53 protein-coding genes, 1 tRNA gene and 1 pseudogene (2 of these 55 running past the window's edge) are annotated in these 56,194 nt (G+C 66.3%); 31 read left to right on the top strand and 24 right to left on the bottom strand.

Annotated elements, in window-relative coordinates:
* Positions 1 to 504: the 3' portion of a hypothetical protein gene (locus ASE22_RS21565; RefSeq protein WP_156397248.1), read on the top strand. 12 nt of this gene lie to the left of the window's left edge; the window shows 504 of its 516 coding nt (coding positions 13-516); its start codon lies beyond the left edge, outside the window; it ends in the stop codon at positions 502 to 504.
* 110 nt (positions 505 to 614) lie between these two features.
* Here ASE22_RS21565 and ASE22_RS21570 read toward each other — a convergent pair whose 3' ends face one another.
* The 7 genes from ASE22_RS21570 to ASE22_RS21600 all read right to left on the bottom strand — a co-directional run bounded on the left by ASE22_RS21570 (position 615) and on the right by ASE22_RS21600 (position 6,589).
* Positions 615 to 1,430: an ATP-grasp fold amidoligase family protein gene (locus ASE22_RS21570; RefSeq protein WP_235536392.1), complete on the bottom strand. Its 816-nt coding sequence runs from the start codon at positions 1,428 to 1,430 to the stop codon at positions 615 to 617.
* A 107-nt stretch (positions 1,431 to 1,537) separates the two neighbouring features.
* On the bottom strand, positions 1,538 to 1,831 hold the full coding sequence (locus ASE22_RS21575) for a hypothetical protein (RefSeq protein ID WP_056364457.1): 294 nt from the start codon (positions 1,829 to 1,831) through the stop codon (positions 1,538 to 1,540).
* 71 nt (positions 1,832 to 1,902) lie between these two features.
* Entirely contained in the window at positions 1,903 to 2,196 is a 294-nt protein-coding gene (locus ASE22_RS21580) for a hypothetical protein (protein WP_056364459.1), read from the bottom strand.
* Between the two features lie 408 nt (positions 2,197 to 2,604).
* The gene (locus tag ASE22_RS21585) at positions 2,605 to 4,485 is read right to left on the bottom strand and encodes an asparagine synthase-related protein (protein WP_056364460.1); all 1,881 of its coding nucleotides are present in this window, start codon (positions 4,483 to 4,485) and stop codon (positions 2,605 to 2,607) included.
* Between the two features lie 4 nt (positions 4,486 to 4,489).
* The gene (locus tag ASE22_RS21590; protein ID WP_162248232.1) at positions 4,490 to 4,747 is read right to left on the bottom strand and encodes an HPr-rel-A system PqqD family peptide chaperone; all 258 of its coding nucleotides are present in this window, start codon (positions 4,745 to 4,747) and stop codon (positions 4,490 to 4,492) included.
* Between the two features lie 68 nt (positions 4,748 to 4,815).
* The gene (locus ASE22_RS21595) at positions 4,816 to 5,640 is read right to left on the bottom strand and encodes a sulfotransferase domain-containing protein (RefSeq protein ID WP_056364463.1); all 825 of its coding nucleotides are present in this window, start codon (positions 5,638 to 5,640) and stop codon (positions 4,816 to 4,818) included.
* A 13-nt stretch (positions 5,641 to 5,653) separates the two neighbouring features.
* Complete coding sequence (locus tag ASE22_RS21600) at positions 5,654 to 6,589, bottom strand: hypothetical protein (RefSeq protein ID WP_156397247.1); 936 nt, start codon at positions 6,587 to 6,589, stop codon at positions 5,654 to 5,656.
* Positions 6,590 to 6,758: 169 nt separating this feature from the next.
* Here ASE22_RS21600 and ASE22_RS26960 point away from each other — a divergent pair, with 169 nt between their 5' ends.
* From ASE22_RS26960 to ASE22_RS21610, 4 genes are all read left to right on the top strand, one after another.
* The gene (locus tag ASE22_RS26960; protein ID WP_156397246.1) at positions 6,759 to 6,923 is read left to right on the top strand and encodes a hypothetical protein; all 165 of its coding nucleotides are present in this window, start codon (positions 6,759 to 6,761) and stop codon (positions 6,921 to 6,923) included.
* A 104-nt stretch (positions 6,924 to 7,027) separates the two neighbouring features.
* Positions 7,028 to 7,264: a hypothetical protein gene (locus tag ASE22_RS26965; RefSeq protein ID WP_156397245.1), complete on the top strand. Its 237-nt coding sequence runs from the start codon at positions 7,028 to 7,030 to the stop codon at positions 7,262 to 7,264.
* Between the two features lie 90 nt (positions 7,265 to 7,354).
* A complete protein-coding gene (locus ASE22_RS21605; protein ID WP_056364467.1) occupies positions 7,355 to 8,452 on the top strand; it encodes a sugar-transfer associated ATP-grasp domain-containing protein in 1,098 nt (365 codons plus the stop codon).
* A gap of 148 nt (positions 8,453 to 8,600) precedes the next feature.
* The gene (locus ASE22_RS21610; RefSeq protein WP_056364468.1) at positions 8,601 to 9,488 is read left to right on the top strand and encodes an OmpA family protein; all 888 of its coding nucleotides are present in this window, start codon (positions 8,601 to 8,603) and stop codon (positions 9,486 to 9,488) included.
* Between the two features lie 810 nt (positions 9,489 to 10,298).
* Here the strand turns inward: ASE22_RS21610 and ASE22_RS21615 are convergent.
* Entirely contained in the window at positions 10,299 to 12,614 is a 2,316-nt protein-coding gene (locus ASE22_RS21615) for a patatin-like protein (protein WP_056364470.1), read from the bottom strand.
* 214 nt (positions 12,615 to 12,828) lie between these two features.
* On the opposite strand from ASE22_RS21615, the gene radA reads away from it, so the two are divergent.
* Positions 12,829 to 14,196 (top strand): DNA repair protein RadA, encoded by a 1,368-nt coding sequence (gene radA / locus ASE22_RS21620; protein WP_056364472.1) that lies wholly within the window; start codon positions 12,829 to 12,831, stop codon positions 14,194 to 14,196.
* A gap of 12 nt (positions 14,197 to 14,208) precedes the next feature.
* Entirely contained in the window at positions 14,209 to 14,778 is a 570-nt protein-coding gene (locus ASE22_RS21625; RefSeq protein ID WP_056364474.1) for a CvpA family protein, read from the top strand.
* 420 nt (positions 14,779 to 15,198) lie between these two features.
* Here the strand turns inward: ASE22_RS21625 and ASE22_RS21630 are convergent, their stop codons facing one another.
* Complete coding sequence (locus tag ASE22_RS21630; RefSeq protein ID WP_056364476.1) at positions 15,199 to 15,633, bottom strand: VOC family protein; 435 nt, start codon at positions 15,631 to 15,633, stop codon at positions 15,199 to 15,201.
* Between the two features lie 85 nt (positions 15,634 to 15,718).
* Between ASE22_RS21630 and ASE22_RS21635 the strand changes: the two genes are divergently transcribed.
* Both ASE22_RS21635 and ASE22_RS21640 read left to right on the top strand, forming a co-directional pair.
* Positions 15,719 to 16,807 (top strand): PA0069 family radical SAM protein, encoded by a 1,089-nt coding sequence (locus tag ASE22_RS21635; protein ID WP_056364478.1) that lies wholly within the window; start codon positions 15,719 to 15,721, stop codon positions 16,805 to 16,807.
* A gap of 99 nt (positions 16,808 to 16,906) precedes the next feature.
* Entirely contained in the window at positions 16,907 to 17,458 is a 552-nt protein-coding gene (locus ASE22_RS21640) for a hemerythrin domain-containing protein (protein WP_056364480.1), read from the top strand.
* A 60-nt stretch (positions 17,459 to 17,518) separates the two neighbouring features.
* On the opposite strand, the gene moaB is transcribed toward ASE22_RS21640, so the two are convergent.
* From moaB to ASE22_RS21655, 3 genes are all read right to left on the bottom strand, one after another.
* On the bottom strand, positions 17,519 to 18,046 hold the full coding sequence (gene moaB, locus ASE22_RS21645; protein WP_056364482.1) for a molybdenum cofactor biosynthesis protein B: 528 nt from the start codon (positions 18,044 to 18,046) through the stop codon (positions 17,519 to 17,521).
* A 135-nt stretch (positions 18,047 to 18,181) separates the two neighbouring features.
* Positions 18,182 to 19,978, bottom strand: coding sequence for a lytic transglycosylase domain-containing protein (locus tag ASE22_RS21650; RefSeq protein ID WP_056364484.1), 1,797 nt, complete (start codon positions 19,976 to 19,978; stop codon positions 18,182 to 18,184).
* Positions 19,975 to 20,748: a uracil-DNA glycosylase family protein gene (locus ASE22_RS21655; protein WP_235536393.1), complete on the bottom strand. Its 774-nt coding sequence runs from the start codon at positions 20,746 to 20,748 to the stop codon at positions 19,975 to 19,977. The genes ASE22_RS21650 and ASE22_RS21655 overlap by 4 nt, the downstream gene beginning before the upstream one ends.
* Before the next feature lie 111 nt (positions 20,749 to 20,859).
* Between ASE22_RS21655 and ASE22_RS21660 the strand changes: the two genes are divergently transcribed.
* From ASE22_RS21660 to ASE22_RS21670, 3 genes are all read left to right on the top strand, one after another.
* Positions 20,860 to 22,509, top strand: coding sequence for an electron transfer flavoprotein-ubiquinone oxidoreductase (locus ASE22_RS21660; protein WP_056364486.1), 1,650 nt, complete (start codon positions 20,860 to 20,862; stop codon positions 22,507 to 22,509).
* A 174-nt stretch (positions 22,510 to 22,683) separates the two neighbouring features.
* Entirely contained in the window at positions 22,684 to 23,118 is a 435-nt protein-coding gene (locus tag ASE22_RS21665) for a carboxymuconolactone decarboxylase family protein (protein WP_056364723.1), read from the top strand.
* 2 nt (positions 23,119 to 23,120) lie between these two features.
* Positions 23,121 to 23,999, top strand: a complete 879-nt coding sequence (locus ASE22_RS21670; RefSeq protein WP_056364488.1) for a sigma-70 family RNA polymerase sigma factor — start codon at positions 23,121 to 23,123, stop codon at positions 23,997 to 23,999.
* A 16-nt stretch (positions 24,000 to 24,015) separates the two neighbouring features.
* Here ASE22_RS21670 and ASE22_RS21675 read toward each other — a convergent pair whose 3' ends face one another.
* Positions 24,016 to 24,393, bottom strand: coding sequence for a hypothetical protein (locus tag ASE22_RS21675; RefSeq protein ID WP_056364489.1), 378 nt, complete (start codon positions 24,391 to 24,393; stop codon positions 24,016 to 24,018).
* A 21-nt stretch (positions 24,394 to 24,414) separates the two neighbouring features.
* Between ASE22_RS21675 and ASE22_RS27950 the strand changes: the two genes are divergently transcribed.
* On the top strand, positions 24,415 to 24,780 hold the full coding sequence (locus ASE22_RS27950; protein ID WP_082545533.1) for a hypothetical protein: 366 nt from the start codon (positions 24,415 to 24,417) through the stop codon (positions 24,778 to 24,780).
* Positions 24,781 to 24,803: 23 nt separating this feature from the next.
* Here the strand turns inward: ASE22_RS27950 and ASE22_RS21685 are convergent, their stop codons facing one another.
* Entirely contained in the window at positions 24,804 to 25,673 is an 870-nt protein-coding gene (locus ASE22_RS21685) for a 4-(cytidine 5'-diphospho)-2-C-methyl-D-erythritol kinase (protein ID WP_056364491.1), read from the bottom strand.
* Positions 25,674 to 25,690: 17 nt separating this feature from the next.
* Positions 25,691 to 27,355 (bottom strand): tetratricopeptide repeat protein, encoded by a 1,665-nt coding sequence (locus ASE22_RS21690; RefSeq protein WP_056364493.1) that lies wholly within the window; start codon positions 27,353 to 27,355, stop codon positions 25,691 to 25,693.
* A gap of 362 nt (positions 27,356 to 27,717) precedes the next feature.
* On the opposite strand from ASE22_RS21690, the gene ASE22_RS21695 reads away from it, so the two are divergent.
* Positions 27,718 to 28,329 (top strand): peptidylprolyl isomerase, encoded by a 612-nt coding sequence (locus ASE22_RS21695; protein WP_056364496.1) that lies wholly within the window; start codon positions 27,718 to 27,720, stop codon positions 28,327 to 28,329.
* Positions 28,330 to 28,356: 27 nt separating this feature from the next.
* Here ASE22_RS21695 and ASE22_RS21700 read toward each other — a convergent pair whose 3' ends face one another.
* Positions 28,357 to 28,845 (bottom strand): flavin reductase family protein, encoded by a 489-nt coding sequence (locus ASE22_RS21700; protein WP_056364729.1) that lies wholly within the window; start codon positions 28,843 to 28,845, stop codon positions 28,357 to 28,359.
* A 171-nt stretch (positions 28,846 to 29,016) separates the two neighbouring features.
* On the opposite strand from ASE22_RS21700, the gene infA reads away from it, so the two are divergent.
* From infA to ASE22_RS21725, 5 genes are all read left to right on the top strand, one after another.
* A complete protein-coding gene (gene infA / locus ASE22_RS21705) occupies positions 29,017 to 29,235 on the top strand; it encodes a translation initiation factor IF-1 (RefSeq protein ID WP_010162480.1) in 219 nt (72 codons plus the stop codon).
* 13 nt (positions 29,236 to 29,248) lie between these two features.
* Positions 29,249 to 29,857 (top strand): Maf family protein, encoded by a 609-nt coding sequence (locus ASE22_RS21710; RefSeq protein ID WP_082545532.1) that lies wholly within the window; start codon positions 29,249 to 29,251, stop codon positions 29,855 to 29,857.
* Positions 29,850 to 30,851 (top strand): hypothetical protein, encoded by a 1,002-nt coding sequence (locus tag ASE22_RS21715; RefSeq protein WP_056364500.1) that lies wholly within the window; start codon positions 29,850 to 29,852, stop codon positions 30,849 to 30,851. Before ASE22_RS21710 ends, ASE22_RS21715 begins: the two co-directional genes overlap by 8 nt.
* On the top strand, positions 30,829 to 30,990 hold the full coding sequence (locus ASE22_RS21720) for a DNA gyrase inhibitor YacG (RefSeq protein WP_056364501.1): 162 nt from the start codon (positions 30,829 to 30,831) through the stop codon (positions 30,988 to 30,990). Before ASE22_RS21715 ends, ASE22_RS21720 begins: the two co-directional genes overlap by 23 nt.
* Before the next feature lie 67 nt (positions 30,991 to 31,057).
* A tRNA-Phe gene (locus ASE22_RS21725) sits at positions 31,058 to 31,133 on the top strand.
* Positions 31,134 to 31,634: 501 nt separating this feature from the next.
* On the opposite strand, the gene ASE22_RS21730 is transcribed toward ASE22_RS21725, so the two are convergent.
* On the bottom strand, positions 31,635 to 32,912 hold the full coding sequence (locus tag ASE22_RS21730) for a cation:proton antiporter (protein WP_056364733.1): 1,278 nt from the start codon (positions 32,910 to 32,912) through the stop codon (positions 31,635 to 31,637).
* Positions 32,913 to 33,628: 716 nt separating this feature from the next.
* Between ASE22_RS21730 and ASE22_RS21735 the strand changes: the two genes are divergently transcribed.
* The 9 genes from ASE22_RS21735 to ASE22_RS21780 all read left to right on the top strand — a co-directional run bounded on the left by ASE22_RS21735 (position 33,629) and on the right by ASE22_RS21780 (position 47,765).
* Entirely contained in the window at positions 33,629 to 34,861 is a 1,233-nt protein-coding gene (locus ASE22_RS21735; protein ID WP_056364503.1) for a metal-dependent hydrolase family protein, read from the top strand.
* A gap of 40 nt (positions 34,862 to 34,901) precedes the next feature.
* Complete coding sequence (locus ASE22_RS21745; protein WP_082545887.1) at positions 34,902 to 37,511, top strand: helix-turn-helix transcriptional regulator; 2,610 nt, start codon at positions 34,902 to 34,904, stop codon at positions 37,509 to 37,511.
* A gap of 181 nt (positions 37,512 to 37,692) precedes the next feature.
* Positions 37,693 to 39,873, top strand: coding sequence for a TonB-dependent receptor (locus ASE22_RS21750; RefSeq protein WP_162248231.1), 2,181 nt, complete (start codon positions 37,693 to 37,695; stop codon positions 39,871 to 39,873).
* Positions 39,874 to 39,911: 38 nt separating this feature from the next.
* Complete coding sequence (locus ASE22_RS21755; RefSeq protein WP_056364510.1) at positions 39,912 to 40,916, top strand: zinc-dependent alcohol dehydrogenase family protein; 1,005 nt, start codon at positions 39,912 to 39,914, stop codon at positions 40,914 to 40,916.
* Between the two features lie 48 nt (positions 40,917 to 40,964).
* Positions 40,965 to 42,995, top strand: coding sequence for a hydantoinase/oxoprolinase family protein (locus tag ASE22_RS21760; RefSeq protein WP_056364513.1), 2,031 nt, complete (start codon positions 40,965 to 40,967; stop codon positions 42,993 to 42,995).
* Positions 42,996 to 44,729 (top strand): hydantoinase B/oxoprolinase family protein, encoded by a 1,734-nt coding sequence (locus ASE22_RS21765; RefSeq protein WP_200933189.1) that lies wholly within the window; start codon positions 42,996 to 42,998, stop codon positions 44,727 to 44,729.
* A gap of 22 nt (positions 44,730 to 44,751) precedes the next feature.
* Positions 44,752 to 45,777, top strand: coding sequence for a membrane dipeptidase (locus tag ASE22_RS21770; RefSeq protein WP_056364514.1), 1,026 nt, complete (start codon positions 44,752 to 44,754; stop codon positions 45,775 to 45,777).
* 13 nt (positions 45,778 to 45,790) lie between these two features.
* Positions 45,791 to 46,750, top strand: a complete 960-nt coding sequence (locus ASE22_RS21775; protein WP_056364516.1) for an ornithine cyclodeaminase family protein — start codon at positions 45,791 to 45,793, stop codon at positions 46,748 to 46,750.
* Positions 46,751 to 46,766: 16 nt separating this feature from the next.
* Positions 46,767 to 47,765 carry a zinc-dependent alcohol dehydrogenase family protein gene (locus ASE22_RS21780; RefSeq protein WP_056364518.1) on the top strand — a complete coding sequence of 333 codons (999 nt, stop codon included), beginning with the start codon at positions 46,767 to 46,769 and terminating at the stop codon, positions 47,763 to 47,765.
* A gap of 790 nt (positions 47,766 to 48,555) precedes the next feature.
* Here the strand turns inward: ASE22_RS21780 and pcaF are convergent.
* The 4 genes and pseudogenes from pcaF to ASE22_RS21800 form a co-directional block, all read right to left on the bottom strand.
* Positions 48,556 to 49,757: pseudogene (gene pcaF, locus ASE22_RS21785) on the bottom strand (3-oxoadipyl-CoA thiolase).
* Entirely contained in the window at positions 49,754 to 50,401 is a 648-nt protein-coding gene (locus tag ASE22_RS21790; protein ID WP_056364520.1) for a 3-oxoacid CoA-transferase subunit B, read from the bottom strand. Before ASE22_RS21790 ends, pcaF begins: the two are co-directional and overlap by 4 nt.
* Positions 50,401 to 51,117, bottom strand: a complete 717-nt coding sequence (locus tag ASE22_RS21795; RefSeq protein WP_082545529.1) for a CoA transferase subunit A — start codon at positions 51,115 to 51,117, stop codon at positions 50,401 to 50,403. Before ASE22_RS21795 ends, ASE22_RS21790 begins: the two co-directional genes overlap by 1 nt.
* Positions 51,118 to 51,152: 35 nt before the next feature.
* Entirely contained in the window at positions 51,153 to 51,905 is a 753-nt protein-coding gene (locus ASE22_RS21800; protein WP_056364522.1) for an SDR family NAD(P)-dependent oxidoreductase, read from the bottom strand.
* Between the two features lie 264 nt (positions 51,906 to 52,169).
* Between ASE22_RS21800 and ASE22_RS21805 the strand changes: the two genes are divergently transcribed.
* The 3 genes from ASE22_RS21805 to ASE22_RS21815 all read left to right on the top strand — a co-directional run bounded on the left by ASE22_RS21805 (position 52,170) and on the right by ASE22_RS21815 (position 54,448).
* Positions 52,170 to 52,799, top strand: a complete 630-nt coding sequence (locus ASE22_RS21805; protein WP_268801329.1) for a glutathione S-transferase N-terminal domain-containing protein — start codon at positions 52,170 to 52,172, stop codon at positions 52,797 to 52,799.
* A gap of 2 nt (positions 52,800 to 52,801) precedes the next feature.
* Positions 52,802 to 53,230: a hypothetical protein gene (locus ASE22_RS21810; RefSeq protein ID WP_056364526.1), complete on the top strand. Its 429-nt coding sequence runs from the start codon at positions 52,802 to 52,804 to the stop codon at positions 53,228 to 53,230.
* Positions 53,231 to 53,314: 84 nt separating this feature from the next.
* A complete protein-coding gene (locus tag ASE22_RS21815; RefSeq protein WP_056364528.1) occupies positions 53,315 to 54,448 on the top strand; it encodes an alkene reductase in 1,134 nt (377 codons plus the stop codon).
* Between the two features lie 83 nt (positions 54,449 to 54,531).
* On the opposite strand, the gene ASE22_RS21820 is transcribed toward ASE22_RS21815, so the two are convergent.
* From ASE22_RS21820 to ASE22_RS21830, 3 genes are all read right to left on the bottom strand, one after another.
* Entirely contained in the window at positions 54,532 to 55,281 is a 750-nt protein-coding gene (locus tag ASE22_RS21820) for an SDR family NAD(P)-dependent oxidoreductase (protein ID WP_056364530.1), read from the bottom strand.
* A 67-nt stretch (positions 55,282 to 55,348) separates the two neighbouring features.
* A complete protein-coding gene (locus ASE22_RS21825; RefSeq protein ID WP_056364533.1) occupies positions 55,349 to 55,795 on the bottom strand; it encodes a nuclear transport factor 2 family protein in 447 nt (148 codons plus the stop codon).
* Between the two features lie 44 nt (positions 55,796 to 55,839).
* Positions 55,840 to 56,194 carry the 3' end of an SDR family NAD(P)-dependent oxidoreductase gene (locus ASE22_RS21830; RefSeq protein ID WP_056364535.1) on the bottom strand. Its footprint extends 398 nt past the window's final position, so 355 of the gene's 753 nt are visible here — the last part of the coding sequence; its start codon lies beyond the right edge, outside the window; the stop codon is at positions 55,840 to 55,842.

The raw sequence follows: 56,194 nt of genomic DNA on the forward strand, positions 1-56,194 counted from the left end.
CAGCTTGGGCGGCTAGGACTTCTCACAATGGTCGCCAGCGTTCTGATCGGGGGGTGCTCGAACGAGAAGAAGCCACCCCAGCAGCAGGCCGATGCATCCGGACCCTATGTGATCGGCTTGGGAGAGATCATGGGGCTCACCCAGATGCGCCACGCCAAGCTCTGGTTTGCTGGCCAGGCGAACAACTGGCCTCTGGCGGCTTACGAACTGGACGAGTTGAAGGAAGGATTTGACGATGCGGTCAGATATCATCCGCATCACAAGAGCGTTCCCCGGCCCCTGACGACGATGATCCCCCAATTCGTGGGAGAGCCGATCGCCGAGATCGACACGGCCATCAAGACAAGGGACCGGACCCGGTTCGTCGCGGCGTTCGACCGCCTGACGGCGGGGTGCAATGCCTGCCACGAGGAAGCCAGTTTTGGCTTCAATGTCGTGAAACGACCGACCGTCCCACCCTATTCGAACCAGAGTTTCACCCCCGCCGCGAGAAGCGGCGCCTGAAGCCTTCGCAGATCGAATATCGGGTTTCGGGTGACACACCGCATCGGCCGAATGCCGCAAACGGGTCGCTGTGCAGTCGTGCGATCGCCTCCGGTCGGCCTGCCGTGGGCTCAGGCCGTCAGCCTGATGGCGGCTTCCGTCCAGTCGGCCGCCGATGCCGCGGCCCAAAGCATGCCCATCTGGAGATCCAGCCGCAGCGGCTCTACTTTCTCGAGGCCGGACCCCGGGTAGAAGGTAAGCTCGCCGAACATCGGTTGGCGGTCGACCTCGTAAAAGTCCGCGCGCACGAAGGGAAACCCGGCCCCGAGGCATTCTGCCGCCGCGATCATCTGCGGCAGCGTCGCCGGTGCCGGCGGATCCGGATCCGGACTAGCCGGCGACACCCGCTTCCATCCCCGGTCGAAGACGATCCAGCGATGGTTGCCGGCGCGGTCCAGATGGACCTGGACGAACCGGACCTCCCCGCCGAAGACGAACAGCTTGTAGTCGACCGGCAGGGCCTCGCCAGTTCCGATATAGGTCTCAACCAATATCCCGCGCGGGATCGAGCCGTAGAGCCACTCGTCGAGCCAGGCTCCGTAACATTGTTTCGTCCACGCCCGCGATCGTTTCACGGCAAGGCGATGGTCGGCATCGTTCCGGACGATCTGCACCTGTTGCGAGCCATGACGCGACTTGACCACATAGGGGAAAGGCCAGGCCGGTATCGTCGGGAGCGTTGCTCCGCGCCACAGGATGGGCACCACCCACCGCTCGCCAAGCAATTTCGCCACCTCTGCCTTCACCAGCACCTTGTCCGCCATGAGCGGCAACCGGGGATCGCGGTCATGGAGCTTGCGATGCTGGATCCATTCCGTGAGCAACCGCGGCTGGTCGAGACGGGCGAGCCGTCGATGACGCCACAGATAGCATAGCTGGATACGCAACGCGCTTGTTCCAGCAGCGGTGGGCGGTGCAAAGAAGCGCATTCGCGCCTAAGCGAACAGCCGCCGCCTCGGTTCCGTCCGAAGTCCCCGGGCCGCGGCAGGGGCAGCTACCGGCAGGGCATTGGCTCTAGAATAAGCTCTGCACCAGCGCGCCTGGCCTTGATTCTATCACCTACCTTGCAACCCGTGACAAAAGCGGCTTCGACGGATTCTGTGCCAATTGCGCCTTTTTCGTCCTGCGCCACGACCCCGGCCATGACGCCAGGGCGATACTTCGACACGCCAAATCCGATTTCCGTGATGGTCGCAACCACCGGAACGCCTTTCCGATTTTGGCGCTCAACATCGCTTTCGAGGAAAAAGGCCATTACCAAGGCCACGACGAGCAGCAGCAGAATCATGGGGCCCAGTCCACTTCCCCAGAAGCGATACCGTAGCCAATCGAGCCAATATGCCGCGCGTACCGACACGCTCAGTCTTCGGATTTGATCTGCAAAAGCGGCGCCCGATCTTCCGCTAAACGAAGGACTGCCGTCCCGAGCCACAAAATCGCCGCACCGAACAAGGGAAAAACAAAACCGAGCAAAATCGCGAGCAGCAAAGCTCCGATCCCGTAGATCGGCTGTCCATTACTGTAGACGCCTTTGCCTCCAAATAGCGCGCTTATGCCGAACACCGTCGATATCGGCAGAAAGATACATAGGGATGCAAGGTATCCAAATCTGAACACCGACCACAATCCTATGGTGCTGACGCGAATATTCATCCTACACCCCACTATCGCGGCAGGATTAATACTCCAGGCTAATCTTGTCGAATGCGAAATCGTCCGATGTGTCGGCAGAATGCAGACGCGGCCGCGATGTCCGGAAATGAGCGGATACGGGCTTGTACTTGGCGGACCGTCCTCAGCGATCAGCAGCCCATGCGCCTAGCTGCCGGAGGCGGCTGGCAGCGGGCCCGGCGGCGCGGTTGCCATCGGTTGGCCGCACGCGGCACTCGAATGACCGGCAGGCTGGGGCGGCGGCTATCATCGTTCATCTGCCAAAGCTTGGCCCGAACGCGCAGGAACGACGGGGGGAGGTGAAAGGAATCGTTCCACCCCGCACGTTTCAGCCGATCGATGCGGCGGGCAGCGTCAGGTGCGCCGCCGTGCTGCCTGCCTTCGGCGCGCCTATCCGGGGCGGGCACCGGGCGGGGCGTGGAGCCGGGTGGCGGCGATCAGGCATTCGACCGCCATCAGCGGCAGCCAGGGGGGGACGCCCTCGGCGAGCGCTTCCCGTGCCGAGGGGGACCGCGCAATCGCTTCGGCATCGGGCAACAGCGCGAGGCCGGCGGCTATGGCGTCGAGATCGAACATCGCCGCGGCTTCCGGGGAAGCGGTACGAAGCTCCCCGGCGCGCGCTAAAAGGTCGGCCTTGCGAAGCGCGTAGCCAAGGAATCTCTCGTCGAACAACCCGACCTTGTTCCGGGCCAGCCGCACCCTGTCGGGAAGGATCCCCCGCATCGCGCGGCGAAACGGCTGCCGGCCATAGCCGTCCGACAGGAACATGCGGACGGGCAGCGACAGCATGAAATCGACGACGCGGCGATCGAGCAGGGGAAAGCTGACCGCCACGCCGTGGCGCGCCCCCATGATCGCGTAATAGGCGCATCGCGAGGGGATGTGGTGATCGGCGAACGCCGTCGTGCGCTCATGTGGGGTGTTCGCCTGGAGGATCGGCGGCATGCTCCGCTCCAGCACCTTTTCCCGCATGTCGGGGTGGAGATAGCGCGGTATGCCCGTCGTCGGATGCATCGCGGAGGTCCGCCGGACCAGGCGGTCGCGGACGATGCGCGGCAGAAGCGGAAGGATCAGCCGGTCGCGAAGGGCCTTCGCCAGCGGCATTTCTTCGCGTCGAGCGCGCGCGCGCAGTTCGCGCATCAAGGTGCGCAGATTTCCCTGCCGCAACAGCCGAACATAGAGGTTGGCGCCATTGTAGGTTGCCCCCTCATCGCCGCCGACACCGCTGAGCAGGCGGCCGGCGCCGAAAGCCGCCGCCCGCGCCATCATCCTGTCGTCATATCCGTCGACCAGGCTTCCCGGCCAGTCGGGATCTTCCGCCTCGCCGGGCATGCGAAGACCGTCATGCGCGACGAAATGCGCGACATCCGGCTCCTGGGCCAGCACCGCCGCGATGAGCGGGCGTTCGTCGAGGTCGGCGGGTCCGAGCGGTTGCTCGGTCGTCATGCTGAGCGCCAGCACGGGCTGGCCCCGCCGCCGGCCTTCGCGCGCCGCCAGCACGGTGATGGCGGAACTGTCGAGGCCGCCGCTCAGATGGCAGGCGACCGGTCCCGCCCGGGGGATGCGACTGGCCACCGCGTCCTGCAGCAACCGGCGCAAGACATCCGCCGCCTCCTCCTGCGTACCCGACCAGCATCCGACCCGCCCCGGATCCGGGCGGTAGGCGCGGTGCGGCGGGGGCGGCGACGCGTCGCCCGGCCGAATCCGGAGGCTGTGGCCCGCCGGCAGATAGGCGATCTCCGCGAATCCGCTGTCGCTCCCGCGGAAGAAGGATTGCCGCAGCCGGACGCCCTGTGCCACCCGATCGACGGTGGCCGGCGCGAGGTCGGCCCCGTGCAGCCCCTTGGGCAGGCTGGCGAAGGCGAACCATTTGCCCGGACGGCAGGTCGACGCCAGCGGCCTGGCGCCGATGAAGTCACGGCCCAACCACAGCGTCGCCGTGTCGCGCTGCCACAAGGCGACGGCGAAGTCGCCATCGACGCTGTCGGGGAAGTCGGGTCCGCCCTGCTGGAGCGCGTCCACGAAGATCGCCTCGTCGGCGCCGACAGGGCGGTCCAGTCGCATGTCCGCAGCGACGATCCATTCGCCCAGTTGGACAGGTTTCGTCGCCGCCCCGGTGAAATCGAGGACGGCAAGACCCATCGGTCCATCCAGCCTTGTGGCGACATGGGGAGAGAGGCCCGGAGCGGTCATCGCCGCGGCCATCGCGTTCAACTCGATGTCCGACGCCGTGCTGCCGTCGAGCCGCAGGATGCCGCAGATCAGGCGCATCGGGTCACTCGGTCTGCAACAGGCCGCGGGCGTGCAACTGGGCCAGAAACTCCTGCACTTCACGCCGGCATTGCTCCGGCGTCACATCGAATTCCGTCTGGAGCCGGTCGACCAGGCCCTCCTCGCTGACCGGCTCCGCGAGCATCTGCCATATGCGCGCGGCGACCGGGTTCAGGGCATGATATTGCCCCGCCTCCGCGTTGAGCAGCAGCACGGTGTCGTCGATCGGCGCGCCGAAAGCCGAATCCGAGCGTCGAAACATCTTTCCCACCATTTCCTTCGATCGACCTTTTCGCTGTTTTCACCATCGCGGCCACGCCGCGACGACCATCATCGCGACGGACCGTAGCCCCAGCGCTTCATGACGGGCAAGAAGCGCTCTTCCAACGCCTCGACCTGCGCTGGCGTCATGACGTCCCGCCATTCCCCCACGCGCCCGCTGCGAAAGAAGCGATCCTGGCCAGGGCGGCTCTCGCGAAAGCCGCGCGCAGCTTCCTGGCGTTGCAGTTCCTCCAATGCGGAGTGCGCAACCGCGCGCCGGATTTCGGCATCGGTCGCCTCGCCACCGAGAAAGACGATGACGCTCGAAAGCGTCGCGGCCGTATGGTGTCGCAGATCCTCGTATCGCACGACCCGGGTGCTGCCCGCATCCTGCCCCGACCACCCCTCCACATGGCCCGCCCAGTCGCCCAGCGGGTAGCGAAGCTGCATAGGCCCGTCCGCGTGGCAGGCCGCGTCGGTCATCTGCCCGATCGCATGGTCGAGCGGGATGCTGGAATGATGGGACAGCGAAATGGCGACGTCTCGCGGATCGCGTATCAGATAGAGCGACCGCCGGGCCCCGCCGCCGAGGACCGAGCCGTCGAACCGATCATGCGTCTTGCAAATGAAGGGCGCGGTCAGCCGGCTTGCGACGAAGTCGTGCTGCGCCCGGCGCAACCGGGCCAGTTCGCCCGCATCCAGCAGATCCGGGTCGACCAGCATGTCGTCGCAAAACCGCCAGCGGCCGACGAGCGATTCCTCCGCGGACAGGTTGTTGATGTCGCGCGGCCGGTCGGCGCCGGCGAGAAGGTTCGCCAGCAGAACCCGCATCCACGTGTTGCCCGACTTCGGGTAGGACGCGAGCCAGACCAGACCGGGAGGAAGCCAAGCCAAGGTCGCCGCCTCTCTATGGCCGGGACCAATGGGCGATCAGCGCATCGACCGTGTCGTCGAGCTGCGCGAGATCCCGTGGCCGGCGCAGATGGTAGACCTTGACGTGCGACAGGAGCCTTGCCGTCCGTGCCGCAAGCGCCCCACCGGCATAGGCCAGGGCGACCCGCCTCCGATAACATTGGCGGAGCAGCGCCTGCGCCGCGGCCAGGGGCGCCAATTCGACGATCCCGGGCGGGTATGCCGCATTGGCATCGGCCAGCATGTAGATCGCACCCAGGGGGGCGGACGTGACGCTTTCCTCGCCCGACGCAGCGGCCACATGATATTTTTCGACCTGGGCGCGCACCCTCGCTCCGACGGCGCCCGCCAGGCCGAGCCGGTCGATACTATCCTGGAAGAGACGCAATGTCCGTCCGTCGGCCTCGATCGTCGGGCTTCCGTCGTCCGCGTCGCGGATCGAACAGAGATCGTCCGACAGGAAGGTACAGCCCGCCTGCGACAACGCGCCCGACAAGGTGGATTTCCCCGCGCCGCTGGGGCCGCAGAAGATGAAGCCGCGGCCGTCGCGAACGACGGCCGAAGCGTGCAGAAGCAAAGCGCCGCGCTGGTACAATATCGCCGACATCATGGTTCCGGTGGCGAAAACCAGGATATCGTCCAACGCCATCCCCGGCGCCGGGCAGATCGTCAGCCGATGTCCGTCCGACGCCATGAAACGGCCGATCTCGGGCAGGTCGAGCAGGAAATGCCTCGCATCGAGCGACCAGTTCGGGCCCTGATGGCTAAGCTGTTCCAGTCGTTCGGGCACATCGTCGACGGCGATGGTCACCTCGGCCTCGAACGTCTCCGCCTCGCCGGCGAGCGGGCGCATCGGCAGCGGGACCTGCGACGCGACCTTCAGACCGGACAGGCGATAGCGATGGGGGAAGCGATGCATATCCTGGATCATCGGAGCCCCTTGCAAGCCGCAGGTCGGATTGGCAACGGTCGTGATATTGCGGTCGCGATATTGCCCGAACCCCCGCGGAGGCGCTTCCCCGTCGGGCGGGCGGGCGTTGATCCGCGAAACCAATGCGGATATGGTATGCCGACAAAATATCAAGTCCGGAGTAATAGTTATGGGTCTCGACAGCGAAAATACCGTTCCTTCCATCGCTGCCGAGCACACGCCCCGAAGCCGGTGGCAGACGCCGTCGATCGAGGATGCCGACATCAGCGCTCTGACCGAGGGCACCGGAACATCCGGCGTCGAAGGACCGGCGTTTCTCAAGGTCGGCTCCTAACGGGTCTCCCGCGTCCCGCCCGGGGTGCGCGTCCGGTCGGCCGAGCGGGCGGGGCGGATCCGCGATGAACGGAACCACGGGTTTCCGGGGCGGACCGGGCGGTATTGATCCACGAAACCGTTTTCGATACGATTCGCCGGCGGAAAACCATGTCTGGAGTAAGCGTTATGGGCCTCGCTAGCGAAAATAGCGTTCCTTCGATCGCGGCGGAGTCGGCCGAGCGCGCGCGCCTGAGCCGGTGGCAAACGCCGACGATCGAGGATGCGGACATCAGCGCTCTGACCGAGGGCGGCGGAACATCCGGCGTCGAGGGCTCACCGTTTCTGAAAACCGGCTCCTGACGCGCCAGCCGGGCCCTGCCATCTCTCCATCGCAATCTGCCTTGGGACGGGCTCGGCTGGCATAGTCGCTCCGACGACCCGCTTTCCGAGATGCGGGCGTCGGCCGCGCGCGATTGGCGTCTGCGGTATCCCGCGCCGCTTCGACCGTTTCTGACGATTGGCAACCGCGCGGGCTGGGGCCTCGCCGCGCTCGGCAGGACGCTGCAGTTCGCGCGCGCGGCACGGCTGGCCTGGCCCGCGACCGGGCGCCTTTATGGCGATTGCCTGCTCACCGGCGGGGACCCGATCGAGGTTCATGTCTGGCGAGGCCTGCATGGCGACCGCCATCCGCTGCCGGCGCGATCGGCCGCGCTCGTCTTCCGGCGGCTCGGCGATCCGGCGGGCCACGCGCTGCTCGCGGACAAGCTGGCGCTGGGCGAACGGCTTTCGGAACTGGGCCTTGCCGTGCCGGCCATGCGCGCGGTGCTCGATCGGGGAAGTGCCGCGCCGTCGGAAATAGCGGCCGGCGCGGGCACGGGCGCCGGACTGTTCCTCAAGCCCCGGCATGGCTCGGGCGGACGCGGCGCCTTTGCCCTGACGCGGGACGACGGCGCGTTGCGCATGGACGGGGCGGCCGTGGAGCCGCCCGCGGTGGTTGGGCGGATCAACCGGCTGCTCGCGCATGACGACCTGCTCGTGCAGGATCGGTTGATCGCCACGGACGCCATCGCCGACCTCGCCGGCGACGGGCGCCCCCCCGTCCTGCGCCTGGCCACGGCCCGCGCGCCCGGGAGGGCGCCGTTTCTCGATTCGGCTCTGCTGATGATCGCCCGCGCCGGCCGAAATCCCCGCCATTTCCTGGAGGGGACGATCTATGCCCCCATCGATCCGGCCGGGGCACGGACCGCCGCCGGGCTTTCCCTCGCCGAACCCCGGAGGCGGATCGAGCGGCTGGAGCAGGGAGCCCGGCTGGCGGGCCGGATCGTCCCCGATTTCGACGAAGCCGTGGCGATGGCGCTGCGGGCCATGACCGGGCTTCCACCCCTGTCCCTGATCCACTGGGATATCATCCTGACCCCGCGGGGCCCGGTGCTCCTCGAAGGCAATGCGGCGGGGAACTGGATCGTCGCCAGCCTGCCCGGCATCTTCGGACTGGAGTCGGGCGCCTTGGTCCCGACGCTCGCGCAGTGGGCTTGCGCACGGGATTGAGTTCGGCCGGCGGCGCAGTTGCCATCGGTTCGCCGCACGCCGCGCTCGAATGACCGGCCGGCGAGGCGGCCGGCCGGGGGCGTTCATCTGCCAGAAAGGTTGATCCGAACACGCAGGAACGACTGGGGGAGGTAAAAGGAGTCGTTCCATGCCTGTCATTTCCAATAGACCAAGAGTTCGTATCCTTATCGCCATGTTGGCCATGTCCGTGGCGGGCAGCTTGTCTGCCCAGCAGCAGGGTTCGGGCGAATCGAATATTGTCGTGGATGGGGTTCCCATTCCCGACTTCGCCTCGTTGACTGCGGGTCCCGAGGTCAAGGGCGTCATCTCCGCGCGCAGCGGCGACCGGCTGAAGGTCACCGCCAGCGACGGCAGCAGCACGATCGTCACGATCGCCGACGCTACCAAGATCAAGGGCGCCAGCGGACTGTTCGGCGGCAGCCGCACCAAGCCGACCGCGGCTTCGCTGCTCAACGGGCTGCCGGTGACGGTCAAGACGCTGCAGTCGGCGAGCGACCCCAGCATCGGCCTGGTCGCGAGCCAGATCAACTTCAAGAACAGCGATTTCAAGACCGCGAACATGATCCGCAACGCCACCGACCAGCAATTCGCCGAGCAGACCGCGGCGACCGAAGCGCTGCGCGGCCGGCTGGGCGATATCGACAAGTACAACATCAAGAGCACGACCAACGTGCACTTCGATACCGGCAAGGCCGAGCTGTCGCCCGAGGACAAGGCCAATCTCTGCTCGACGGCGACCACCGCCGAGGGGACCGACAACGCCCTGATGCTGGTCGTCGGCTACACCGATTCGACCGGACCCGAGGAGGTCAACCAGCAGCTCAGCGAGAAGCGGGCGGCCCGCGTCATCAACTATCTCCAGCAGGCCTGCGGCTGGAAACCCTATCGCATGCTGACCCCGACCGGGATGGCCACGGCCGACCCGCTGGCGAGCAACGACACCGAGGAAGGCAAGGCGCAGAACCGCCGCGTCGCGGTGAACATCCTCGTCAGCAAGAGCGTCGACAACCTCTGAGCGTACCGGGCGGTCCGCGGACCGCCCGGTGATGACGGGAGAGGGCGGGAGCGCGGTCGGTGGTCCCGTATCCCGTCATGCCAGCGCAGGCTGGCATCTCACGGGAATGGACGCGAGCGGGAGGCAGGAGCCGCCTGAGATGCCAGCCTGCGCTGGCATGACGGAAGGAGGGTGCTCCTCACCTGTCGGCCGTTCCCGTGAAGCGGGAATCCTTGACGACGGCCCGGTGATGACGGGAATCCAGGATGTCGGTTCGCAGGACGACCTGCCCCGCGATCCTGGATTCCCGTTCCCGTGGAGAGCGCGGTCGGTGGTCCTGTATCTCGTCATGCCAGCGCAGGCTGGCATCTCACGGGAATGCACGCGAGCGGGAGGCAGGAGCCGCCTGAGATGCCAGCCTGCGCTGGCATGACGGAAGGAGGGCGCCCCTCACCTGTCGGTCGTTCCCGTGAAGCGGGAATCATTGACGACAGCCCGTGATGACGGGAATCCAGGATGTCGGTCCGCAGGACGACCTGCTCCGCGATCATGGATTCCCGTTCCCGTGGAGAGGACGGGAGCGTGGTCCTGTATCTCGTCATGCCAGCGCAGGCTGGCATCTCACGAGAATGGACGCGAGCGGGAGGCAGGAGCCGCCTGAGATGCCAGCCTGCGCTGGCATGACGGAAGGAGGGTGCTCCTCACCTGTCGGTCGTCCCCGTGAAGCGGGCATCATTGACGGCAGCCCGTTCCCGTGGAGAGGGCGCGCGCCTGGTCGGTCGTCCTGCATCCCGTCATGCCAGCCTGCGCTGGCATGAAGGCGTTGGTCGTTCAGCCGATCTCGCGCTCGATCGCGGCGATCTGGTCGGGGATGGTCGTCAGCTGGCCGCGTTCCTCGTCGAGGATCGCGCGGAACAGCGTGCGCTTGACCGCGGCGACGTCCTCCTCGGCGATCGTCTCGCCCATCGGGATGGTCGAGATCAGCACGTCGATCATCCGTTCGGCGCCGTGGAGCCGCCCCCACAGATAGTCGTTCTCGCGATAGGCGCGGCTGAAGAAGGCGCCGAACAGGTTGAACTCGATCCCCTTCAGCGTCGCGGCCGCGCCCCCCGACCGGATCGAATCGCAGTCGTCGGGAGAGATGCGGTCGACCTGGATGGCGTGGAATTCCTGCGCGCCCTGCAGCCGCATCAGCGACAGCGTGGCGAGGTCGAAGAAGCTGAAGCCGAGATAGCCGAGCAGCAGGCTGCGGCGATCGGACCTGGAGAGGCGCGGCAGCACGGCGGCGATCGCCCGGTCGGTCTCGAGATCGAGCGCCGCGAGGTTGCGGGTCGCGGCGATGCTGGCGAGCGCGGTCGCGGGATCCTCGACGAAATGCTGCGCGGCGGCGGCGACCGGCCGTTCATAATGGTCGCGCATCTGCAGGTTGAGGAACGGCGCCAGCGATCCGTAGATCGCGTCGCGCGCCGCCTGGAGGCCCGCCTCGTCGCTGCCGCCATTGCCCGTCTCGATCTCGGTCAGCCGGTCCGCAAGGAAGCGCAGCCGGCGGATGCGAAAGCCGAGGTCGTGCTGGCGGAGGAAGTCGAGCAGCGGCTCGACAGTGGCGCCGCCGCTCAGCGCGTCGGGCTCCTCGAAGCCCAGGTCGCGCATATGCGCGCCGATCCCCGCCCGCACCGTCTGGCGGAAGCTGCTGTCGTCCCCGCCGCCGATCAGCGCGATCGTCGAGGCGAGTTCCTCGGCGATGATCGTCAGCTTGAGCTGGCCGTAGCCGGCATAGGTGAAGCCCGCCTGCCGCGCCGCCTGCTCGTGCGCGCGCGCGCGCCAGCTGCCGAGCCGTTCGGTGCTCGGCCGGTAGAGCAGGATCTGCCGGCCCATGGCGGACTCGACCGCGGCGTCGACCTCCGCGCGGATCGCGTCGATGATCCGCCGGGTCTGGGCGATGCGGCCCGAGCGCTGCTCGATCATCTCCAGATTGTCGCGGATCGGCTGTTCGCGCGGAATGGTCGACATCGCGCCGAAGATGGTCGCGAAGAAGCCAGGCAGGCGGACGACGCCGTCGCTGGTCCGTTCGGGCGGCGCCTGCACGTTGGCGGTCGGATCGAGATAGAGGAAGCGCCGGTCGACCTCGCGCCGCGCCGGGCGGTTGCGCAGCGCCTCGATCGCGGGGCGGAAGGGGGCGTTGGCGAGGACCGACCCGTCGATCAGCACGAGATCCTCGGGGCTGCCGCTGGCCGCCGCGCTCGGGAAGATGCGTTGGAGGAAGGCCTCGCGGCCGTTCCAGTCGCGCTTCCGGACCTTCAGCACCTTGTCCATCTCGGCCACGTTGAACGGCGGGAAGGCACCGGGGAAGCTGGCGGTGGCGCGGCCCGCGAAGGTCAGCTCGATCGGGTCGGCGAGCTGCCGCCCGTCGATGCCGCGGTCGGTGAAGCCGATGATCAGCCGATGCTCGCGCTCCTGGGCGAGCTCGGGGCTGTGCAGCCGCAGCCGCTGGTCATAGCCGTGGAAATCGGTGACGGTGACCGACACGTCGAGCGGCTGGCGATCGGGCAGCAGCGGCGGCCCGATCGGCCCCGCCGCCATCGCGTCGAAGGCGTCGAGGATCAGGTTGGTGAAGGTCGCGCCGCCGAAGGGCGGGTTGAACCAGCGCGCCCGGACGAAACCCGACAGCTTGCGGCGCACCTCCGACCGGGTGTCCCGCGAGACGGTACGCTCGACCGTGCCGCCCCGCCTGCGCGCGAGCATCCAGGCGAAGGGCAGCGCCCAGAGCTTGGTGAACCAGCGCAGCGGCCGCGCGTCGGGATCGAGCAGCACCTCGACATCGGCCTTTTCGAGCCACAGCCGGGTCAGCGGCTCGAGCGACTGGCCGGTCGAGACGGCCTGGGCGAGAAAGATGCCGTTGAGCCCGCCCGCGCTGGCGCCGGCGATGACGTCGATCAGCGCCCGCACCCGGACGCCCTTCTCGGCCTCTATCTGTTCGAGCAGGCGGCGGTAGATCGCCTCGCTGCCGGTCGAGGCGGGCGCCCCGTCGTGGAAGGCGCGGCTGGCCCGGACGAGCCGCCACAACTCCTTGGTGATCCCGTGCATGTAGACGGCCAGGCTGACTCCACCGTAGCAGACCAGCGCGAGCCGCAGTTCCTTCTCCCGCATGACCGGCGATGTCCCACATATGCCGGTCAATGCCAAGGGAGGCGCGATGCGTGTCCTGGAGATCGTCATGCCAGCGCAGGCTGGCATCTCCGGAGAGGTGCGGTTCCCGTCTCTCCCGAGACCTCAGCCTGCGCTGGGGTGACGGAAGGGACGACCCCCGTTGCCCTTTCGCCGTCGGCTCGCTATGTTCCTGCTTCGTTCATGTGAGGACCGGATGGCCAAGCCGCAGAAACGCTATGTCTGTCAGGCCTGCGGCGGCGTCGCCACGCGCTGGCAGGGGCAGTGCGCCGATTGCGGCGAATGGAATTCGCTGGTCGAGGAAACGGCCAACGTCACCGTCTTCGCGGCGAAGCACAACCTGCGCAGCGGCGGGCGGGCGATCACCCTGGTCGGGCTCGACGCCGACATTCCGCTGCCCAAGCGCTGGAACACCGGCATCGCCGAGTTCGACCGCGCGCTGGGCGGCGGGCTGGTGCCGGCTTCGGCGACCCTGATCGGCGGCGATCCGGGGATCGGCAAGTCGACCCTGCTGCTCCAGGCCGCCGCGCGGATGGCGATGGCGGGGCAGTCGGTCGCCTATATCTCGGGCGAGGAGGCGGCCGACCAGGTGCGGCTGCGCGCCCGCCGGCTGGGGCTCGGGCAGGCGCCGGTGCAGCTCGCCTCGGCCACCTCGGTGCGCGACATCCTGACGACGCTCGAAAAGGCGCCGCCCGCGCTGCTGGTGATCGATTCGATCCAGACGATGCACAGCGACCTGATCGAGGGCGCGCCGGGCACGGTCAGCCAGGTCCGCGCCTCGGCCCAGGAACTGATCCGCTTCGCCAAGGAACGCGGCACCGCGCTGGTGCTGGTCGGCCACGTCACCAAGGACGGATCGATCGCGGGGCCCCGCGTGCTCGAGCATATGGTCGACACCGTGCTGAGCTTCGAGGGCGAGCGCAGCCACCAGTATCGCATCCTCCGCGCGGTCAAGAACCGTTTCGGCGGTACCGAGGAGATCGGCGTGTTCGCGATGGCCGAGGCCGGGCTCGACGAGGTCGCCAATCCGAGCACGCTGTTCCTGAGCGCGCGCGGCGAGGAGATGAGCGGGGCGACGGTCTTCCCCGCGATCGAGGGCACCCGCCCGGTGCTGGTCGAGATCCAGGCGCTGATCGTGCGGCTGCAGAGCGGGGCGACGCCGCGGCGCGCGGTGGTCGGCTGGGACTCGGGTCGGCTGGCGATGATCCTCGCGGTGCTCGAGGCGCGCTGCGGGCTCAGCTTCTCGACGGCGGAGGTCTATCTCAACATATCGGGCGGCTACCGGGTGTCCGATCCGGCCGCCGACGTCGCGGTCGCGGCGGCGCTGGTGTCGGCGCTGGCGGAACGGCCGGTGCCGACCGACTGCATCGCCTTCGGCGAAGTGTCGCTGTCGGGCGAGATCCGCCCGGTCGCGCATGGCGGCCTGCGGCTGAAGGAAGCCGCCAAGCTGGGCTTCGCCAAGGCGTGGGGGCCCGCATCCAAGGACGGGGCCACCCCCGGCATGCGGCACGAAAGCTTCGCCAGCCTCGGCGCGCTCGTTGACCATATCCTCGGGCGCCGGTAGCTAGGCGCCGCTATGAGTGGACTGACCGGTCTCGACATCATCGTGCTGCTGGCGATCTTCGGCGGCGCGCTGTTCGGCGTGATGCGCGGCTTCGTGACCGAGGTGATCTCGCTGTTCGCGTGGGTGGCCGCGATCGTCGCGCTCAAGCTGTTCCACGGCGTGGCGACGACGCTGCTCCTCCATGTCGTCGGCAATCCGAGCGGGGCGAGCGTGCTCGCCTTCGCGCTGGTGTTCCTGATCGTCTATGCCGGCGGCAAGCTGATCGCGGGCACGCTGGGCCAGCGGATGCGAAGCTCGGTGCTGGGCCCGCTCGACCGGGTGCTGGGCTTCGGCTTCGGCGCGCTCAAGGGGCTGATCATCGTCACCCTCGGCTATCTGGCGATCAACCTCGGCTACGACACGCTCTACGGCGCGACGGCCGAGCGGCCCGGCTGGATGCGCACTTCGCGAACCCACCCGCTGCTCAACGCCACCGGCCGGGCGATCGTCGACTGGGTCGGCAACCGGCGCAAGGCGGGCGGGCTGATCGGCGAGGGCGGGGACGAGAAGAAGGCGGACGAGGGCAAGCCGGCCGCGCGTTGAACGGCGGCGGAGCGACCTATTGCGCGAAGCTGCCGAGAAGCCGGTAGCCGTGGCATGGAGGGGCCAGCTGTTCGGGATGCAGCAGTTCACTATCCGAGATGAGCAAGGATGGCCGCCCCCCAGGTCCGCTAGGTGCGGATGTGACGGATCGGCTGACCTGACGATCGGCTGAGCGTCGCTCCGACGGGAAGGCAGCGGGACCCCGGGTCAAGCCCGGGGCGACTTGTGGGGGCGGGCGCCGTCTCCATGATCGGATGCCGAGGCGGTCGGAGATCGCCGTCATGCCAGCGCAGGCTGGCATCTCTTGCGTCGAGGAGACGAGCGGGAGGCAAGAGCCCGCCCAGATGCCAGCCTGCGCTGGCATGACGCGAGCGGGGGGCGGACCGAGCGGGGGGCGGACAGGGCCGGGGCGGCTCTCCCTCACCCCTCGCGGAAATTGAGCTCGAGGGTCACGCCGCTCGGGTCGTTCACGAAGATCTGCCGCAGCTGGTAGGCGGGGATGTCGAAGGTCCGGTAGGGAAGCGCATGGGCTTCGATCCGGTCGACCATCGCGTCATGGTCCCGGCACCGGAAGGCGATATGGTCGATCGCGCCGGTGCCCTGCATCCTGTCGGGGTCGAGCGGGCCGGCGAGGTCGCCGAGCCGGCCGCGGATCTCGGCCAGCGACGCCTCGCGCATGTCCGGGTCGAGCGCGATGACGTGGACGACGGGGATGTCGCTCTCGTCGTAGAGCCAGGCGCCCCGCCCCGTCCGGCCGGGCATCGGCCCCGCGCGCAGGCCGATCACATCCTCGTAGAAGCGGATCGTCGCCGCCAGGTCGAAGCTGCGGATGTTGCAATGTTCCAGCCGGGCCATGGATGGTCCCTCCCGGCACCGAACTTATCTCAAAGCGCGCGCCGGACAAGCTTGCGGGATGATATGTTCATGATATGTTCTATCGATGAGCGACTCGGCACCGATATTGCCGCCGGCCATCAAGGGCCGGGGGGCGGCCAGCACGCGCCCGAGCGCGCGGTTCGACGACCGGGGCCGCGAGGATGACGGCGACTGGCTCGACGCGCGCGAGGGGATCGACGGCGAGGGCACGCCGCGCCGGACCGAGGTGACGGTCGAGACGCCCCGGACGATCATCACCCGCAACCGATCGCCCGACATCGCGTTCGACCGCTCGATCAACGCCTATCGCGGCTGCGAGCATGGCTGCATCTACTGCTTCGCGCGGCCGACCCACGCCTATCAGAACCTGTCGCCGGGGCTCGACTTCGAGACGAAGCTGTTCGCCAAGCCCGACGCCCCGGCGCTGCTGCGCAAGGAGCTGGCGAAGCGCGGCTACCAGTGCACGCCGATGGCGATGGGGACCAACACCGATCCCTATCAGCCGATCGAGGAGCGCTGGCGCATCACCCGCGGCGTCATCGAGGTGCTGGCCGAGCACGACCATCCGCTGGTGATCACCACCAAGTCGGCGCGGATCATGCGCGATATCGACCTGCTCGGGCCGATGGCGGAGAAGCGGCTGGCGGCGGTGATGATGTCGGTGACGACGCTCGACCCTGCGCTCGCCCGCCGGATGGAACCGCGCGCCTCGGCGCCGCGCCAGCGGATCGCGGCGATCGCGGCGCTGGCGAAGGCCGGGGTGCCGACCTCGATCAGCGTCTCGCCGATCGTGCCCGCGATCAACGACCACGAGATCGAGGCGATCGTCGCGGCAGGCGCCGAGGTGGGGGCGCGATCGGCCTTCTCGATCGTCGTGCGGCTGCCGCACGAGGTGGCGCCGCTGTTCCGCGAATGGCTGGAGATCCACTATCCCGACCGGGCGGCGAAGGTGATGGCGATGATCAACGAGATGCGCGGCGGGCGCGACAACGATCCCAATTTCTTCGACCGCTTCCGGCCGCAGGGCGCCTATGCCGCCGCGCTCAAGGCGCGCTTCCTGCTCGCCTGCCGCCGGCATGGCATGAACGCGGAGCGGCTCGAGCTGCGCACCGATCTGTTCAGGGTGCCGACCGACCAGCTCGATCTCTTCTGACCCGTCTGCTTCTAAGCGGTTGTTTCGCCTGCGTTTCCGCAACCCCGCCGGGATTGGATCGTTCTGACCGCAATTCCCGAGAACCGCAGGAGAAATGCCATGTTGGAGGAAAAGACCACGCGCAGCTTCGCGATCGGCGCGGCCGCCGGCCTGACCGCCGGGCTCGCCGCGAACGCCGTCCGCAAGATCTTCGTCCAGGCGCCGACGATGATGGCGGGCGAATGGGACGAGGGGCTCGCCGCCGAGCATCGCGCGGTGCTCAAGCTGTTCGACCAGATCCAGGCGACCGAGAGCAGCCACGGCACGCGCCGATCGATCCTGCTCACCCAGATCGGCCATGCCCTCGCCAAGCATGCGCTGGAGGAGGAGAATGCCGTCTATGCGATGCTGCGCACCCACGGCCAGGTCGCCGAGGCGGACCGCCTCAACAGCGACCATGGCTATGTGAAGCAATATCTGTTCGAGCTGGGCCAGATGTCGACCAGCCACCCGCTGTTCCTGTCGAAGATCGGCGATTTCCGGGCGATGCTCGAGGAGCATATGCGCGACGAGGAGGAGAAGATCTTCCCGAGGCTGCGCGGGCTGCTCGACGAGGACGAGAATGCGGCCCTGACCAAGGCGATGAACCAGGAGGGGCTGAAGCTGGCTTAGTTCGTCTGGCCCTCAGCGCCGGGCGGCCCGCATCCGCGGTCCGATCATGCGTCACCGCCGTCACCGCTCGGTGAGGCGCGGCATCAGCTCGACGAAGTTGCAGGGCATGTGGCGGCTGTCGAACTGGTGGACGAGGATGTCGTCCCAGCCGTCCTTGACCGCGCCGGTCGATCCCGGCAGCGCGAAGACATAGGTGCCGCGCGCGACGCAGGCGGTGGCGCGCGACTGGATCGTCGAGGTGCCGATCTTGGCATAGCTCAGCCAGCGGAACAGCTCGCCGAAGCCGGGGATTTCCTTGTCCTGGACGCGGGCGAGCGCCTCGGGGGTGACGTCGCGGCCGGTGACGCCGGTGCCGCCGGTGGTGATCACGCAGTCGACCTGCGAATCGTCGATCCAGCCGTGCAGCCGCGCGACGATCAGGTCGACATCGTCCCGGACGATCGCCCGGTCGGCGACGATATGGCCGGCTCCCTCGATCCGCGCGACGAGCGTATCGCCCGATCGGTCGGTGGAAAGGTCGCGGCTGTCGGACACGGTCAGCACCGCGATGCGGACGGGATGAAAGGGCAGGTCTTCCTTGATCGGCATGATGGGTTCTCTTCGCTCAACCACTCAGCGTCCAACGTCACCCCGGGCTTGACCCGGGGTCCCGCTGCTCTGCAATCGCCACGTTGGGAAGAAGCGGGATCCCGGGTCAAGCCCGGGATGACAAAATAGAGGCGGTCAGTCCGCCGCCGCCGTCGTGCCGAGCGAGGTCAGCCGGATCGCCGGGCGGCCGGGCATGCCGGGGAAGCGCGGCCACAGCCCCTGCGATATCGCCATCAGGCTGGCGGGCTTCGCGCCGCTGTGCCGCTGGTACATCCAGTAGTTGCGCAGCACGATCGCGACATAGGCGCGGGTCTCGACGAACGGGATCGATTCGATGAACAGCAGCGGATCGTCGAGGTTGCGCCCGCGCGCGTTCCAGTTGGCGACCGAGCCCGGCCCGGCATTATAGGCGGCGATCACCTTGGGCAGCAGCCCGCCGGTGCCGCTGCTCTCCGCCAGCTCGCGCAGATAGGCCTGGCCGAGGTCGATGCTCGTCGCCGGCTGGAACAGCGCGGCGGGATCGACGGTGCGGCCGAGGTGGCGGGCGACCATCTGCGCGGTGCCGGGCATCAGCTGCATCACGCCGCGCGCGCCGGCCGAGCTGATCGCGTCGGTCTTGAAGCGCGATTCCTGCAGCGCATGGGCGAAGACCAGCGCCTTGTCGACCTGCCAGCCCGAGGCCGGGGTCCAGGCGGGCATCGGATAGCGGGCCGAGGCCGAGAGCCGCGCGCCCGACGGCCCGTTCTGGGCCAGCCAGATCTGCGCGGCCGGAAGGTCGAGCCGCGCGGCGAGGTGGATCAGCGATTCATGGTCGCGGCTGAGCCCGATCCTGGCCTGGTGGCGCAGCATTTCCTCGGCGAGCCCGGTCTCGCCGATTTCGGCCAGCGCGGTCGCGCGGCGGACATTGGCGATCGCGCCGATCGAGGCCCAGTCGTTGGCGGTGAGCTTGAGATTCGATCCGCCTTCGTCGCTGATGCCGAGCGCCGCCTGGGCGATCAGGCCGTAGAAGCTCTCCTTCATCCGCGCCGCCGAGCGCAGGCGCGGTTCGACGCGTTCGGGACGGGCGCAGGCCATGTCGGCGCGGCTCGCCCAGTAGAGGCCGGCGGCGACCATCTCCGGATCGCGGGCGCGCGAGGACACCTCCTCGAAGGCGGTGCCGGCGGACTGGCAGTCATGCTGCCGCCAGGCGGCGAGGCCCGATACCCAGCTGGCCTGGACCGCCCAGTCGCCGGCGCCGGACCGGGCCCGATCGGCGATGCGGCGGGCGCTGGCGTCGTCGCCCGACAGATAATAGGCCCAGGAAACGCGCTGCAGCCATTCGGCCTGCGCTTCGGGCGACAGCTGGTCCAGCCGGCCGACGACGAGCGCCTCGGCCTCGCTCGGCCGGTCGTCGCGCAGCAGCGGCGCCGCGACCTGCGAGAGCGTGGCGGCGGCGCGGTCGCTGCGCTGCGACCTAGCCGACTGGCGCTTCGACGGACCGGCATAGCGGACGAGGTCGCGGGTCACCGGCAGCGCGGCGGTGACGAGGCCGCGGCGCGATGCCAGGGCCGCCAGGTCGGCGGCCTCGGGGAGGTCGGACGCGGTGGCGACCACCTGGATCAGGCGGTCGTCGGATATCCGGGGCGATCCCTTGGCGAGGATCAGCTCGGCCTGGGCGACGTCGCTCAGCGGCCCGGCGGGGATCCGGTCGATTCCGGCCTGCGCCCCGGTCCAGTCACCGCCGCGGATCGCGGCGAAGATCGCGCGATAGGCGGTCCGCTGGTCGGCGGTGAGCCCCGACACGATCGGCAGGGGGGGCGACGGGGGAGATGGCGTCGGCCGCGCCGCGGCGGCGACGCCGACCGCGGCGACGGGCACCGCCACCGCGTTCTGGGCCGCGGCGAGCGCGGGAAGGGCGGCGAGGGCGCCGGCAAGCAGGAATTTGCGTATCATCCGAGGTGCTTCATCAACAGTTGCAGATCTTCCCAGGCGCGGCGCTTCTGCTGGGGATGCTGGAGGAGGGTGCGGGGATGGAAGGTCGCGACGGCGCCGACCGCCCCACCGGGCAGGCTGACATCGTGGACCCGGCCGCGCGCTTCCACGAAGCCGAGGTCGAGGAAGATGCGCGAGGGCTGCTCGCCCATCAGCAGCAACGCACGGGGCTTGGCGAGCGCGACATGGTGGCGGGCCAGCCGGGCGAACAGGGCGCCCTGGGCGCGGTCGACGAAGCCGCCCGTCGGCCGGCCGGGCGCCATCGCCGATAAATAGAGCGACTGGCGATCGCGGCCCATCGCCGCGAGCATCTTGTCGAACAGCTCGCCCGCCGCGCCCGACAGCAGCCGGCCGCTGGCCGGATCCTCGGCCTCGGGCAGGTCGATCAGCACCATCAGGCCGGAGGCGGGATCGCCCGAGGCGGCAACGCGCGCGGACAGGGGCATGGAGATCGCGTCGCTGGTCGCGAGCCAGGACTGGAAGCCGGCCAGCGTGTCGGGAAGCCCGGGCTCCGCGGCCGGCGCGGGCGCCTCGGGCCGGATCGGCACGGCGGGGACGGGCGCGGCGGCGGGCTGCGGAACCGCGACGACGGGCCGCGCCACCGGCGGTTCGGCACGCGCGAGCCAGTCGCGCGGCGCCTCGTCCACCAGCACGTCGAACCCAGCATCCTCCCACCAGCCCATCAGGCTTGCGATTTCAGCGGCCGAGCCGAGATTTGCCCCCAAATCCATATGGCTCCTCTAAAGGAACGGGTTGACGAGGGCGTCAATCTCGGGGCAGCGGCTTTGGGGCATGACGTTTGAATGATGCGATGATCGGATAGCAGGACAAGGACGAGGAAAATGTCGACGCGCGAATCGATGGCTTACGATGTCGTCATCGTGGGCGCCGGGCCCGCGGGGCTGGCGGCGGCGATCCGGCTCAAGCAGCTCGCCGTGGAAGCGGGGCGCGAGATCGCGGTCTGCGTGCTCGAGAAGGGATCCGAGGTCGGCGCACATATCCTGTCGGGCGCGGTGGTCGACCCGATCGCGCTGGACGAGCTGCTCCCCGACTGGAAGGAGATGGGCAGTCCGCTGACCGTGCCGGTCACCGAGAACCATCACTGGATCCTGACCGAGAAGCGGCAATATTCGATGCCGCACATCGCGATGCCCGGCTTCATGCACAACAAGGGCACCTACACGCTGTCGCTCGGCAACATGTGCCGCTGGCTCGCCGGGCAGGCCGAGGCGCTCGGCGTCGAGATCTTCCCCGGCTTCGCCGCCGCCGAGATCCTCTACAATGAGGACGGTTCGGTGAAGGGCGTCGCCACCGGCGACATGGGCGTCAGCCGCGAGGGCGAGCACAAGCCGGACTATCAGCCGGGCATGGAGCTGCACGCGCGCTACACCTTCTTCGCCGAGGGCGTGCGCGGCCACCTGTCGAAGGTCCTCAAGGGCCATTTCGACCTGGAGGCCGATTGCCAGCCGCAGACCTATGCGATCGGCATCAAGGAATTGTGGGACATCGATCCGGACAAGCATGTGCCGGGCCGCGTCATCCACACCCAGGGCTGGCCGCTCACCGACGAGGTCGGCGGCGGCTTCCTCTACCACCAGGCGAACAACCAGGTCGCGCTCGGCTTCGTCGTCGGGCTCGGCTACAAGAATCCGCACCTCTATCCGTTCGAGGAGTTCCAGCGCTGGAAGCAGCACCCGAAGATCCGCGAGATCCTCGAGGGCGGCCGCCGCGTCTCCTACGGTGCGCGCGCGATCAACGAGGGCGGCTGGCAGGCGGTGCCGAAGCTGACCTTCCCGGGCGGTGCGCTGATCGGCTGCTCGGCGGGCTTCGTCAACGTGCCGCGCATCAAGGGCAGCCACACCGCGATGAAGTCGGGCATGCTGGCGGCCGAGGCGGCGTTCGACGCGATCGCCGCCGACCGCGCCAGCGACGAGCTGACCAGCTATCCGCACGCGCTGGAGAACAGCTGGATCGCCAAGGAGCTGAAGATCGTCCGCAACGCCGAGCCGTTCATCGCGAAGTTCGGCGCGTTCGCGGGCACGCTTCTCGCGGGGGCCGACATGTGGATGCGCAACCTCGGCATCGGCCTGCCCTTCACCCTCAAGCACCACAAGGACAATGAGGGGATGTGGCGCCAGGACATCGCGCCGAAGATCGACTATCCCAAGCCCGACGGCGTGATCAGCTTCGACCGCCTGTCGTCGGTGTTCCTGTCGAACACCAACCATGAGGAAGACCAGCCGGTCCACCTCCAGCTCAAGGACCCGAGCGTCCCGATCGACATCAACCTGCCCTGGTACGACGCGCCCGAGCAGCGCTATTGCCCGGCGGGGGTCTACGAGATCGTCGGCCGCGAGGAAGGCGCGCCGCGCCTGCAGATCAACGCGCAGAACTGCGTCCACTGCAAGACCTGCGACATCAAGGACCCGACCCAGAACATCAACTGGGTGACGCCCGAGGGCGGCGGCGGGCCGAACTACCCGAACATGTGATACCGAGCGGGCCGGGGGAAACTCCGGCCCGTTTTTCATTCCCCTTCATCGTCATGCTGAAACGAGTTCAGCATGACGATGAAGGGGAGGAGGGTGCCCGAAAAATTCCCGAGGAACGTCACAGGCGGCAAAGCCCGATCGTCATGGCATCGTAGACCAATGATGGAGACGATCATGACCAACGCAACGTCCGCCCCCCGCTACGAGCAGGAGACGCCCGATATCATCAAGGCCTTCACCGAGGTGCAGGCGGTGATCAACGGGCAGGAACTGGAGCCGCTGCTCCGCCACCTTGTCATGCTGCGGGCGTCGCAGATCAACGGCTGTGGCCATTGCGTGCAAATGCACACGCGCGAGGCGCGCGCCGACGGCGAAACCAACGAACGGCTCGACCACCTCGTCATCTGGGAGCAGGCGCGGGTGTATGGCGAGCGCGAAAAGGCGGCCCTCGCCTGGACCGAGGCGTTGACCACGCTCGACCATCACGCCGACCTCGGCGCCCTGCGGGCACGGTTGCGCGAGCATTTTTCCGAGAAGGAACTGGCCGCCTTGTCGGCGCTGATCGCGACGATCAATATGTGGAACCGGATCGGCATTTCGAGGCATTGAGGATGGACGGCCAGGACGCAGCCCTGTTCGAACGCGCGCGGCCACGACTTCTCGGCCTGGCCTATCGCATCCTCGGCTCGCGGGTCGACGCCGAGGATGCGGTCCAGGATTGTTTCCTGAAATGGAGCGCGGCCGAGCGCGACGCCATCGACACTGCAGACGGGTGGCTGACCACGGTCTGCACCCGCCGCTGCCTCGATCTGCTGCGGGCCGCGCATCGGACCCGGGTGGACTATGTCGGCGCCTGGCTGCCCGAGCCGATCCATAGGGCGGTCGATCCCGAGGAGGGGGAGGGGGAACTGGCATCGTCGCTCGGCACCGCCTTTCTGCTGATGCTCGAGCGGCTGACCCCGAAGGAGCGGGCGGCCTATCTGCTGCACGAGATCTTCGGGCGGCCCTATGGGGAGATCGCCGCGACCCTGGAGATCGGGGAGGCGGCCTGCCGCAAGCTCGTGTCGCGGGCGAAGGCGAGCATCGGCGAGAAGAAGGTGCGGCATCAGACGCCGATCGAGATGCAGCGGCGGCTGCTCGACGCGTTCAAGCTGGCCGTCACCACCGACCGGCCCGACCTGCTCGGCACGCTGCTCGCCGACGACGTCCGGATCACCGCCGACGGCGGCGGCAAGGCCCGTGCCTTCCTGGAGGTTCTCGAGGGCCATCGCATGGTGCTGGCCTGCGTCCATCAGGCGAGTCGCTGGTGGGCGAAGTATGAATGGCTGGAGGCCGACATCAGCGGCGGGCGCGGCGTCATCCTGCTCGAAGAGGGGCATCCCGTCGCGACCGTCTCCTTCGGCTATGACGAGGAGGGGCGGATCGCCGACATCTTCATCATGCGCAATCCCGACAAGCTCGGCCGGCTGGAGCCGGTGCGCATCCAGTAAGGATCAGGCGGTGGCGTCAGGATCCGCAGGCGTCATGGTCGCCCGCGTTGCAGGCGGCGACCCGGCGGCGCCATTCGGCGCGCTCGCGCTGATAATGGTCCTGCGCGCGCCGGTTCCGTTCGCGAACATCCATATTGGAGCGATCGCGCCGGTCGACCACCGACTGGGCGCGGCGGTTGAGTTCGATCGTGCGGAGCCGGTCGGCGCGGTGCTCGGCATCCTCCCCCTGGTCGGGGGCGGCCCGGCCAACCGCCTGGCCAGGAACCGTCTGGGCAGCGACGGCGGCGGGCAGGGCGAGGAAGAGCAGGGCGAGCAGCGGGCGGGTCATGGCCGTGCTGTGCCGCAGCCCTGCTTGCGCCACGCTGAACCGCAGCGCGCTTGCCTTATCGTCCACTCCCCGATATGCGCGCCTTCGATGTCCACTCCGCGCAAGACCCTCTCGCTCAGCCGCGTCGTCGCGCCCGCCGAAGGGCCGGCGCTGTCGGCCGAGGCGCAGATCATAGCCCAGGCGATCCGCCGCAAGCTGGCGATCACGGCGGTCTACAACCGCACCGGCATGACGATCGCGCCGCACATCCTCTACACCAAGCATGACGATCTGTTCATCGACGGGGTGGTGACGCTGCGCGACGGCAAGGTCCCCGCCGAGCTCAAGCTCGGTACCTTCAAGCTGGCGGGCCTCGGCAATGTCTCGCTGACCGTCGACGCGTTCACGGTGCAGCCCTTCTACGATGCGGCCGACGCCAAATATGACGGCGTGACGATCGCCAAGGTCGAGTAGAGCGGCCGCTCTAACTTTTCGTCTCACCGAAGCCTGCTCGCAAGCCGCCACCAGTCGGGGCGGCGGGCAGCGATGGCCCGGTCGGCGGCGTCGCGGTCGGCCTGCGACGCGAACAATCCGAAACAGGTGGCCCCCGACCCCGACATCCGGGCGAGCATCGCCCCCGACTGCGCGGCGAGCAGGGCTACCACGTCGCCGATCACCGGATGGAGCGCGCGCGCGGGCGGCTCGAGGTCGTTGCGTCCCGCCAGCGCCGCCGCGAGCGGATCGCCGGGGGCAAGGGGGCCGCGATCGACCCCGTCCCAGGCGGCGAAGACCGGCCCGGTCGGCAGGGCGACGCGCGGATTGACCAGCAGCAGCGGCATTCCCGCGAGGCGGCCGGCTTCGACCGCCTCCAGCGCGTCGCCGCGCCCGTCGCCGCGCGCCAGGGTCGACCGCAGGCAGGCGGGCACGTCGGCGCCCAGTTCGGCGGCGAGCGCGGTCACGCGAGGATCGTCGGGCGCGATCCCCCGGTCGCGGCACAGCAGGCGCAGCACGGCGGCGGCGTCGGCCGATCCGCCGCCGATCCCGGCCGCGACCGGCAGCCGCTTGTCGAGCGCGATCGCGGGCGGCGGCGCGCCGCCGATCGCGGCGCAGAGCGCGCGGGCGGCGCGGATCACCAGATTGTCCTCCGGATCCGCGCCGGCGAGCGCCGCCGCGAACGGCCCCGACAGGGTCAGCCGGGCGGTGCCGGGCCGGGCCCCGACACGGTCGCCCTCCTCGGCGAAGGCGAAGATCGTCTCGATGTCGTGATAGCCGTCGGCCCGCCGGCGCCGGACGTGCAGCGCCAGGTTGATCTTGGCATAGGCGGTTTCGGTCGAACGGGTGGCGCGGTCTCCGGCCGCCGGGGGCATGTCGCGGGGTCCGGCGATCAGTTGGCGCTGAGGCGGCTGCCCGGCGCGCCGGCGGGCCCGTCGGCCAGCTTGCGCTTCAGCCGCTCGCTGTCGGCCTTCTCGGCCTGGACCAGCGCGGCGCGCCAGGCGTAGCGCGCCTCGATCCGCCGCCCGACCGCCCAATAGGCGTCGCCGAGATGCTCGTTGATCACCGACTGGCCGGGCTCGCCAGCGACCGCGCGTTCGAGCGCCGCGATCGCGCCCGGATAGTTGCCGCGCTTGTAATAGAGCCAGCCGAGCGAGTCGGCGATCGCGGCGTCGTTGGGATCGAGGCTGCTCGCCCGCTCGATATAGGCCTGCGCCTCGGGCAGGCTCTCGCCGCGATCGAGCATGCCGTAGCCGAGATAGTTGAGGATCACCGCCTGCCCGGGCGCGAGCGCGCTGGCCTGGCGAAGCAGGTTCTTGGCGCCCTCCCAGTCGCCCGAACGGTCGAGGGCGCCGGCCGTGAGGAACATATGCGCCCAGTTCGGCTGGCCCTGCGCCGTGTCGACGCCGATCGCGCGCCGATAGACCTGCGCAGCTTCGGCGGGGCGGTCGAGTTCGGTCAGGATGCCGCCCAGTTCGACCAGCGCGGCGGCGCTGGCGTCGGGCCGGGCGGCGGCCTTCTGCGCGTCGGCGAGCGCGGCCTGGCGATTGCCCATCGACAGCAGGATGCCGCTGCGTTGCTGGCGCGCGGCTTCCCAGAGAGGGTTGTCGGGCGCGACCTTGTCGAGCAGGGCGAGCGCGGCGTCGTGATAGCCGTTGGCGGTCAGCAGGTCGGCGGTGGCGATGATCGCGGCGGCATTGTCCGGAGCGAGATAGCCCGCGATCCGCGCGAGCTGCAGCGAGACGGGCGAGCGGCCGTCGCCCTTCACGTCGATGGCGAGCTGCGCGAACAGGTCGGACAGGCCGAGCTCGGGCGTGTCGATCGCGCCGCCGAGCGGCTTGCCAGCGTCGAGGGTCGCGCGGGCCTTGACCAGTTCGGGCGCCGTGCCGTCGAGGATGCCCCGCGCATTCGCCATGTCGCCGCGCTTGGTGAGCAGGGCGGCGGCGGCGAGCTGGAGCCGCAGCGAGCGGATGTCGTGCGCCGCGATCAGCCGCCGCAGGTCGGGCAGCACGTCGTTGCGGCCTGACGCCAGCGCGATCAGCAGATGATGGTCGCGCGAATAGGCGTTGGCGAGCTGCGATCCGCCGCCGGGCGCCGCCAGCCGGGCGGCATCGGGCGACTTGCGGCCATAGGCGACCCAGCCGCGCATCACCGGTGCGAGAAAGGCGAAGACCTGCTCGCGCTCGATCCGCCCGATCGCCGCGTTGGAGCGGTTCCAGTCGCGTGCGACGACCGCCTGCGCGAACAGCAACAGCGCTCCGTCGGGCGGCAGCGCGCCGAGCCGGTCGAGCTGCGCCGCGGCAAGGCCGGCGAGCTTGTAGTTGCCGGCGGTCAGCGCCTGCCGATAGGTGCGCAGCGCCAGCCGCTTGTCCTCGGGCGAGGCTTCGAGCAGGCGGGCATAGCTCGACGCGGCGGCATCGGGCATGCCCGCGGCGTCGGCGAGCCGGGCCCGGACATATTGCCGCATCTCGGCCGAGGCCTCGCTGACCATCGCCTGGGCCGCGACCGGCCAGACCAGCAGCAATCCCGCAGCGATGGCGACCTGTCCGCGCTTCATTTCGATCTCCGGTTCCGAACCATTCGCCCTGTCGCCCCCAGCGTCTACCCCAGCGGAAGGAGGGTCGGCCACCCCCCAAAACGCGCGTGAGGGATCGCAGGCGGCCAAATTATGCTATTGCGAACCATTATCATGCGAGCTAGACAGGATTTCCGGGACCCGCGGCGGCGTCGAGCCGTCACGAGAAAGAGCTTCCCATGAGAAAGCGGCCCTGCCCCGGGCCGTGAGGCGCCGGTTCGCTGCCCTAACCTTCGGTTGCCACGGCCGGAGAGCGAACCGGCGCCACCCTTTGGAGGAGCGCGCGGCGGGATAGTTCGCGGCGGGGGTGTCGCGCCCGCGGCGCGGCGCGCTACAAGGACGGCATGATTCGCCGTCTCCTCCCGATCGCGCTGGCGCTGCTCGCCGTCGTCCCAGCCGCCGCCCCCGCCATCGCCGCCCCCGCGCCCGCCACCGTCAAGGTCGCGCTGAAGACGAGCGAGGGGACGATCGTCGTCGCGGTCGACACGAAGCGCGCGCCGATCACGGCGGGCAATTTCCTGGCCTATGTCGACCAGAAGAAGCTCGACGGCACCACTTTCTACCGGGCCGCGCGCGCGATCGGCAATCCGAAGCGCGGCTTCATCCAGGGCGGCGTCCACCGCGACGCGCGCCGCTCGCTGCCGCCGATCAAGCATGAGCCGACCACGAAGACCGGCATCCGCCATGTCGACGGGACGATATCGATGGCGCGGCGCGAGCCGGGATCGGCGATGGGCGAGTTCTTCATCCTGGCCGGGGACGCCCCGGCGATGGACGCCAGGCCCGGCGGCGGCGACGCCAATGCCGGCTATGCCGCCTTCGGCCGGCTCGTCTCGGGCAAGCCGGTGCTGCAGCGCATCCTGGCGGCCAAGACATGGCCGGGCGGATCGGGATCGATGAAGGGCCAGCTGATCAGGCAGCCGGTGAAGATCATCGAGGCGAAGCGGGTCGGCTGAGCCGCGCGACCCGCATCGCCCGAGATGCTAGCGCGCGGCGTTGGCGAAGGTGCCGTCGACCCAGACGAGCGGCGAGATATCGTCATGGTTCACGACATGCTCGACCTCGCCGATGAACAGGGTGTGGGTGCCGACGTCGATCCGCTGGGTGGTGCGGCAGACCAGGCTGGCCAGCGCGTCGCCGAGCACCGGGATGCCGTCCGGCCCCGCGGCCCAGCCGCCTTCGTCGAAGCGCTCGAGGCCCTTCTTCTTGCCGCTGAAGATGCCGACGAGATCGCGGTGGCGATCGGCGAGCAGGTTCACGCAGAACAGATCCTCGGCCATCAGCACCGGATGGATGCTGGCGGTGCGGTTGACCGCGGTGAGGAGGGTGGGCGGCTCGGCGCAGACCGACATCACCGCCGTCGCCGCCATGCCCGTCCAGTTCTCGCCCTTGCCCGACGTGATCAATGCGATCGTCGTTGCCAGCCGGCGCATCGCGTGGCGGAAGCCATCCTTGATCTCGTCCTCGGTCACCTTCGTCTCCTTGCCGCTTTTCCAAGCGGCGCTAGAGAATAGGACGGCCCGGCGCAATCGCCTCGACGCCCGATCGATCCTTTTGCGGTTATCCGGCACCGCTTTTCTTTTCGTGGTCAAGCGCGTATGGGCGTCGCGAAATCCCGAAGACCATCCTGAAGAGGCAAGAGTTTGGCCAAGGAAGAATTGCTGGAAATGCGCGGGCAGGTCGTGGAACTGCTGCCCAATGCCATGTTCCGCGTGAAGCTCGAAAATGATCACGAGATTCTCGGCCACACCGCCGGGAAGATGCGCAAGAACCGCATCCGCGTGCTGGTGGGCGACGAGGTTCTGGTCGAGCTGACGCCCTATGACCTGACCAAGGGTCGCATCACCTATCGCTTCAAATAAGAGGGCGGGACCGCTGTCCCCGTCCGACTCCCCGCTCGTCCTCGCATCGGGAAGTCCGCGCCGTGCCGAGCTGATCGGCCGGCTGGGACTCGTGCCCGCCGCGATCGACCCCGCCGATATCGACGAAACGCCGCGCAAGGGCGAGCTGCCGTCGCCCTATGCCGCGCGCATGGCCGCCGAGAAGGCCGCGCTGGTCGCCGCGCGCCATCCGGGCCGCGCGGTGCTCGGCGCCGATACGGTGGTCGCCGCCGGCCGCCGGATCCTGCCGAAGACCGACGACGCGGCCGAGGCGCGGGCCTGCCTGCAGCTGCTGTCGGGGCGCCGCCACAAGGTCCATTCGGCGGTCACCCTGATCGACGCGGCGGGCATGGCGCGCCACCGGCTGTCGACCAGCACGGTGCGCTTCAAGCGGCTGACCGCCGCCGAGATCGAGGCCTATCTGGACGGCGGCGACTGGCGCGGCAAGGCGGGCGGCTATGCCATCCAGGGCTATGCCGAGAGCTGGGTCGCGATGCTGGCGGGCAGCCATTCGGGGGTGATGGGCCTGCCGCTGTTCGAAACGCGCGCGCTGCTGGCCGCCGCCGGCCTGCTGCCGCCCGGCGCCACCATCGTCGATGCGTGAATGGCTCTACGAGGCGGGGATCGGGGAAGCCCGGGCCGCGCTCGTCGAGGATGGCGCCATCGTCACGGCGGAGATCGAGGCCGACGATGACGGCGTGCGCGCCGGCACGATCGCCGAGGTCCGGCTCGACCGCATCACCGTTCCCGGCCGCCGCGCGGTCGTAAGGCTCGATTCGGGCGAAGAGGCGCTGATCGAGCCGGTGCCGAAGGGCGTATCCGAGGGCGGTCGCCTGCTGGTCGAGATCCACCGGGCGGCGCTGGCCGAGACCGGCCGGACCAAGCTGGCGCTGGCGCGCCCCGCGCAATCGGGCGCGACGGCCGCCGACGGTCCCGGCCTGCTGGCGCGGATCGGCGCGGGCGGCGATCCGGTGCGGCAGCTGCACGCGCATCAGCCCGACGCGCTCGAGGCCGCCGGCTGGTCCGAACTGCTCGAGGAGGCGGCGAACGGGGAAGCGGCGTTCGACGGCGGGTCGCTGCACCTGTCGCTGACCCCGGCGATGAGCCTGATCGACGTCGACGGGTGGCTCGACCCGGCCGCGCTGGCGGTGGCGGGCGCGGCGGCGGCGGCGCGGATGATCGTGCGGCACGGGATCGGCGGATCGATCGGCATCGACCTGCCGACGGTCGAGGGCAAGGCGCCCAGGCTGGCCGCGGCCGAGGCGGTCGACGCGATCCTGCCGCAGCCGTTCGAGCGGACCGCGGTGAACGGGTTCGGCTTCCTCCAGATCGTCTGTCGCCGCGCGCGGCCGTCGCTGCCAGAACGCCTGCGGCGCGATCCGGTGGGCGCCGCCGCCCGCGCGCTGCTGCGCCGCGCCGAACGCACGCCGGGGGCCGGCCCCCGCACGCTGACCGCGGCGCCCGCCGTGATCGACCGGATCGCGGGCCGCCCCGGCTGGGGACGGGAGCTCGAACGCCGGCTAGGCGCGCCGTTCGTCTTGCGCGCCGACGCCGGGCTCGCCATATCGGCGGGCCATGTCGACGCGCAAACCCCCTAAATGTCCCGGCTGCGGCAAGCCGCCGGTCGACGCATATGACCCCTTCTGCAGCCAGGGATGCCGCGACCGCGACCTGCTGAAATGGCTCGACGAAGGCTATCGCATCCCCGGCCCGCCGGCCGATCCCGAGGACGGGTAAAAAAGCGAAAAGCAGGCTGGACAGGATGCGCAACCCGCCTCTATAGGCACGCCTCCAACGCGCGAGTGCCCAGGTAGCTCAGTTGGTAGAGCATGCGACTGAAAATCGCAGTGTCGGCGGTTCGACCCCGTCCCTGGGCACCATTTTTCTTCCTTTGACGGCGTGATGTGACGAGCCGGCTTCGGCGCGTCGCGATTGGCCGCAGGAATGCGGGGTTTTGCGCGCGGGCGGTGCATCTGGTGCAGTGCCGGGAGACGCTTTCAGACGAATATAGCCGGGCCTTTTTCGCGGTCCTTCTCGACCGCCCCCAATTTGGGGTCGGCGGATGCGATGCAATTGAGCGGGCAGAGAGATGCTGCCTTCTCTTCCGGCACGATGCTTGCCCATGAAATGGGCTCTTTAAGAAGGCGGCATATCGCAACTGCAGCTTGATGCGGATCGCATCGGCCGACCGCCTATTTCGCTTGGCGAGCCTATGACGCCCATCAACCCGCGTATTGGGTCTCCATCAGGTCGAGTTCGCGGATGACCGGGATTGCGACAAAGCCGTCGTTGCTGCTCAAAACAATGAATGACGGGTTTCAGACGAACCTGCATTTGCCTACCTCCCGATATCGACCAAGGAACGATAAGGCTTGGTCGATTTAAGACCGTCCCTCGCCCGCGTCCGGATCGCGTCCATGCTGTCGGTCGAGCATCCGCATGGCTGGGGTTACCGTCAGGCCGTGGAGCAGAATCGACAGCAGCGCGACCAAGCCGACTATCGCCCATAGCCGCGCACCCTCATCTATTTTCAGGTGGTTGAGGCCGTAGGCCAGATAGTAGAACGATCCCACGCCCCGGATCCCGAAAAACGCGATCGTTCTCTTCTCCGAGGGACTTGCCCTAAATCCCATAAGGGCGATCATACCGCTAACCGGCCGGATGATCAGCAAGATGGCTACCGCCGCCGCCACGTCCACCCATTGCAGTGGCCGGAGGAGACCGGTCATCAGCGCTCCGCCAAACAACAACAGCAGTACCATCATCGCAAGCCGCTCAACCTGCTCGGTCAGGTCGTGCATCTGCCGGTTGAACTCGTGGTCACGATGCGAGCGACGCAGCGTCAACGCGGTTACGAACACGGCCAGAAAGCCATAGCAGTGCAGCAGCTCGGTGACGCCATAGGATACGAAGGTCGCGGAGATAGCGATCAATCCGTCGCCGGTCTTGGATAGCCTTGTGTCGGCGGGAACGTGGAAGGTGAGCCACCCGAACAGTCGGCCTATCAACCATCCCCCGAGCACGCCGGCAAAAATCTCCCAAAGGACGTTGTGCAGCAGCCATTGCTTTGCCCATGGCTCGCCCGTCGTCGCCGCAAGCCCCAAGGCTATAGCGAGATGTACGAACGGGAATGCGAAGCCGTCGTTCAGACCTGCCTCGGACGTGAGGCCGAAACGCACATCATCCTCTTCTCCGGTCTTTGGCGGGCCGACCTGGACGTCCGACGCAAGCACGGGATCGGTCGGCGCCAGACTGGCCGCCAGCAGCAGAGCTACCACCCATGGAAGGCCTAGCCACAGCCCGCCGATGGCCGTGATGGCCAGGATGCCGAGAGGCATCGTGATGGCCAACAGGCGCCAGGTGATATTCCACTTTGCCCAGCTAAAAGGTCGGTCCAACTTCAGCCCCGCACCCATGAGCGCGATGATCACGACCAATTCGGTGAAACGTTCGGTCACCACGGGATAGCTGAGAGGCAAAGGCCGCAGCGTAACCGCCGGCACGGAGAATATAGCTACGCCAATACCGATGCACATGATGGGCAGGGACAGCGGAAGGCGCTTGAGGGCGAGGGGAAGCCAGGCCACCAGCGCTATCAGCAGGCCAGCGCCGATCAGAACGAGGATATAGGGGTCAGGCGTCGCGCTGATTTGCTGCATCGCCTCCCAACGATGGAACTGCCCCATCGGCTGCACGGTGCGAGACGGGATGTTGAACTTCGCCGGATCAGCCTGGCTCCGGACACCACATCGCCTCGATCAAGATTCTCCGTCACGCGCGCCACGGGATCTGGCTTGGCCCGCAGTTGGGTGTCGCGGTGACGACGTACATAACTGACGGCTCTCGGTAAAAGCCGACCTCCAGATAAAGACCCTGGAATGTCTGGCATGGGGCCGATACCCGACTGGCAGGTTTCAGTGCGGGATTTAGCGAAAACTGACGTTTGCGCATCCCGCGACTGGCGTGGCCCTTTCCGACCAAGAGCCGGTTGTTCAGATCATCCACTGCGAACGTCTGCTGCTGCCAGAAGCCGCCGATGTTATGCTCCGAAGCGAACCGTCAGAAAGGCGCCGTCTGATTCCAACCTTTCGGGACAGCGCTCCGACTTCCGAAAAGCTGGCGTCAAAGCTCCGCAAAAACAAAAGCCCTCGCTGACACCGTGACCTATCATCATTTCAGCGACCTGAAGGCAGTTTATACCGCATCCCAACTACCGGGCAGGTTTGGCTGCGATCATCATCCAAATCGCGTCAATGCGAGGGCTGGTATGTCGATAAAATACAATGCTGTATTGCATTTGGCATTTTGATAAATACAGCTCTGTCTTGAAGGGGCCGGGAGTCGCAGTGGCCAGAGACACATACGGAGGAAAGCGATGATCACCATTCTCGCAAACGCTCAAATTTTCGATGGCCTATCCGAAGATTTGGTAGAGGGGCATATCATCGTCGAGGGCGACTTCATCCGAGACGTCACTCGATCGCAACCCGCTATCACCGATGCACGCATTGTTGAATGCGGCGGCCGCTATTTGATTCCCGGCCTGATCGACGCTCATTTCCATACCTACACGCCAAGCTTCGACATCCTTCGAAACGATGCGATGCCGCCCTCGCTGCTGACGTCCCACGGGATCAAGATCTTGTCGGGGGCTCTTCATCGAGGTTTCACGACCGTGCGGGACGCCGCTGGTGGGGACATCGGTCTGCGGACCGCCATCGACCAGAAGGTCATCGAAGGCCCCCGCTTCTTCTTCTCCGGCAAGGCGATTTCCCAGACGGGCGGTCATGGCGATCCCAGGCCCGGCGACCGGTTCAGCCCGTGTGGATGCGCAGCGGGTTATGATGGTTCAATGTCGCTGGTGGCGGATGGTCCGGACGAGGTGCGCAAGGCGGTGCGCGAAGAACTGCGCAAGGGGGCGACGCAGATCAAATTGATGCTGTCCGGCGGCGTCATTTCCCCAACCGATCCCATGTGGATGCAGCAGTTCACCGACGAGGAAGTGCTGGCGGCGGTTCACGAAGCGGCCACGCGACGGACCTATGTGATGGCGCATGCCCATACCGACGATGCGATCAGGCGCTGTGCCGAGCTCGGTATCCGAACCGTCGAACATGGCACTGAGATATTCGAGGACACCGCGCGTTTGCTGGCAGAAAAGGGCACCTATGTGGTTCCGACTCTGGCGGTCGGCAAAGTGCTGTATGACCATGGCCCCCGTCTCGGGATGCCACCCCTCGCCTTGGAGAAGATCAGAGGGGTCGCCGACCAGACCGCGCAGTCGATCGGCAATTGCATCGCGGCAGGTGTCAAGCTCGGGCTGGGGAGCGACCTGCTATCGCATGAGTTCCACGGCTATCAGGGTGCCGAACTGGCGCTGAGGGGGCAATATCAGCCCGCGATCGACGTGCTGCGTTCAGCCACCACCATCAACGCTGAAATTCTTCAGATGACGGGTAAGCTCGGCTGTATCGCACCGGGCGCCTTTGCGGACATCCTCGTGCTTGAGAAGAACCCGCTCGAAGATCTTGCTGTCTTCCAGGCAGCCGAGCAATTCGCCCTGATCATGAAAGGGGGCGACATCGTCTCGACCTCGCTTAAGGTCTGATCGAGCGCTTGGTCGATCGTTAGAGGAGTTCCTCGATACCGTGGAGCAGACGAACCAGATTGAACGAAAAGAGCTCGGTGATCGGCTTCTAGGGCCGGGAGCGCCCCGCCTGACCTATATCAGCGCGATGGCGGGGATGGGTAAGTCGGCTCTTCTTCGACAGCTGGGTGCGCGGGCGATGGCGACCGATCATGTCGTCGCGCGGCTCGATCTCGTCCAGGCGGATCGCGAGCCGGCCCTGTTCTGCCATCGACTGCGGACGGTTCTTGGAATTCCATCCTATCAGGATCGTCACGCGGACCTTTCACCGGACACGGAAGCGATGATCCTTTCCCTGATCGAGGACATCGACCGGATATGTCCGACGGGCGCGCACGTTCACCTGCTGCTCGACGATTATCAGCACGCGCGGTCCGACCCGTTCGACAGTTTCCTTGGCCGATTGTTCGATGCCGCCTTGCAGTGGCGTTTCATCATCGCCGGGCGTGGCCCCGCGGGTTTTCCGCTTCGTCGCTATCGACAGAAGGAGCCGGTGAACCTGTTGCAGGATGATAGTCTCTGCTTCTCGCCGGAAGAGATCGATCGCTTTCTCGGCGAGCTACGCCGCAAACCCGAATTGAACGCGATTTTGACGCTTTCGAAGGGCTGGCCTGTTGCGGTGTCGATCTGCCAAGACCTGGTCGCGTCGGGCGACGACGATGTCGAGACCGGCATCCGTCAGGAACTGGCGCTCTATATCCAGGAAGAGATCGTTACGCCGCTCACCCCCGCGCTACGGCGCGCGCTGGAGCGATTATCGCTGAGCGAGACCATCGTCTCGGCCGCGGCAGAGCAGTTGATCGGTGCCGACATGGTCGAGACGCTCGGCCAACTGTCTGACGAGGGGCTGATCCGCGCATTTGCGTCAGTGGATGGCGAAGCCGGTTGGCGCATGAATCCACTTTTCCGAGATATAATCGCCTCCCGCTGGCGGGGGCGCGATCCGCTTCGCCATCTAGGGGCGGTGACGGCGCTGTTCGACCATGATCTGAAACTTGGCGATTGGGACGCGGCGGCCAGTCTATGCGCCGATCTCGACGACAAGTCGGGATTGTGGCCGATCATGGAGCGGGCCGGCGGCTGGATGCTGGTGGCCAGGATCGGCGTCGACCGGATGCGTCTCCTGATCGAAGGCTTGCCTTATGATCAATCCGACCACCGCCGGCTGAAGCTGGCGCAGGTCTATGTTCTGGCCCGATCGGGTCTGTTGGGCGAAGCTCGCCGCGTCCTGGAGGATGCAGAGCGACAAATAGCGTCGTCCGGCGTCGACGATGATCTGGCCGGAGAGATCGGGATCCATCGGGTTCTCGTCGATCTCTTCGAAAATCACAGAATCTCGGCGGCTGCGATCGAAGGGCTCGATGCGACTGCGAAGAGCGGAAATGTGGAAGATCCCATCATCGTGGCGTCGGCGGCCAACCTCCTGTGTGCCGCCTATTATCGAAACGGGGATTTCGAGAAGGCGCGCGATGCAGGACTGCGCGCGCTGACCTTGTGCCGGCATTATGATCTGCCCTTCCTATCAGCTTATGTTTGCACTTTCACCGCGATGTCGGAACTTCGTCTCGGACAACTGGACCGCGCGCGAGCGATCCTCGCGTCCATGCCGCGGGATGAAGCCAACCCCTCGCTGGCGGCATCGCTCGTCGACGTAGCGACGATTTTAAAGGCCTGTATTGCCTATGAGAGCGGTGCGGTGGGGGAGGCCCGGGATATTCTCCAGAACGCCTATGAGGACATCGTCGGAAGGGAAGGGTGGCTGGAGATCGGCGCCCTAGGATATTCGGCCGCTGCCCTGATCGCTTTTCAGGATGGTGATCAGGCACGCGCCCTCGACATATTGTCGGATGCGGGCCGTGCCGCCGCCGCCATGCAGGCACCGCAACTGGCCCTCTTGGCCCGGTGGCATGCGGTTTATCTGCTGCTGATGGCGGGCCAGGAGAAGCAGGCGGAGACAGCCATTCATCGGCTGCAATCGCAGGTGCTAGCCGACGAGGGCGCACAAGAGATGCTGTTGACGGTTCGGGTCATGCAGGCGCTCGTGGAGGCTGCCTCCAGCTTGGTAGCTAATGACGTTCGTGGGTGTCTCGATCAGCTCGATGCGGTCGGGACTCCCGATCTGGATGCCGATGTGCCGACGCGCGCGCGTCTGCTTTGCCTCAGGCTCTCCGCTCTAGCGCGCGACGGGGGCGATGGCGTGGCGGTGGATGCCATCATCCGGTCCCTATCGGGCCTGATACAGGACCAGGGCTTTCTGTCGGTGTTGATCGAGATGCGCCGCTTTGCGAGGCCGGCGCTGACGTGGTGTCTGCACCATGGCGTCCTTTCGAACGAGGCCCGCGCAGCGGCTACCGTGCTCCTGCAACGGATCGGCACGGCCGAGCCCGGCAGCGCCGCCGCGTCGCAGGACCTGAAACTCAGCCATCGGCAGCGACAAGTGCTCGTCCTGTTAGGCGAGGGAATGACCAACAAGGAAATCGCGGCGAAGCTCGCGCTGTCGGAGGGGACAGTGCGGGCCTACCGCCGCAATCTCTACAAACGAGCGGGCATTTCCCGGCGATCCCAAGCCATATCGATCATTCGGCAAATGGACCCGCGAACTATAGTCTGAGGCCATGATGCCGCCCCGATAATAGCGGGTTGGCGCGGCCCAACGATACCGACGCAACCATACTGCCGTTTTGCGGCATTGTGTGAGAGGCACCCTCCGACGACCCTATGGCCGAACCAAAAGGGCCGAAAACATCAGGGGGTCAGTGATGAGCAAGACGGGTAAGGGGATCAATCGGATATTGCTGCCGCTGCTGGCGGGCGTTGCCCTGCCGGCTGCTGCGCAGGCGCAGGATGCCGGGGTGCGGGCGCGCGGCGGCGCCGTGGGCCAAGGTGACGGTTCGGCAGACATCGTCGTGACGGCACGCCAGCGGCAGGAAACCCTGCAGCGCGTTCCGGACGCCATCACTGCTTTCACCGCGGCGAAGATCGAGAATAGCGGCATCCGCAAAGTCGCCGATTTCATGGCGCTGACGCCGAACCTGACCTTTCGGACCAATGAGTCCTTCCAAAATGGCGACATCCGTATCGCGATGCGCGGTATCTCGAACGGTCTGCTCGGTTGGCCGTCGGTCAACGTGATCGTCGACGGTGTGCCGGCTTCTTCGCTGCAGGAAATCGATGCAAGCGCGCTGTCTGACATCGAGCGGATCGAAGTGCTGCGTGGTCCGCAGAGCGCGCTCTACGGCGCCGGAGCGATCGCCGGAGCGATCAATCTGGTTACGCGTGCGCCGTCCAATGCGTTCGAAGGCAAGGCGATGGTCAGCTACGAGGAGGGTAATGACCTGCGGGTCGCTGCCACTTCCTCCGGTGCGTTGATCCAGGACAAGCTGTTCGTCCGTCTGAACGGCAGCCTGCGGGATAGCGATGGCCTCATCAAGAGCGCCAGCAACGGCATCAATCTCGATTTCGTCCGGCAGCAAACCGTCAGCCTGCGCGTGATCGCAAAGCCCGTCGATGATCTGCAGATCGATCTGCGTGGGGCGTATCTGCACGATCGCAGCGGCGCGCTCTATCAGGACAAGATCGCGACCGCCGATCAGATCAACAGTTTCGGCGGCAATACGCGTGCCAGACGTGACCATCCCGGCGTGCAGAAGCGCGACCTTTACCAGCTGTCGGCGCGAGTCCAGCTCGACACCGAACTGGGCACGCTGGCCTCGGTCACCGGCTATACCAGGCTGAACCAGCGGCTCGACAATGGCAGCATCTGCTATGACGATCCTAATGATCCCGCGGTGATCGCGACGCCGACCGTCCCGGGTTCGGACTGCATGTTCGCACCCGCCTTCGGCAATGCCGCGCAGCCGGGCGAAGTGATCGATAATGTCTATCTGTCCCGCGACCGCTATCGAACGCTCACGCAGGACGTTCGTTTTGTGTCCAATTCGGACCAGGCTGTTCGCTGGGTGCTGGGTGCATCCTATCTTCGCCGCAAGCGGGTCAACGGTTTCGATGCCGGCCTCACGATCGCGCCGACGGGAGCCTTCTTCAACATCTTCCCGTCCTGGGATCGCGGCAATGATCGCTGGTGGGGCGCCTACGCCCAGTTGTCGATCGATCTTGCCTCAAACATCGAACTGACCGGCGCGCTGCGATACGATGATCAGCGCTATCGGAACACGCGCTACACCGACAGCAGCCTGACCACGGTCCTGCCGGTTTTCGACGGCCAAGGGCAACTCGTGGCAACCCAGCAGCGCAGCAAGAATTCAGTCCAGCCCAAGGGACAGCTCAGTTTCCGGCCGACCGAGAAGGTGATGACGTACGCCACCGTCTCCAAGGGCTTCCGGGCAGGCTTCTTCAGCACCGGCAACTACACCGCAGCCGAAAAAACGATCAATTACGAGATCGGCCTGAAGTCGCAGGCGCTGGACAATGCGCTGACCTTTAACGCCGCGCTGTTCCATATCGACTATTCGAACCAGCAACTGTCGATCGGCATCGCGACGCCGCCCTTCCTCGTCCCCGTCACCATTCCCAAGACGAGAATCAATGGCGCCGAAACCGAGCTGACCCTCCGCGCGGCCCCCGGTCTCACCCTCGGCGGATCGCTGAGCTACTTGGACTCCCAGATTGTGGGCGGTGGCGGGCGTCCGCCTTACGCACCGAAATGGAGCGGCACGGCCACGCTCGACTATGTCCATGAACTGGCCACGGACCTGCGCCTGCGCTTCCATGCGGATGGCCGATGGAACGGGCCGATCTTCCTGGGACAGGCCGAAACCCAGCGCATCCCCGACAAGACCTTCGTGAATCTCCGACTGGGCGTCGAGTTCGATCGCTACCGGATCACCGCCTTCGCTCGGAACGCGCTGAACACCCGGCAGACCGAAATCGATCTGTTCCCCGTCGCGGGTGGCTTCGTCCGTGCCCGTAACAAGCCGCGCAGCCTGGGCGTCGAAGGTGTCGTGACCTTCTGACGTCGCTGCAGGAACCCTTAGTCGAGGAAGCCAAATATATGGCCAATGTCCTTCTCGTCGATCAAGTCGACGGCAAAAATGCGCTCGTCATGCGCGACGTCGACCCGGCGCAGCCGGGGCCGGGTGAGGTGCGGTATCAGGTTCACGCCTTCGGCCTGAACCGGGCGGACCTGCTCTACCTGGCCGGTTATCATTATACGCCGACGATCATCCCCAGCCGGGTAGGCTTCGAGGCGTGCGGGATTGTCGATGCGGTCGGCGCAGGGGTGACCGGCTTCAAGGTGGGAGACCGGGTCACCTGCCTCCCGATCGGCAAGCCGGTCTACAGCGTGGCCGGCGAGTTCGCGATCATGCCCGAGGATTTCCTGGCTCCGTGGCCGGAACATCTGTCGACGGAAGAGGCGACGAGCGCGTGGATGCAATATTCCACCGCTTATTACCCCTTTTGCGAACTGGCGCAGGTCGGCTCCGGCGATGTGGTCCTGATCACCGCGGCCTCGAGCAGTGCTGGTGTCGGGGCGATCCAGCTGGCCAAGCATCTCGGCGCGACGGTAATCGCGAGCAGCCGCACGACCGCCAAAGCGGACTTTCTGCGGCAGGTCGGCGCCGATCATGTCGTGACGCACGATTGCGGTTCCTTGTCCGACCAGATCGCGGCTCTGCCGATCGAGGGGCGCCAGCTGTCCATGGTCTATGATGCGGTCGCCGGACCGGCGATCGCATCTTATGCCGATGCGCTTGGCCCGAAGGCTCAGGTCTTCATCTACGGTGCGCTCAGCGGCGAACTGACGATCGAGTGCCCGATCCTGCCGCTGATCCGGCCCGGCGCGAGCATCCATCTCTATTCGTTGCTGAACATGTTCCCCCAGCCTGGCGCCCTGCAGCGGGTGAAGGACTATCTTGGACCATTGATTGCGGACGGGAGGCTCCGTCCGCTCGTCGACCGGGTCTTCCCGTTCGAGGAGGCCTTCGCCGCCTTCGCCTATCTCGAGGCCGGCGACCAGAAGGGCAAGGTCGTCGTGAGAACCAAGTTCGCCGAATAATCGGGCGATCGCGCCCAACATATTGATCCTATTTCGAACGGAAAGACGATGAGTACGAGAATTGGCGTCGACATCGGCGGGACCTTTACCGACCTGGTCTATTATGACGACAGAGATGGCAGCGTCGTGGTCGCGAAGGTGCCGACGACCCCGGCTTCGCCCGAGCAGGGGTGCATCAACGCGATCGAAACGGGGGTGCCCCCGGAGATTCTGACCGATGCCCGCTATTTCCTCCATGGCACGACGGTCGGCCTCAACGCGCTGCTCGAGCGCAAGGGGGCGACGATCGGCATGCTGACCACTGCTGGTTTTCGAGACGTGCTGGAAATCAGGGATGGTTCGCGCGGCGAACCTTACAATGCCTATTGGCGACCGCAGCAACCGCTGGTCCGGCGCGAGTTGCGACTGCCTGTGCGCGAGCGGTCGACCTATGACGGGCGTATCGAGGTAGACCTGGTGGAACAGGATGTGGTCGATGCGCTCGCCCGCTTCCGCGAGGCTGGCGTGGGCAGCGTCGCCATCGTCTTCCTGCACAGCTATGCAAACCCTAGGCACGAACTGGCGGCGGCGAAGCTGCTGAGGGATGCCGGTTTTGACGGGCATATCTCGCTCTCCCACCAGGTGTCGGGGGAATATCGCGACTATGAGCGCGCCAGCACCACGGCGATCGACGCTTTCGTGCGTGCCCGCATGGCCGGTTATCTGAACCACATCAGCGACACGCTCGATGCCAAGGGTTTCGATGGCACGATGCTGATGACCCGGTCGGGCAGCGGTTCGATGACGTTCGCCGAAGCGCAGGATCGGCCTTTCGAGACGATCATGTCCGGCCCCGTCGCGGGAGCGGAGGGGGCGGCCGAACTCGCCAAGCGCTGGAACCTCCCCAATCTGATTACCGCCGATGTCGGCGGGACCAGCTTCGACGCCTGCCTCATCGTCGGAGGTCGACCGAAGCTGCTGCACAGCGGCGAGGTCGCTGGCATGCCTATCCAGAGCGCCTGGATCGACGTGCGCTCGATCGGTGCGGGTGGCGGTTCGATCGCCAAGGTGGATGTCGGTGGCTTCCTGACGGTCGGTCCGGAAAGTGCGGGAGCCCAGCCGGGACCGGCTTGTTACGGACGAGGCGGCGATCGCCCGACCGTCACCGATGCCGTCTTCTATCTGGGGATGTTGGGCGAAGGCGCCTTGGCGTCGGGCCTTCGGCTTGATCGCGAGGCTGCGGGGCAAGCGATCGATACACTGTCGGGCGCGCTCGGCTATTCAACCGAGCAGACGGCAAAGGGTATCGTCGCGATTGCGGCCGGCCATATGGCCAATCTGATCCGCGAACTGACGATCGAGCAAGGCATCGACCCCCGCGCGTTCAAGCTGCTGCCCTTCGGTGGAGCGGGCCCGATGATGGCGACGCAGATCGCGCGCGAGCTGGGCATAGGTGACATTCTGGTGCCGCCGCACGCGGGTAATTTTTCCGCTTGGGGTCTTCTGGGCGCCGACCTCATGCGCAGTCGCTCGCTGACCCGGGTGATGCCTCTGAACGATCGCGCGATGAAGGAGATCGACGCCGTGCTGGCCGGGTTGATCCCCGAATTGCGCAACGACGCATCTTTGAAGGCGCAGGACCTTGGCGATCAACTCGAAGTCGCGCTGGAACTCCGTTTTGCTGGTCAGGAATATACGCTCTCGATCAAGCCAGAGATCTCCGACGGCCAACTGGCGACATCGTTGGAAGGCGTGAAGAGCCTTTTCGTCGCCGAGTATGAGCGCCGCTATGGCATCTCCCTCGGCAATGAGGTCGAACTGGTGACCATAAGAGTGTCCCGGCGTCAGGAGTTGCCACGTCGCAAGGAGCAGCACGTCTATGAGCCCGGCGGTGGCGCGACCAGCGGTTCCTATTACTCCTTCGCCGAGGATCGGCGCATGGACTTCGCCTGTGTCCAGCGCGGCGACATCACGCCGCTGGAGCGCTTCCCCGGACCGGCGATCGTCTACGAGCCCACCACCACGACCTACGTCGATGCCGATTTCACCTACGGGATCGATGCGACGGGATGTCTCTTGCTCCAGCGAATGGAGAAGTAAGTGAAACTGCACAACAACACGCTACGTCAGGTCTATGTCACCCGGCGCCCGGAATCGACCGCCGGCCAGGCGGAGCGGGCGGATGCCGTCACCACCCAGATCCTGCGCAACGCGCTGAACTCGGCGGCCAATCAGATGAAACGGGTCCTGATCCGGACCTCCTTTTCGCCGACGATCTACGAGGCGCTCGACTTCGCCGTCGCCATGTACGACCGCGAGATCCGGATGCTCGCGCAGGCGCCGACCCTGCCGGCTTTCACGGGGACGATGAGCTTCTGTGTCGAGGCCGCGATCGAGGGCGCCGGTGGAGCGCAGGCGCTCGATCCCGGCGACCTCATCATCTACAATCTGCCCTACGGCACCGGGTCGCATGCGCCCGATGCGGCGATCGTCATGCCGGTGTTCCACGATGGCGAACTGGTCGGCTATGTGGCGGCCAAGGGGCATCTGTCCGACATCGGTGCCAAGAACCCTTATTGCAGCGATACCACCGACATCTTCCAGGAAGGCGTGATCTTTCCTGGGATCAAACTGTATCGCCGGGGTGAACTGGTCGACGACGTGATGCGGATGATCCTGGCCAACAGCCGGGCTCCGCAGGCCGTGAAGGGCGACGTCATGGCCGAGATCGCCTGCTGTCATGCCGGTGCCGAAGAGCTGCTTCGGGTCATCGAGCGCTTTGGTCTGCAGACCTTCAGGGACTGTACCGAGCGGATGTACGAGCATGGCGAAGCGATCGTTCGCGACTTCATCTCGCGGATTCCGGATGGCCGCTACAAGGGCGTCAGCTATCTCGACAACGATGGGATCAGCGATGACCCGATCAGTTTCGAGGTGGAACTGGTCATCGAGGGCGATGCGATCACCTTCGATCTTTCTGGCGTCCCGGACGCGAACCGTGGCCCGCTGAACTGCCCCTTTCCGTCGACGGCGTCGGCGTGCCGCATCGTCATGGCGATGCTCGCCGGCAACGAGGCCAGCAATGAGGGGCATTTCATGCCGCTCCAGATCATCACCCGTACGGGGTCGATGTTTCATCCGGTCCAGCCCCAGCCCTGCTTCATGTATGGCTGGCCGTTCAACTCGCTGGTCGAAGCACTGTTCGAGGCGCTGTCGAAGGCGCTTCCCGGCCAGATACCGTCCGGCAGTGCGGGTGACATCTGCGGCGTGATGTTCTGGGCGTTCGAGGAGTCCCGGGGGGAACTGCTCGTCGCCGCCAATCCTCTGCCGGTCGGTCTGGGCGCCTTCCCGCGCGCAGACGGCTCTACGATGTTCGTGCCCGCGCTCGCCCAGTCGAAACTGCCTTCGGCCGAACTTCAGGAAACCAAGTGGCCGTTCATCCAGTTCGAGAGCTGGGAACTGGCGCAGGATTCCGCCGGTCCGGGGCAGTATCGCGGTGGCCTCGGCTGGGACATCTCCTACCGCATGTTGCGTGACGTCGGCATGATGACCGTGATCGAACGGACCAAGGAGCCGTCCTGGGGACAGGGTGGGGGGCTGTCCGGGCGGACGAACAAGGTGGTCCTCCAATATCCCGACGGGCGGATGGTGCCCACGACCAAGGTGACGGGGCTGGACCTGCCCAAGGACACGGTCGTCCATGTCCATGCGGGCGGGGGCGGGGGCTATGGCGAACCAGCCAGTCGCGATGCCGATGCCATCCGTGCCGACCTGCGCGCCGGGCTGCTGAGCGAGGAAAGCGCCCGCGCGATCTATCCTCACGCTTTCGCGTGATCACCCCGTCCGGAGACCGCCAATGATCACCATGAAAAGCCGGCCCGATCTGTACCGCGATGCGATCGTCGTCGACATGACGGCGCCGGGAAGTCCGCTGGCCGTCATGACCCCCGACGAACAGAGCACCGATGAATGGTATGCAGCCTATGAACAGGCGGGCTGCACCTTCATCTCCTGTACCGTCGCCGCCGATCATGTCGCCTACACCCCCGAAGCGGCGCTGACCGAGATCGCAAAGGCGCGACACTGGCTGCTGGCACGGCCCGATCGCTTCCTGCTTGTGGAGACTGCCGACGACATCTTCCGGGCCAAGCGCGAGGGGAAGGTCGGCATCGTGCTCAATTTCCAGGGCACGCTGCAATATCAACGCGACCTTCGACTGGTGGAGGCGTTCAAGCGGCTGGGCGTCCACCATTCGCTGCTCACCTACAACCAGAAGAATCTGGTGGGGGACGGCTGTCATGAACGCACCGATGCAGGCCTGAGCAGCTATGGCATCGCGCTGATTCAGGAGATGAACCGGGTCGGTGTCCTCGTCGACATCACCCATGCCGGATACCGCACGGCGATGGAGGCGATCGAGGTATCGAGTGCGCCGGTCATCATGTCCCATTGCAGCCCGCGGGCGATCTTCGATCATCAGCGCAACGTGCCAGACGACCAGATCGTGGCGATGGCGAAGACCGGCGGGGTCATCGGTATCCACGGCGTCGGAATATTCATGAGCGCGGACGGCAGCGACATTTCGCCGCAGCGGCTGTTCGAGTTTCTCGATCATACGGTGCAATTGGTCGGTCCCGATCATGTCGGCTTCGGGCTCGATTACATCATGCACACCGCCAATGCCCGCAAAGCCGTCGTCGGCAAGACGGGGGAAAGCTACAAGCGCGACAGCGGCTATCACAACGACGAGTATTTTTTCGCTCCGCCGTCGATCATGCGCGACGTGGCCGACGTCATGCTGTCGAATGGATATTCGGAAGGCGACGTCTTCAACATCCTGGGCGGAAACTGGGTCAACATCTTCCGCACCATTTGCGGGTAGAGCCAGCGTGTCGATGGATGGGACACCCGCTTTCCTCGATGCCGACACGGTGCGGGCTTCGCTGAGTCTCGATCGCTGCATGGCGGCGATGCGCGAGGTAATGATCGCCCTGTCTGGCGGGGTAACCGCCCAGCTTCCACGTGGGATATTGCCGCTGGACGGAAAGCTGCTGGGGGTCATGGCCGGGGCGTTGAGCGGCGGGGGCTTCTTCGGGGCGAAGATACTGGGTGTCGCCGACGATCCGGCGCAACCGGGCCGGCAATGGCATCACGGCTTGGTGATCCTGTTCGACGGAGACAGTGGCAAGCCGGTCTGTATCGCCGATGCCGAGGAGATCACGCTGCTCCGAACGGCGGCCGTCAGCGCCGTGGCGACCGACATGCTCGCAAGGCGGGATGCCAAGTCGCTTGGGATATTTGGTCATGGAACCCAGGCTCAGGCGCACATCAGGGCAATCACGCACATCCGACGGCTCGACGAGATTCTTGTTTGGGGGCGCTCGTTCGACAAGGCTCGGAGCTTCGCGGAAGAGGTAGCGTCGTCGCTGAAACTGCCGGTCCGTGCCGTTGCCAAGCCGGAAGAAGTCGCGGCCTGCGACATCCTTTGTACCCTGACACCCGCCGTCGATCCGATCCTGAAGGGCGCGTGGGTTCAGGAAGGCGCTCATGTGAACGTCGTCGGCTTCGCCCCCGCGGGGCGTGGCGAAGTCGACGGCGACCTTGTGAGGAAGTCGCGATATTTCACCGACAGTCGTGCGTCGGTCGAGCGCGAAGGGAACGAGTTTCTGGACGCGCTGCGTACCGGGGCGATCGGACCTGATCATCGGTTAGACGAACTGGGCGCGGTGCTCGCCGGGACGGTCGAGGGCAGGCGCTTGCCGACCGAGATCAGTCTTTATCGATCGCTCGGGCATGTGGCGCAGGATCTCGCCGCACTGACCGCGCTGCACCTGTCCCGTCAGGCATCATCATAAAGCGAGAGGGATCACGATGGCGCGGATCATATTGTTCGACGAAAATGGCGGGCCCGAAAAGCTTTACATCAAAGACGTCGCCAAGCCCGAGCCGGGCCAGGGCGAGGTCCGCTATCGCGTAGAGGCCTATGCCCTCAATCGCGGAGACCTGTTCTGGCTGGCCGACACTTACTATAACTCCGCTAAATTCCCGGCGCGCATCGGGCAGGAAGCCGTCGGTTATGTCGAGGCGATCGGGCCTGGTGTCGAAGGTTTCGCCATCGGTCAGCGGGTGGCTTCGCTTGTCCAGGAAGATGGTCGCTATTGCGTGAATGGCGAGTTCGCGATCACCCCGGCACGCTATCTCGTCCACTGTCCCGACTTTCTTTCCGCCGGAGAGGCGGCGTCGCTGTGGTCACAGGCACAGACAGCCTATTATCCGCTGGTCGAGGTCGCGAATGTGGGGCCCGGGCATCATGTGCTCGTGACGGCCGGATCCAGTACGTCCGGCAATGGTGCGATCCAGATGGCGAAGCTACTGGGTGCGACCGTCATCACGACTAGCCGGTCGGACGCAAAGAACGATTTTCTCAAAGACATCGGCGCCGATTTCATCATCGACATGAGCCGGGAGAATCTCTGCGAAAGTGTCGGCCGCATCACCGAGGGCAAGGGCGTGGACGTCATCCTCGACGCGGTAGCAGGTCCGATGATGTCCCATTATCTCGCCGACGGTGTCTTGGCTCTTGGGGCTAAGATTTTCGTTCTCGGCGCTCTGGACGGCGATTTCGACCTGCAAGGGCCATTGCCTCCGCTGATCCGGGCGGGGGGAAGCATCGTTGGATATTCGCTGTACAACCACAACCGCATCGACGCCCAACTCGAACGCGCGAAGGCGTTCATCACGCACCATGTCATCAATCGATCCCTGGTTCCGTGGATCGACAGTGTCCTGCCGCTCGAGGACACGGCGAAGGGGTATGAGAAGCTTCTTTCCGGACAGACACGGGGCAAGGTTATTGTAAAAGTCGCCTAGCGCCGGTTTTCAAAACCTGCCAGTCCGCTATCGGCTCAGCTTCTGCCATAACCCGATGCCGCTCGGGTGAGCGCCGAACGGCAGCTTCTGACAAGAGGTGACATTCAACCAGTGCATGCGAACGGCAGCAAAGTCCCAACTTTAGCCGTTCAGACTGACCGTTGCGCCGGTGAATGAACGGCGGCTTTCAGGCGCATCGGCGTGCCGCCTGAGAGTCCGACATTAAGGCGCATTGCCGATCGTCCGCTTTGACCGGTCCGAACGGCAGCTTCCGTTAGGACCGGACGTTCAGCGCGGACTGAAAGAACGACCGGCATTGGTCGGAAGCTGTTATTCGAGTAGAACTCGGTGCCGCGGCCGCTTCGCGCGACATCTCGGCCGTTCGCAGCGCGATCGGGCTGCCTGAAAGCTGCCGGTGCTCATAGGGTTGATGGGGATGGCGGCCACTTTTCGTCGGCCCCCGACATTCGCGATGACTATCCATTTGTCCGATTATTGCCGATCGGTCATGGGCCAGAATGGATGCCGTGGCACTCCATTCCAACCCATCGCGACGAGGCGTCGGGCTCCTTGTAGCCACCGGAACATCCTTGCTGTGCAGATTTATCGCATTCAGTAAAGATGACAGGATAACTTATCGAGACATGTGGATAGATGCTCGGCGTGCAGCCGACAAAGTGAATCACATGCTCGCGGAGCGCGCACGCAGGCACGCCAGGACATTTCGCCAAACGCTGTTTTGCCACTCGCGCAATCAGCGGTGCCGCGTTTTGGCGACCACAGCCTGCATTCACACTTTCTCGAGCGCCAGCGCCACGCCCTGCCCGACACCGACGCACAGCGTGACCAGCGCCCGCCGGACGCCATGTTGCTCCAGCATGTGGATGGCGGTGAGCGCGAGCCGGGCCCGGACATGCCCAGCGGATGCCCCAGGGCGATCGCCCCGCCGTTCGGATTGATCCGCGGATCGGCCGGATCGAGCCCCAGCGCGCGGGCGCAGCCCACCACCTGGGCGGCGAAGGCCTCGTTGATTTCGATCAGATCGAAATCGGAAAGCTTGAGATCGAGGCGTTGCAGCAGTCGCTGGATCGCGGGCACCGGCCCGAGCCCCATCGTGCGCGGTTCGACGCCGGCCGTGGCCATGCCGAGGATATGGGCGCGCGGCACCAGGCCGAACTCCGTCGCGGCGGCCGCGTTGGCGATCAGCATCGCCGCGGCACCATCGTTGACACTCGAGGCGTTACCGGCGGTCACGCTGCCATTCTCGCGAAACGGCGTCTTCAGCCGGGCCAGACTTTCCACGGTCGTATCCGGACGGAGATGCTCGTCCTGCTTGAAGCGAAAGGCATTGCCCTTCCGATCGGCCGCATCGATCGCGACGATCTCCTCCGCGAAATAGCCCGCTCGTTGCGCCCGCGCTGCCTTGTCCTGGCTGGCGGCCGCGAAACTGTCCTGATCCTCGCGGCTGATCTGGCATTCCGCGGCGACGTTTTCCGCCGTCTCCGGCATCGAATCCACGCTATATTGCGCCTTCATCAGCGGATTGACGAAGCGCCAGCCGATCGTCGTGTCCTCGATGGTCGCGCTCCGCTGGAAGGCGTTTTCAGCCTTGCCCATCACCAGAGGCGCCCGGGTCATCGACTCCACGCCCCCGGCTATCAGATTGAGTTCCCCGGAACGGACCGCCGGGGCCGCGGTGCCGACGGCATCGAGGCCGAACGCGCAGAGCCGGTTGATCGTCGTCCCGGGGACCGACGCGGGAAGCCCCGCCAGCAGGGCCGACATCCGCGCCACGTTACGATTGTCCTCGCCGGCCTGGTTCGCGCAGCCCAGCACCACCTCGTTGATGCCCGCCGGATCGAACGCCGGATTGCGGCGCAGCAGTTCGGCTATCGGAACGGCGGCGAGATCGTCGGCCCGGACATGGGCGAGCGAGCCGCCGAATCGGCCGATCGGCGTCCGCACCGCGTCGCAGATGAAGGCGCGGGTCATTGCACGATCTCCACTTCGAAAGGGGCGCCGGTGCTGGCACGCACGGCCTCGATTGTCTCGCCGGGGGCCAGTTCGATCAGCACGAGCCGAGCGGCTTCCCGGTCGATCCGGAAACAGGCGCGATCGGTGATGATTATGTCGACGACGCCCGCTCCGGTCAGCGGCAGCGTGCACCGCTCGAGGATCTTGGGCCTTCCGTGCTTGTCGACATGGTCCATCACTACGACGACCCGCCGCACCCCGGCGACGAGATCCATTGCGCCGCCCATGCCCTTGATCATCTTGCCGGGGATCGTCCAGTTGGCGAGATCGCCATTGGCGGCGACCTCCATCGAACCCAGGATCGCCAAGTCGATATGGCCGCCGCGGATCATCGCGAAGCTGTCGGCCGACGAGAAGAAGCTCGATGTCGGCAAGGCGGTGACCGTCTGCTTGCCGGCGTTGATCAGGTCCGGATCGACCTCGTCCTCGAACGGAAACGGGCCGATCCCGAGCATCCCGTTCTCCGATTGCAGCGTAACCCGCACGCCCGCCGGCACATGATTGGCGACGAGCGTCGGGATGCCGATGCCGAGATTGACGTAGAAGCCATCGCGCAGCTCGCGTGCGGCCCGCTGCGCCATCTGATCACGCGTCCATGCCATCAGCGCGCCTCCCCCTCGCCGGTCCGCGGGCGGACGGTTCGCTGTTCGATGCGCTTCTCGTAATGCTCGCCCTGGACGACGCGGTTCACATAGATGCCCGGGGTGTGGATCTGGTCCGGATCGAGCGCCCCGGCGGGCACCAGCTCCTCGACCTCGGCGACCGTCATCACGCCCGCGGTCGCCATCACCGGATTGAAGTTCCGCGCGGTCTTTCGATAGACGAGATTGCCCTCGGGATCGGCCTTCCACGCCTTGACGATCGACAGGTCGGCCCGCAGCCACCGCTCCCGCAGATAGAGCTGCCCGTCGAATGTCTCGACGGGCTTGCCCTCGGCGACGACGGTGCCGACGCCGGTCTTCGTATAGAAGGCCGGGATGCCAGCGCCCCCCGCCCGGATCCGCTCCGCCAGCGTGCCCTGGGGGTTGAGCTCGAGTTCGAGCTCGCCCGATAGGTAAAGGCTGGCGAACAGCTTGTTCTCACCGACATAGGACGAGACCATCTTGCGGATCTGACCCGCGTTCAGGAGCTTCCAGAGGCCGAAGCCATCGGCGCCGCAATTGTTCGATATGATCGTGAGGTCCCCGACACCGTCGGCCAGCAGCGCGTCGATGAGCTTCTCGGGATTACCCGACAAACCGAACCCGCCCGACATGATCGTCATGCCCGGGAAGAGCAGGCCCGACAGCGCCTCCGCAGGCGTAGGAAAAATCTTCATCGGCGATCACCTCACCTCGATCCGCGCCGTTTGCCTCAAGTGACCTGCAAGCCCCCGTCGACGGCGATGATCTGGCCAGTCACCCAGCCCAGAACGGGTCGAGCGAGCGTCACGATCCACGCGGCGACATCGTCCGGCACACCGCGGCGGCCGAGCGGAATGACGCCAAGCTCGTGCGCCTTGATCGCATCGATCACCTCATCCGGGAGCCCCATCTGCTTGTTCATGAAGGTCGTCTCGACCGGTCCGGAAGCGATTGCATTGACCCGGATCTTCCGCGCCGCGAACTCGAGCGCCCAGCAACGTGTCAGATGCTCGACCGCCGCCTTGCTCGCCGCATAATAGGACAGCGGCGCGCCAGCCTTGCTGCCATAGGTGCTCGATAGATTAACGATCAGGCCCTGGCTCTTCTCTAGATGAGGCAGTGCAGCCGCCGACAACGCTCCCGGATAGATCACGTTGACCGTGAATATCTGCGCGATCCGATCCGGCGACACCTGTTCCATCGGCCCAACCGCGCCATCGCCAGCATTGTTGACGATAACGTCGAGACGCCCCCACAGCTCGATCGCCCGGGCCACTACCGCCGCGGCGGAAGCCGGATCGCTAGCATCCGCCACAAAGCCGGCGAGATTGGGGTTCGCTCCGGTGATCTCTTCGAGCGCGTCGGCCCGGCGCCCGGTGATCAGCACCTTCGCGCCTTCTTCCGCAAAGGCCTTCGCCGTCGCAAGGCCGATGCCGGCGCCTCCACCGGTGATGATGACGACCTTGTCCTGAAAATCAGACATAGAAACCTCCTTCAGCACGGCGTGATCAGCACGCCCGGATGCGAATGAAGCCGGGCTCATGTCAGGCTTGGTGGACCCCGCCAAGGCACAGCGAGCCGCTTTGCCGCCCTCGCGCATTCATTGCGCCGCCCCGGCAAAGACAGGCTGGGACCGCGATGCCATCGCAGAGTCAAAGCCGGCGAAATCGGCCTTTCAGAGGAAGCGATGGTGCCCGAGGGAAACCAGATTCACACGGCCGGGGAGTCGCCACGGACCGACGGCGGCATGATCCTCTATCATTCGCCGGGATCCTGCTCGACCGCCGCGATGCTGGCGCTCGAAGAGAGCGGCCTGCCCTATGCGCTGGAGACCATCAGCGTGCAGGCGGGCGATACCCGAACAGCCGAGTTCATCCGACGCGATCCGTGGGGCGGCGTCCCCGCGCTGGTCCTTCCCGATGGAAGCTGCCTGACCGAAACCGTCGCCATCCTGCAATTCCTGGCGGACGCCGTGCCCGATCGGGAACTCCTGCCGCCCAATGGAACGGTGGCCAGAGCAAGGGCGGTATCGTTTCTCGCGCGATTGACCGGAACGGTTCATATCGCATTCCGCCCCCTGCTCAGGCCCGACAAGCTCGCCTCCACGCGCGAGGGGCAGCAGGATGTTCGGCACACGGGCATCGCCGCGCTGAACGGGGTTCTCGAGCGGCTGGAGGATGAAATCCGCGGCGAGGACAGCGTCCTCGTGTCGGGCTTCTCGCTCTGCGATGTCTACGCGCTCGTCTTCGCCCATTGGACCTTGCGCCCGCTGATTCGGGAGCATGTCATCGCCACGCCGCGCCTGCATGCGGTGGGGCGGGCGGTCCAGCGTCGCCCGGCGACCAGTGGAAGGTTGCCCGCGCAGCCTCGTCTATGAGGATGCAAGCGCGCGCCGCCTCGCTCGCGACCCGGCCGGGAGCGGCCGGATCGGTCTGGACCAGGCGCGCCTGGATGCGGCTCGCCGCGGCAAGCGGCGGCTGCGCCATCGCCATTTGGCTATGGACGAACCTAGCCGATCCGGCCCCGGGAATGCCCCATGTCCGGATCGCGGCCCAGCTTCAGCTGGTCCACGCAATGACCTGCTTTGCATCGGCGACCTTCATGAATCTCGGCGCGCTCAAGGCGCGCTTCGCGCCGCCCTGCTTCCTGTCCGGATCATTCTGCCTGTGCGGCTCGCTCTACCTGCCATCCCGCCTCCACAGCCCGCTGACGAGCGGGATCGCTCTGCTCGGCGTCGCCCTGCTGCTGACCGGCTGGTCGGTCCTGATCGTCGCATCCGGCGCCATCGACCGTCAGCGACCCGAGTGAGGCGTGCCGATGGCCAGCCGGCGCACAGCATCATGCCTTCCCACCTCCTTTCGACCTCCCCTCCAGTGACAAGGAAAATCCACCATGACCTCCCAACCTGATCCGCTATTCCGTCCCCTCAAGATCGGCGACATCGAAATCCGCAACCGTGTCGCCATGGCGCCGATGAGCCGACACCGCACCGCGCTGTCCGGCGTCCCCACGGATCTCAACGTGGAATATTATCGCCAGCGGGCATCGGCCGGGCTGCTGATCACCGAGGGAACCTATCCCTGCGCGCTGGGCCAGGGATATCTGTTCGTCCCGGGTCTCGTCGACCAGGCCCATGTCGATGGCTGGCGCAAGGTTGCCGAAGCCGTCCATGGCGAGGGCGGCGCCATCTTCGTGCAGCTGATGCATGCCGGCAGGATTTCCGATCCGCTGATTCTGGGCGGCGAACTCCCGGTCGCCCCCTCGGCGATCGCGCCTCCGATGACCGAACCCTATGACTCGCCCTGGCCGAAGCCGAAGCGGCCCTATGCCGTGCCGCGCGAACTCAGCCACGCCGAAATCCTCGCGACGGTCGATGCCTTCGCGGCCAGCGCGGTGCAGGCCAGGGCGGCCGGGCTCGATGGCGTCGAGATCCACGCCGCGTCGGGCTATCTGCCGATGCAATTCCTGTCGACCAATGCCAATCTGCGGACCGATCAATGGGGCGGCAGCATCGAACGGCGTGCCGCCTTCCTGCTCGCGCTCGTCGACGCGGTCGCGGCAGCGACCTCGCCGGGGTTCGTCTCGGTGAAGCTGTCGCCGGGCTGGCAATTCAACCAGGTCGACGACACCGATCCGATCGCCACCTACACCTATCTGGTTCAGCAGCTGTCGAAGCGCTCGATCGCCTACCTCCATGTCGGTAATTACGGGATGGCCTGGGACGTCTACGGCACGCTCCGCCCCCTGTTCGACGGACCGATGATCTTCAACGCAGGCTTCCATCGTGCAGCCGCGCGAGCTGCGATGATCGAGCAGGGCGCCGACATGGTGGCCTTCGGCCAGCATTTCATCGCCAATCCCGATCTCGTCGAACGCTATCGCAACGATTGGCAGGTGACGCGGCCGGCGGTGGCCACCTATTATACGCAGGGCGCCGACGGCTACACCGACTATCCCGTCTATGCGGAGTGTGATCCGGCGACGCTGCAGGATCCCGATCTGCCCGTGAACCCGATCATGCCGTGAGACAAAAAAGCCGGACAGCATCGGGGGGATGCTGTCCGGCAGTCGGCGGGTTAACCGTCGAAGTGCGAAAGTGGCGGCAATCGCTAGGCGCTGACCGACCATCCCCCATCGATGACGAGTTCGGCTCCGGTCACATATTTGGACTCGTCCGAGAGGAGATAGACCGCTCCATAGGCGATATCCTCGGGATGCCCGAGATCGCCCATCGGGATCTTAGCGACCTGGGCGGCCAGGATGTCGGCCGGGACATTGGCGGTGATCGGCGTGTGCATCGGCCCGGGGATGATCGTGTTCACCCGAACGCCCTTCTGGACATATTCCATCGCGGCGATGCGGGTCATGTGCCGGACGGCACTCTTCGTCGCGCCGTAGCTGATCGATGCCGGGGCCGCGAGCAACGCGATCAATGAACTGACATTGACGATCCCGCCATTTCCGCTCTTTACGAGCTCGGGCAGCACCGCCTGCATGCCGAGCAGCACACCGGTCTGGTTCACGGCGACGATGCGGTTCCAGCCCTCCGGGGTTTCGTCCTCCACGCCGGCATAGTGGATGATGCCCGCGGTGTTGGAGAGCGAGGTCAACTTGCCGAACGCGCCGACCGTCGCTGCGACGGCAGCCTTCCAGCTATCCGCCTGGGTGACGTCGAGCTTGAAGAATTCGGCCTGTCCGCCCGCGGCGTTGATCCGGCGGGCGCCCTCGGCGCCCGCCTCCTGGATATCGGCCAACATGACCATCGCGCCCTGTTCGGCGAAGACTTTCGCCTGCGCCTCTCCCAACCCGCTGGCCGCGCCCGTTACCAGCACGACCTTGCCGTCCAATCTCTTGCTCATCTTATCGTCCTCAATCCGGTGATCGCCTGCCCGAGGTTGCGGCGGCACATAGGGTTCGCTTTGGTGATCAGGCGCCCGGGGGCGACAGGGTCTGGCCCTGGAGCGGATTGAACGCCCGCTGGTTCACGTAACGCCGGCGGATTTTCCACACGCCGTCGCGGCGCTCATAATCGTCGTGATAACTCGCCACGACGTGCGCCGCCTGCCCGTCGGCGAGGTTGCCGATGCAATAGACGTCGCAGATGCCGTGCGCCCGATCGGAGTTGTCGAAGGAAACCCTGTGGTTGGTGCAATAATGAGTCGTATCCCGCCACATCGGCCAGATCAGCCCCTCGACCGCCTGCTGGATTTCCTCCGCGCCCTCGAAGGTCTGGACATATTGGATGTCCCAGACGGCATCGTCCCACCAGATCGCGCTAAAGCGCGCGAGTTCCCGCTTGTCGACGCCGAGGCAATAATCCGAAACGAGATCCGCCAGCGCGTATTTGCTGACGACATGATCGAGATTGGACATGGCAATTCCTTCGTTGTGGTGATTTTCCGAGGCTGTGGGGGAGGTCAGGCGTTGATCGACCAGCCGCCATCGATGACGAGCTCCGCGCCCGTCACATATTTCGCTTCGTCGGAGACGAGATAGAGCGCCCCATAAGCGATATCATCGGCCTCACCGAGATCGCCGATCGGGATCCGGGATCGCTGCCATTGGTCCTGTTCGGCCGTGACGTTGACCTGGATCGGTGTCCGGATTGCGCCGGGGATGATCGTGTTCACGCGAATGCCCAGCCCGACGCATTCCATCGCGGTGACCTTGCTCATCGCCCGCACCGCCCCCTTGGTCGCGCTGTAGGCGGCCATCCCCGGCACACCGAGCATCGCGAGCAGCGAGCTGATGTTGAGGATCGAGGAATGTTCG

Origin of the sequence: Sphingomonas sp. Root720 (assembly GCF_001428605.1) — a bacterium.
Classification (GTDB): Bacteria; Pseudomonadota; Alphaproteobacteria; order Sphingomonadales; family Sphingomonadaceae; genus Rhizorhabdus.

Bases quoted from the DNA above. Each gene is read 5' to 3' on its own strand.
- ASE22_RS21590 (WP_162248232.1), bottom strand. From the start codon at position 4,747: ATGTTTCGACGCTCGGATTCGGCTTTCGGCGCGCCGATCGACGACACC.
- ASE22_RS21820 (WP_056364530.1), bottom strand. From the start codon at position 55,281: ATGAGCAAGAGATTGGACGGCAAGGTCGTGCTGGTAACGGGCGCGGCC.
- ASE22_RS26960 (WP_156397246.1), top strand. From the start codon at position 6,759: ATGGGTCTCGACAGCGAAAATACCGTTCCTTCCATCGCTGCCGAGCAC.
- ASE22_RS21630 (WP_056364476.1), bottom strand. From the start codon at position 15,633: ATGGCCCGGCTGGAACATTGCAACATCCGCAGCTTCGACCTGGCGGCG.
- ASE22_RS21755 (WP_056364510.1), top strand. From the start codon at position 39,912: ATGGCCAATGTCCTTCTCGTCGATCAAGTCGACGGCAAAAATGCGCTC.
- ASE22_RS21805 (WP_268801329.1), top strand. From the start codon at position 52,170: ATGATCCTCTATCATTCGCCGGGATCCTGCTCGACCGCCGCGATGCTG.
- ASE22_RS21790 (WP_056364520.1), bottom strand. From the start codon at position 50,401: ATGGCATGGACGCGTGATCAGATGGCGCAGCGGGCCGCACGCGAGCTG.
- ASE22_RS21615 (WP_056364470.1), bottom strand. From the start codon at position 12,614: ATGCGGGAGAAGGAACTGCGGCTCGCGCTGGTCTGCTACGGTGGAGTC.
- ASE22_RS21720 (WP_056364501.1), top strand. From the start codon at position 30,829: ATGTCGACGCGCAAACCCCCTAAATGTCCCGGCTGCGGCAAGCCGCCG.
- ASE22_RS21580 (WP_056364459.1), bottom strand. From the start codon at position 2,196: ATGAATATTCGCGTCAGCACCATAGGATTGTGGTCGGTGTTCAGATTT.
- ASE22_RS21775 (WP_056364516.1), top strand. From the start codon at position 45,791: ATGGATGGGACACCCGCTTTCCTCGATGCCGACACGGTGCGGGCTTCG.
- ASE22_RS21815 (WP_056364528.1), top strand. From the start codon at position 53,315: ATGACCTCCCAACCTGATCCGCTATTCCGTCCCCTCAAGATCGGCGAC.
- radA (WP_056364472.1), top strand. From the start codon at position 12,829: ATGGCCAAGCCGCAGAAACGCTATGTCTGTCAGGCCTGCGGCGGCGTC.
- ASE22_RS21795 (WP_082545529.1), bottom strand. From the start codon at position 51,117: ATGAAGATTTTTCCTACGCCTGCGGAGGCGCTGTCGGGCCTGCTCTTC.
- ASE22_RS21810 (WP_056364526.1), top strand. From the start codon at position 52,802: ATGCAAGCGCGCGCCGCCTCGCTCGCGACCCGGCCGGGAGCGGCCGGA.
- ASE22_RS21650 (WP_056364484.1), bottom strand. From the start codon at position 19,978: ATGATACGCAAATTCCTGCTTGCCGGCGCCCTCGCCGCCCTTCCCGCG.
- ASE22_RS21760 (WP_056364513.1), top strand. From the start codon at position 40,965: ATGAGTACGAGAATTGGCGTCGACATCGGCGGGACCTTTACCGACCTG.
- ASE22_RS21715 (WP_056364500.1), top strand. From the start codon at position 29,850: ATGCGTGAATGGCTCTACGAGGCGGGGATCGGGGAAGCCCGGGCCGCG.
- ASE22_RS21655 (WP_235536393.1), bottom strand. From the start codon at position 20,748: ATGGATTTGGGGGCAAATCTCGGCTCGGCCGCTGAAATCGCAAGCCTG.
- ASE22_RS21660 (WP_056364486.1), top strand. From the start codon at position 20,860: ATGTCGACGCGCGAATCGATGGCTTACGATGTCGTCATCGTGGGCGCC.
- ASE22_RS21825 (WP_056364533.1), bottom strand. From the start codon at position 55,795: ATGTCCAATCTCGATCATGTCGTCAGCAAATACGCGCTGGCGGATCTC.
- ASE22_RS21685 (WP_056364491.1), bottom strand. From the start codon at position 25,673: ATGCCCCCGGCGGCCGGAGACCGCGCCACCCGTTCGACCGAAACCGCC.
- ASE22_RS21770 (WP_056364514.1), top strand. From the start codon at position 44,752: ATGATCACCATGAAAAGCCGGCCCGATCTGTACCGCGATGCGATCGTC.
- ASE22_RS21640 (WP_056364480.1), top strand. From the start codon at position 16,907: ATGTTGGAGGAAAAGACCACGCGCAGCTTCGCGATCGGCGCGGCCGCC.
- ASE22_RS21575 (WP_056364457.1), bottom strand. From the start codon at position 1,831: ATGATTCTGCTGCTGCTCGTCGTGGCCTTGGTAATGGCCTTTTTCCTC.
- ASE22_RS21780 (WP_056364518.1), top strand. From the start codon at position 46,767: ATGGCGCGGATCATATTGTTCGACGAAAATGGCGGGCCCGAAAAGCTT.
- ASE22_RS21625 (WP_056364474.1), top strand. From the start codon at position 14,209: ATGAGTGGACTGACCGGTCTCGACATCATCGTGCTGCTGGCGATCTTC.
- ASE22_RS21730 (WP_056364733.1), bottom strand. From the start codon at position 32,912: ATGCAGCAAATCAGCGCGACGCCTGACCCCTATATCCTCGTTCTGATC.
- ASE22_RS27950 (WP_082545533.1), top strand. From the start codon at position 24,415: ATGTCCACTCCGCGCAAGACCCTCTCGCTCAGCCGCGTCGTCGCGCCC.
- moaB (WP_056364482.1), bottom strand. From the start codon at position 18,046: ATGCCGATCAAGGAAGACCTGCCCTTTCATCCCGTCCGCATCGCGGTG.
- ASE22_RS21610 (WP_056364468.1), top strand. From the start codon at position 8,601: ATGCCTGTCATTTCCAATAGACCAAGAGTTCGTATCCTTATCGCCATG.
- ASE22_RS21665 (WP_056364723.1), top strand. From the start codon at position 22,684: ATGACCAACGCAACGTCCGCCCCCCGCTACGAGCAGGAGACGCCCGAT.
- ASE22_RS21800 (WP_056364522.1), bottom strand. From the start codon at position 51,905: ATGTCTGATTTTCAGGACAAGGTCGTCATCATCACCGGTGGAGGCGCC.
- ASE22_RS21600 (WP_156397247.1), bottom strand. From the start codon at position 6,589: ATGATCCAGGATATGCATCGCTTCCCCCATCGCTATCGCCTGTCCGGT.
- ASE22_RS21690 (WP_056364493.1), bottom strand. From the start codon at position 27,355: ATGAAGCGCGGACAGGTCGCCATCGCTGCGGGATTGCTGCTGGTCTGG.
- ASE22_RS21670 (WP_056364488.1), top strand. From the start codon at position 23,121: ATGGACGGCCAGGACGCAGCCCTGTTCGAACGCGCGCGGCCACGACTT.
- ASE22_RS21635 (WP_056364478.1), top strand. From the start codon at position 15,719: ATGAGCGACTCGGCACCGATATTGCCGCCGGCCATCAAGGGCCGGGGG.
- ASE22_RS21605 (WP_056364467.1), top strand. From the start codon at position 7,355: ATGCGGGCGTCGGCCGCGCGCGATTGGCGTCTGCGGTATCCCGCGCCG.
- ASE22_RS21585 (WP_056364460.1), bottom strand. From the start codon at position 4,485: ATGCGCCTGATCTGCGGCATCCTGCGGCTCGACGGCAGCACGGCGTCG.
- ASE22_RS21695 (WP_056364496.1), top strand. From the start codon at position 27,718: ATGATTCGCCGTCTCCTCCCGATCGCGCTGGCGCTGCTCGCCGTCGTC.
- ASE22_RS21735 (WP_056364503.1), top strand. From the start codon at position 33,629: ATGATCACCATTCTCGCAAACGCTCAAATTTTCGATGGCCTATCCGAA.